Source organism: Cupriavidus sp. GW822-FHT02D05 (assembly GCF_058802485.1).
The window spans coordinates 397,251-452,973 of the sequence record NZ_JBXAOE010000002.1 but is presented as its reverse complement, the minus strand read 5'-3'; the positions used below and the strand labels follow the sequence as shown (position 1 = coordinate 452,973).

53 protein-coding genes (2 of these 53 only partly in view) are annotated in these 55,723 nt (G+C 66.3%); 28 read left to right on the top strand and 25 right to left on the bottom strand.

Translation table 11 applies throughout. The features are described 5' to 3' along the window. Nucleotides 1-871, top strand: the 3' portion of a protein-coding gene (locus AC1RQK_RS04510) for a DUF1501 domain-containing protein (RefSeq protein WP_492807811.1). 290 nt of this gene lie to the left of the window's left edge; the window shows 871 of its 1,161 coding nt (coding positions 291-1,161); its start codon lies off the left edge, out of view; the stop codon is at nt 869-871. 32 nt (nt 872-903) lie between these two features. Here the strand turns inward: AC1RQK_RS04510 and AC1RQK_RS04505 are convergent, their stop codons facing one another. From AC1RQK_RS04505 to AC1RQK_RS04495, 3 genes are read right to left on the bottom strand one after another with little or no spacing between them, the layout of a single operon-like run. Further along, nucleotides 904-2,079, bottom strand: coding sequence for a vWA domain-containing protein (locus tag AC1RQK_RS04505; RefSeq protein WP_006156773.1), 1,176 nt, complete (start codon nt 2,077-2,079; stop codon nt 904-906). A 52-nt stretch (nt 2,080-2,131) separates the two neighbouring features. Next, a complete protein-coding gene (locus tag AC1RQK_RS04500; RefSeq protein WP_492375773.1) occupies nt 2,132-2,746 on the bottom strand; it encodes a GNAT family N-acetyltransferase in 615 nt (204 codons plus the stop codon). A 10-nt stretch (nt 2,747-2,756) separates the two neighbouring features. Next, entirely contained in the window at nt 2,757-3,635 is an 879-nt protein-coding gene (locus AC1RQK_RS04495; protein ID WP_043344836.1) for an AAA family ATPase, read from the bottom strand. A 408-nt stretch (nt 3,636-4,043) separates the two neighbouring features. Between AC1RQK_RS04495 and AC1RQK_RS04490 the strand changes: the two genes are divergently transcribed. Both AC1RQK_RS04490 and AC1RQK_RS04485 read left to right on the top strand, forming a co-directional pair. Next, nucleotides 4,044-4,391 carry a c-type cytochrome gene (locus AC1RQK_RS04490; RefSeq protein WP_043344837.1) on the top strand — a complete coding sequence of 116 codons (348 nt, stop codon included), beginning with the start codon at nt 4,044-4,046 and terminating at the stop codon, nt 4,389-4,391. Between the two features lie 12 nt (nt 4,392-4,403). Beyond that, complete coding sequence (locus AC1RQK_RS04485) at nt 4,404-4,802, top strand: c-type cytochrome (RefSeq protein ID WP_492807807.1); 399 nt, start codon at nt 4,404-4,406, stop codon at nt 4,800-4,802. A gap of 120 nt (nt 4,803-4,922) precedes the next feature. Here the strand turns inward: AC1RQK_RS04485 and aroG are convergent, their stop codons facing one another. Both aroG and AC1RQK_RS04475 read right to left on the bottom strand, forming a co-directional pair. Continuing rightward, nucleotides 4,923-6,002: a 3-deoxy-7-phosphoheptulonate synthase AroG gene (gene aroG / locus AC1RQK_RS04480; RefSeq protein WP_416048049.1), complete on the bottom strand. Its 1,080-nt coding sequence runs from the start codon at nt 6,000-6,002 to the stop codon at nt 4,923-4,925. 326 nt (nt 6,003-6,328) lie between these two features. Further along, nucleotides 6,329-6,628: a helix-turn-helix domain-containing protein gene (locus AC1RQK_RS04475; protein WP_492375772.1), complete on the bottom strand. Its 300-nt coding sequence runs from the start codon at nt 6,626-6,628 to the stop codon at nt 6,329-6,331. A gap of 212 nt (nt 6,629-6,840) precedes the next feature. Here AC1RQK_RS04475 and AC1RQK_RS04470 point away from each other — a divergent pair, with 212 nt between their 5' ends. Next, on the top strand, nt 6,841-7,896 hold the full coding sequence (locus AC1RQK_RS04470) for a class I SAM-dependent methyltransferase (protein ID WP_492375771.1): 1,056 nt from the start codon (nt 6,841-6,843) through the stop codon (nt 7,894-7,896). 45 nt (nt 7,897-7,941) lie between these two features. Here the strand turns inward: AC1RQK_RS04470 and tldD are convergent, their stop codons facing one another. The 3 genes from tldD to AC1RQK_RS04455 all read right to left on the bottom strand — a co-directional run bounded on the left by tldD (nt 7,942) and on the right by AC1RQK_RS04455 (nt 14,769). After that, a complete protein-coding gene (gene tldD / locus AC1RQK_RS04465; RefSeq protein ID WP_492375770.1) occupies nt 7,942-9,402 on the bottom strand; it encodes a metalloprotease TldD in 1,461 nt (486 codons plus the stop codon). Between the two features lie 120 nt (nt 9,403-9,522). Beyond that, nucleotides 9,523-10,392 (bottom strand): carbon-nitrogen hydrolase family protein, encoded by an 870-nt coding sequence (locus AC1RQK_RS04460; protein WP_492375769.1) that lies wholly within the window; start codon nt 10,390-10,392, stop codon nt 9,523-9,525. A gap of 66 nt (nt 10,393-10,458) precedes the next feature. Then, a complete protein-coding gene (locus AC1RQK_RS04455; protein ID WP_492807804.1) occupies nt 10,459-14,769 on the bottom strand; it encodes a YhdP family protein in 4,311 nt (1,436 codons plus the stop codon). 228 nt (nt 14,770-14,997) lie between these two features. Between AC1RQK_RS04455 and glnE the strand changes: the two genes are divergently transcribed. Together glnE and rrtA are read left to right on the top strand one after the other, a co-directional pair. Further along, nucleotides 14,998-17,838, top strand: a complete 2,841-nt coding sequence (gene glnE / locus AC1RQK_RS04450) for a bifunctional [glutamate--ammonia ligase]-adenylyl-L-tyrosine phosphorylase/[glutamate--ammonia-ligase] adenylyltransferase (protein WP_492375774.1) — start codon at nt 14,998-15,000, stop codon at nt 17,836-17,838. Further along, nucleotides 17,835-18,470, top strand: a complete 636-nt coding sequence (gene rrtA / locus AC1RQK_RS04445) for a rhombosortase (RefSeq protein ID WP_492375767.1) — start codon at nt 17,835-17,837, stop codon at nt 18,468-18,470. The genes glnE and rrtA overlap by 4 nt, the downstream gene beginning before the upstream one ends. Nucleotides 18,471-18,572: 102 nt before the next feature. Here rrtA and AC1RQK_RS04440 read toward each other — a convergent pair whose 3' ends face one another. The 4 genes from AC1RQK_RS04440 to AC1RQK_RS04425 form a co-directional block, all read right to left on the bottom strand. Then, nucleotides 18,573-20,255 carry a S8 family peptidase gene (locus AC1RQK_RS04440; RefSeq protein WP_492807802.1) on the bottom strand — a complete coding sequence of 561 codons (1,683 nt, stop codon included), beginning with the start codon at nt 20,253-20,255 and terminating at the stop codon, nt 18,573-18,575. Between the two features lie 150 nt (nt 20,256-20,405). Next, on the bottom strand, nt 20,406-20,843 hold the full coding sequence (locus AC1RQK_RS04435; protein WP_492375765.1) for a hypothetical protein: 438 nt from the start codon (nt 20,841-20,843) through the stop codon (nt 20,406-20,408). A 40-nt stretch (nt 20,844-20,883) separates the two neighbouring features. Beyond that, complete coding sequence (recN, locus tag AC1RQK_RS04430) at nt 20,884-22,608, bottom strand: DNA repair protein RecN (protein ID WP_416048056.1); 1,725 nt, start codon at nt 22,606-22,608, stop codon at nt 20,884-20,886. Nucleotides 22,609-22,680: 72 nt separating this feature from the next. After that, nucleotides 22,681-23,598, bottom strand: a complete 918-nt coding sequence (locus tag AC1RQK_RS04425) for an NAD kinase (RefSeq protein WP_174422855.1) — start codon at nt 23,596-23,598, stop codon at nt 22,681-22,683. 114 nt (nt 23,599-23,712) lie between these two features. Between AC1RQK_RS04425 and hrcA the strand changes: the two genes are divergently transcribed. From hrcA to AC1RQK_RS04410, 3 genes are all read left to right on the top strand, one after another. After that, nucleotides 23,713-24,750 carry a heat-inducible transcriptional repressor HrcA gene (gene hrcA, locus AC1RQK_RS04420; protein ID WP_492375764.1) on the top strand — a complete coding sequence of 346 codons (1,038 nt, stop codon included), beginning with the start codon at nt 23,713-23,715 and terminating at the stop codon, nt 24,748-24,750. Nucleotides 24,751-24,862: 112 nt separating this feature from the next. Continuing rightward, entirely contained in the window at nt 24,863-25,978 is a 1,116-nt protein-coding gene (hemH, locus tag AC1RQK_RS04415; protein WP_492807799.1) for a ferrochelatase, read from the top strand. 33 nt (nt 25,979-26,011) lie between these two features. Next, nucleotides 26,012-26,407 carry an RNA-binding S4 domain-containing protein gene (locus tag AC1RQK_RS04410; RefSeq protein WP_492375762.1) on the top strand — a complete coding sequence of 132 codons (396 nt, stop codon included), beginning with the start codon at nt 26,012-26,014 and terminating at the stop codon, nt 26,405-26,407. 41 nt (nt 26,408-26,448) lie between these two features. Here the strand turns inward: AC1RQK_RS04410 and AC1RQK_RS04405 are convergent, their stop codons facing one another. Beyond that, nucleotides 26,449-26,604 (bottom strand): hypothetical protein, encoded by a 156-nt coding sequence (locus tag AC1RQK_RS04405; RefSeq protein WP_006160162.1) that lies wholly within the window; start codon nt 26,602-26,604, stop codon nt 26,449-26,451. 274 nt (nt 26,605-26,878) lie between these two features. Here AC1RQK_RS04405 and grpE point away from each other — a divergent pair, with 274 nt between their 5' ends. Both grpE and AC1RQK_RS04395 read left to right on the top strand, forming a co-directional pair. Then, nucleotides 26,879-27,436 carry a nucleotide exchange factor GrpE gene (grpE, locus tag AC1RQK_RS04400; RefSeq protein WP_043344862.1) on the top strand — a complete coding sequence of 186 codons (558 nt, stop codon included), beginning with the start codon at nt 26,879-26,881 and terminating at the stop codon, nt 27,434-27,436. 89 nt (nt 27,437-27,525) lie between these two features. Beyond that, the gene (locus AC1RQK_RS04395; RefSeq protein WP_492375761.1) at nt 27,526-27,966 is read left to right on the top strand and encodes a thioredoxin family protein; all 441 of its coding nucleotides are present in this window, start codon (nt 27,526-27,528) and stop codon (nt 27,964-27,966) included. 13 nt (nt 27,967-27,979) lie between these two features. Here the strand turns inward: AC1RQK_RS04395 and AC1RQK_RS04390 are convergent, their stop codons facing one another. Together AC1RQK_RS04390 and AC1RQK_RS04385 are read right to left on the bottom strand one after the other, a co-directional pair. Then, on the bottom strand, nt 27,980-29,272 hold the full coding sequence (locus tag AC1RQK_RS04390) for a phospholipase A (protein WP_492807797.1): 1,293 nt from the start codon (nt 29,270-29,272) through the stop codon (nt 27,980-27,982). A gap of 145 nt (nt 29,273-29,417) precedes the next feature. Then, complete coding sequence (locus AC1RQK_RS04385) at nt 29,418-29,849, bottom strand: DUF1841 family protein (RefSeq protein ID WP_492375759.1); 432 nt, start codon at nt 29,847-29,849, stop codon at nt 29,418-29,420. A gap of 142 nt (nt 29,850-29,991) precedes the next feature. Between AC1RQK_RS04385 and AC1RQK_RS04380 the strand changes: the two genes are divergently transcribed. Both AC1RQK_RS04380 and AC1RQK_RS04375 read left to right on the top strand, forming a co-directional pair. Further along, nucleotides 29,992-30,936: a DMT family transporter gene (locus AC1RQK_RS04380; RefSeq protein WP_492807794.1), complete on the top strand. Its 945-nt coding sequence runs from the start codon at nt 29,992-29,994 to the stop codon at nt 30,934-30,936. 84 nt (nt 30,937-31,020) lie between these two features. Further along, nucleotides 31,021-31,608: a malonic semialdehyde reductase gene (locus AC1RQK_RS04375; protein WP_043344864.1), complete on the top strand. Its 588-nt coding sequence runs from the start codon at nt 31,021-31,023 to the stop codon at nt 31,606-31,608. A 72-nt stretch (nt 31,609-31,680) separates the two neighbouring features. On the opposite strand, the gene nth is transcribed toward AC1RQK_RS04375, so the two are convergent. After that, nucleotides 31,681-32,325, bottom strand: a complete 645-nt coding sequence (nth, locus tag AC1RQK_RS04370; RefSeq protein WP_492807792.1) for an endonuclease III — start codon at nt 32,323-32,325, stop codon at nt 31,681-31,683. Further along, on the bottom strand, nt 32,325-33,146 hold the full coding sequence (gene rsxB, locus AC1RQK_RS04365) for an electron transport complex subunit RsxB (protein WP_492372694.1): 822 nt from the start codon (nt 33,144-33,146) through the stop codon (nt 32,325-32,327). Before rsxB ends, nth begins: the two co-directional genes overlap by 1 nt. Before the next feature lie 190 nt (nt 33,147-33,336). Between rsxB and AC1RQK_RS04360 the strand changes: the two genes are divergently transcribed. After that, nucleotides 33,337-33,972: a TetR/AcrR family transcriptional regulator gene (locus tag AC1RQK_RS04360; RefSeq protein WP_043344870.1), complete on the top strand. Its 636-nt coding sequence runs from the start codon at nt 33,337-33,339 to the stop codon at nt 33,970-33,972. Between the two features lie 91 nt (nt 33,973-34,063). Here the strand turns inward: AC1RQK_RS04360 and AC1RQK_RS04355 are convergent, their stop codons facing one another. Further along, nucleotides 34,064-35,305, bottom strand: a complete 1,242-nt coding sequence (locus AC1RQK_RS04355; RefSeq protein WP_492372693.1) for a polyhydroxyalkanoate depolymerase — start codon at nt 35,303-35,305, stop codon at nt 34,064-34,066. Nucleotides 35,306-35,579: 274 nt separating this feature from the next. After that, on the bottom strand, nt 35,580-36,776 hold the full coding sequence (locus AC1RQK_RS04350) for an amino acid aminotransferase (RefSeq protein ID WP_043344875.1): 1,197 nt from the start codon (nt 36,774-36,776) through the stop codon (nt 35,580-35,582). A 157-nt stretch (nt 36,777-36,933) separates the two neighbouring features. Between AC1RQK_RS04350 and uvrB the strand changes: the two genes are divergently transcribed. Continuing rightward, on the top strand, nt 36,934-39,036 hold the full coding sequence (gene uvrB / locus AC1RQK_RS04345; RefSeq protein WP_253930880.1) for an excinuclease ABC subunit UvrB: 2,103 nt from the start codon (nt 36,934-36,936) through the stop codon (nt 39,034-39,036). Between the two features lie 54 nt (nt 39,037-39,090). After that, nucleotides 39,091-39,390, top strand: a complete 300-nt coding sequence (locus AC1RQK_RS04340; RefSeq protein ID WP_150983831.1) for a putative quinol monooxygenase — start codon at nt 39,091-39,093, stop codon at nt 39,388-39,390. Nucleotides 39,391-39,412: 22 nt separating this feature from the next. Here the strand turns inward: AC1RQK_RS04340 and AC1RQK_RS04335 are convergent, their stop codons facing one another. Further along, nucleotides 39,413-39,748 (bottom strand): hypothetical protein, encoded by a 336-nt coding sequence (locus AC1RQK_RS04335; RefSeq protein ID WP_492372692.1) that lies wholly within the window; start codon nt 39,746-39,748, stop codon nt 39,413-39,415. 213 nt (nt 39,749-39,961) lie between these two features. Between AC1RQK_RS04335 and AC1RQK_RS04330 the strand changes: the two genes are divergently transcribed. The 11 genes from AC1RQK_RS04330 (at nt 39,962) to iscX (ending at nt 48,860) form a co-directional block, all read left to right on the top strand. Then, a complete protein-coding gene (locus AC1RQK_RS04330; protein WP_492372691.1) occupies nt 39,962-40,453 on the top strand; it encodes a low molecular weight protein-tyrosine-phosphatase in 492 nt (163 codons plus the stop codon). 48 nt (nt 40,454-40,501) lie between these two features. Further along, entirely contained in the window at nt 40,502-42,592 is a 2,091-nt protein-coding gene (locus tag AC1RQK_RS04325; RefSeq protein WP_492372690.1) for a site-specific recombinase, read from the top strand. Between the two features lie 80 nt (nt 42,593-42,672). Next, a complete protein-coding gene (gene iscR, locus AC1RQK_RS04320; protein ID WP_183035672.1) occupies nt 42,673-43,227 on the top strand; it encodes a Fe-S cluster assembly transcriptional regulator IscR in 555 nt (184 codons plus the stop codon). 62 nt (nt 43,228-43,289) lie between these two features. Further along, nucleotides 43,290-44,513: an IscS subfamily cysteine desulfurase gene (locus AC1RQK_RS04315; protein WP_492372698.1), complete on the top strand. Its 1,224-nt coding sequence runs from the start codon at nt 43,290-43,292 to the stop codon at nt 44,511-44,513. A gap of 62 nt (nt 44,514-44,575) precedes the next feature. Continuing rightward, nucleotides 44,576-44,977 (top strand): Fe-S cluster assembly scaffold IscU, encoded by a 402-nt coding sequence (iscU, locus tag AC1RQK_RS04310; RefSeq protein WP_006160178.1) that lies wholly within the window; start codon nt 44,576-44,578, stop codon nt 44,975-44,977. Between the two features lie 31 nt (nt 44,978-45,008). Further along, nucleotides 45,009-45,329 (top strand): iron-sulfur cluster assembly protein IscA, encoded by a 321-nt coding sequence (gene iscA / locus AC1RQK_RS04305; protein ID WP_017229301.1) that lies wholly within the window; start codon nt 45,009-45,011, stop codon nt 45,327-45,329. 36 nt (nt 45,330-45,365) lie between these two features. Further along, nucleotides 45,366-45,599 carry a DUF3565 domain-containing protein gene (locus tag AC1RQK_RS04300; RefSeq protein WP_150983836.1) on the top strand — a complete coding sequence of 78 codons (234 nt, stop codon included), beginning with the start codon at nt 45,366-45,368 and terminating at the stop codon, nt 45,597-45,599. 112 nt (nt 45,600-45,711) lie between these two features. Continuing rightward, a complete protein-coding gene (gene hscB, locus AC1RQK_RS04295; protein WP_183035675.1) occupies nt 45,712-46,230 on the top strand; it encodes a Fe-S protein assembly co-chaperone HscB in 519 nt (172 codons plus the stop codon). 125 nt (nt 46,231-46,355) lie between these two features. Next, nucleotides 46,356-48,218: a Fe-S protein assembly chaperone HscA gene (gene hscA / locus AC1RQK_RS04290; protein ID WP_492372689.1), complete on the top strand. Its 1,863-nt coding sequence runs from the start codon at nt 46,356-46,358 to the stop codon at nt 48,216-48,218. 42 nt (nt 48,219-48,260) lie between these two features. Next, complete coding sequence (fdx, locus tag AC1RQK_RS04285; protein ID WP_492372688.1) at nt 48,261-48,599, top strand: ISC system 2Fe-2S type ferredoxin; 339 nt, start codon at nt 48,261-48,263, stop codon at nt 48,597-48,599. A gap of 66 nt (nt 48,600-48,665) precedes the next feature. Further along, on the top strand, nt 48,666-48,860 hold the full coding sequence (iscX, locus tag AC1RQK_RS04280) for a Fe-S cluster assembly protein IscX (RefSeq protein WP_006160183.1): 195 nt from the start codon (nt 48,666-48,668) through the stop codon (nt 48,858-48,860). A gap of 60 nt (nt 48,861-48,920) precedes the next feature. Here the strand turns inward: iscX and AC1RQK_RS04275 are convergent, their stop codons facing one another. The 4 genes from AC1RQK_RS04275 to prfB all read right to left on the bottom strand — a co-directional run bounded on the left by AC1RQK_RS04275 (nt 48,921) and on the right by prfB (nt 53,537). Further along, complete coding sequence (locus tag AC1RQK_RS04275) at nt 48,921-49,712, bottom strand: glycine zipper 2TM domain-containing protein (RefSeq protein WP_492807786.1); 792 nt, start codon at nt 49,710-49,712, stop codon at nt 48,921-48,923. Nucleotides 49,713-49,984: 272 nt separating this feature from the next. After that, nucleotides 49,985-51,523 (bottom strand): lysine--tRNA ligase, encoded by a 1,539-nt coding sequence (lysS, locus tag AC1RQK_RS04270; RefSeq protein WP_043344898.1) that lies wholly within the window; start codon nt 51,521-51,523, stop codon nt 49,985-49,987. 40 nt (nt 51,524-51,563) lie between these two features. Beyond that, nucleotides 51,564-52,334, bottom strand: coding sequence for an SDR family oxidoreductase (locus AC1RQK_RS04265; protein ID WP_416048075.1), 771 nt, complete (start codon nt 52,332-52,334; stop codon nt 51,564-51,566). Nucleotides 52,335-52,432: 98 nt separating this feature from the next. Further along, nucleotides 52,433-53,537 (bottom strand): peptide chain release factor 2 gene (prfB, locus tag AC1RQK_RS04260; RefSeq protein WP_458763439.1). Its coding sequence is split into 2 segments (ribosomal slippage): nt 52,433-53,455 and nt 53,457-53,537, totalling 1,104 coding nucleotides; the frame shifts between segments, so codons are not numbered across the junction. Between the two features lie 211 nt (nt 53,538-53,748). On the opposite strand from prfB, the gene AC1RQK_RS04255 reads away from it, so the two are divergent. After that, nucleotides 53,749-54,471: a peptidoglycan DD-metalloendopeptidase family protein gene (locus AC1RQK_RS04255; RefSeq protein WP_492372686.1), complete on the top strand. Its 723-nt coding sequence runs from the start codon at nt 53,749-53,751 to the stop codon at nt 54,469-54,471. A 21-nt stretch (nt 54,472-54,492) separates the two neighbouring features. Here AC1RQK_RS04255 and recJ read toward each other — a convergent pair whose 3' ends face one another. Next, nucleotides 54,493-55,723: the 3' portion of a single-stranded-DNA-specific exonuclease RecJ gene (gene recJ / locus AC1RQK_RS04250; protein ID WP_492807784.1), read on the bottom strand. Its footprint extends 467 nt past the window's final position; 1,231 of the gene's 1,698 nt are visible here — the last part of the coding sequence; its start codon lies beyond the right edge, outside the window; its stop codon occupies nt 54,493-54,495.

Sequence of the window (55,723 nt, the reverse complement as noted above, 5' to 3'; positions counted from 1 at the left end):
GTTCGTGCAGGCGGTGGCATCGCCCTATCGCGAGCGTTCGCACTTCGACGGCCAGAACGTGCTGGAGACCGGCGGCGCCGCGCCTTACCAGGTGAAGGATGGCTGGATGAACCGGCTGGTGAGCCTGCTGCCCAAGCGGCCCGAGAATGCCATTGCCTTCGCGCCCACGGTGCCGGCGGCGCTGCGCGGGCCGGTGGAGGTCGGCTCCTATGCGCCATCGGCACTGCCGTCAGCACCTGATGACCTGCTCGCGCGCGTCGGCCAGCTCTACGAGATGGATCCGCAATTGCATCCGCTCTGGAACGCGGCCATGCAGGCACGCGGGCTGGCAGGCGACGCCGGTGCACGCCAGGACCCGGCCAGCCTCGGCCGTCTCGCCGCCGGCTTCCTGGCGCGCGCGGACGGGCCGCGCATTGCCATGATCGAGACCGGCGGCTGGGATACGCACAGCGCGCAAGCGCCACGCCTGGCGGCCCGCCTCAAGGCCCTGGACACCATGCTGGCCGCACTGCGCGACGGGCTGGGCCCGTCATGGGAGCGCACCACCGTGCTGGTGGCCACGGAGTTCGGGCGCACCGCCGCTGCCAACGGCACCGGCGGCACCGATCACGGCACCGGCGCGGCGGCGATGTTGCTGGGCGGCGGGGTCAAAGGCGGGCGCGTGCTGGCCGACTGGCCGGGGCTGGCGCAGGGATCGCTTTACCAGGGGCGCGACCTGGCGCCGACCACGGAACTGGATGGGTTGATCGCCGCGGCAGCGGCACAGAGCTTCGGGCTGGATAGCGAGCGCGTGGCGCGCACGCTGTTCGGGCGCGGGCGGGGGGGAGGGGGCGAGCAGGGGGGAATGCTGGGCGGACTGCCGCGCGCCTGAAACACAGGGGCAGCAGTCCAGACCCGGTGGCGTTACTTGGAGAGCAGGCGCATCGCCTGCTCCAGTCCGCCGAGCGTGACCGGATACATGCGCGACTTCATGATCTGGTTGATCACCGTGACCGACTGCCGGTATTGCCACAGGCCTTCGGGTTCGGGGTTGAGCCAGACGAAGCGCGGGAACTGCTCGATCAGGCGGTTGAGCCATACCGCCCCGGCTTCGGGGTTGTTGTACTCCACCGAGCCCCCGGGCTGCAGGATCTCGTACGGGCTCATGGTGGCATCGCCGACAAAGATCACCTTGTAGTCCGGCGTGTACTTGTGGATCAGGTCCCACGTGGCGATCTTCTCCGCATGGCGGCGGCGATTGTTCTTCCAGACGTAGTCATACACGCAGTTGTGGAAGTAGTAATACTCCAGGTGCTTGAACTCGGTCTTGGTGGCCGAGAACAATTCCTCCACGCGCTTGATGTGGTCGTCCATCGAGCCGCCGACGTCCATCAGCATCAGCACCTTGACCTTGTTGTGGCGCTCCGGGCGCAGCTTGATGTCGAGCAGGCCGGCATTGGCGGCGGTGGAGTGGATGGTGTCGTCCAGGTCCAGCTCGGTTTCCGCGCCTTCGCGCGCGAAACGGCGCAGGCGGCGCAGCGCCACCTTGATATTGCGCGTGCCGAGTTCGACCTGGTCGTCGTAGTCCTTGTAGGCGCGGGTTTCCCACACCTTGATGGCGGTGCGGTTGCCCTTGGACGGGCCGCCGATGCGGATGCCTTCCGGGTTATAGCCGCCGTGCCCGAACGGCGAGGTGCCGCCGGTACCGATCCACTTGTTGCCGCCCTCGTGTTTTTCCTTTTGCTCGTCGAGCAGCTGCTTGAGCCGCTCCATCAGCTTGTCGAGGCCCCCCATGGCTTCGATCTTGGCCTTTTCCTCGGCCGAGAGCTCGCGCTCCAGCGTCTTTTGCAGCCAGTCCAGGGGGATGTCGGATTTCCAGTCGACCAGGCTTTCGATGCCCTTGAAGTAGGCGGCAAAGGTCTGGTCGAACTTGTCGAAGTGCTTCTCGTCCTTGACCAGCGTCATGCGCGACAAGTAGTAGAACTCGTCGATCGACGGCGTGATCACCTCGGCCTTGAGCGCTTCCAGCATGGTCAGGTATTCCTTGACCGAGACGGGCAGCTTGGCGTGGCGCAGCGAGAAGAAAAAATCGATCAGCATGGTGGGCTCGCTTAGAGTTTCCCGGAGCGGGTGCGGCGGTTTGCGTGCCGGTTCACGAGGCACGCCCCGGCAGGTCCAGGCGGTATTGCAGGTGGCGCTTCACCGTCGGCCATTCGCTGGCGATGATGGAGAACACCACGGTATCGCGCAGCGAACCGTCGGGCATGCGCTGGTGGTTGCGCAGCACGCCGTCCTGCTTGGCGCCAAGCCGGGCGATGGCGGTGCGGCTCTGGTGGTTCATCCAGTGCGTGCGGAATTCCACGGCGATGCATGCCAGCTGCTCGAACGCGTGCGTGAGCAGCATCAGCTTGCATTCGGTGTTCACGGCGCTGCGCTGCACGCGCTGCGCATGCCAGGTATGGCCGATCTCCAGGCGCCGGTTGGCGCCGTCGACATTGAAGTAACGCGTCGCGCCCACCACCGCGCCCGGCACGCCGTCGCGGACTTCGCGGATCACAAACGGCATCGCGCCCTGCTGCTCGCGCATTAGCAGCGCGGTGTCGGTCCACGCGCGCACCTGGTCCGGCGCCGGCACCGAGGTGTACCAGAGCTTCCACAGCTCACCATCGGCGACGGCGGCCTGTACCTCGGCCTCATGCTCCGGGCGCAGCGGCTCCAGCAAGGCGTGCTGGCCGCGCAGGGTGACGGGTTCGATGAAGCGTGCCATGGCGCGGCGCTCAGCGGTTGGCGCGGTTCATGAAGACGAGACGCTCGAACAGGTGCACGTCCTGCTCGTTCTTCAGCAGCGCGCCATGCAGCGGCGGGATCGCGGCCTTCTTGTCCGGGCTCTTGAGCGCTTCGGGCGGGATGTCCTCGGCCATCAGCAGCTTGAGCCAGTCGATCAGTTCCGACGTGGAGGGCTTCTTCTTCAGGCCCGGCAGGTTACGCATCTCGTAGAACGATTCGAGCGCCGCGGCTACCAGCTCGCGCTTGATGCCGGGATAGTGCACGTCGACGATGCGCTGCATGGTCTCCGCGTCGGGGAACTTGATGTAGTGGAAGAAGCAGCGGCGCAGGAAGGCGTCGGGCAGCTCCTTCTCGTTGTTCGAGGTGATGATCACCAGCGGGCGGTGGCGCGCCTTGACCAGCTCGCGCGTCTCGTACACATAGAATTCCATGCGGTCGATTTCACGCAGCAGGTCGTTCGGGAATTCGATGTCGGCCTTGTCGATCTCGTCGATCAGCAGCACCACTTGCTGGTCGGCCTCGAAGGCCTGCCAAAGCACGCCCTTGATGATGTAGTTGCGGATGTCGTGGACGCGGTCGTCGCCGAGCTGCGAATCGCGCAGGCGCGACACCGCGTCGTATTCATACAGGCCCTGCTGCGCCTTGGTGGTGGACTTGATGTGCCACTGCAGCAGGGGCATGCCGAGCGCCGCGGCCACCTCCTCGGCCAGCATGGTCTTGCCGGTGCCGGGCTCGCCCTTGATCAGGAGCGGGCGCTGCAGGGCGCGGGCGGCATTGACGGCCAGCTTGAGGTCATCGGTGGCGACGTATTGCTGCGTGCCTTCGAAACGGTTTTGCTGGTTCTGGCTGGCGTTGGTGGTGTTGGACATGGGGCAACCTGAAGGGGTTTGTGCGTGTCGGAATTGGCCAGTATAAAAGAGCTTTTCGGTTCGCGTGTGGCTCGCCGTGCCATGCTGGACTGCCACGTGCAGCGTGCTGTACAATGCGGCGGTTTGACGCGCCCCCCACGTCCAAGACTCCACCCCCCTCGCTTTGTCCGCCTTGTCACTCCCGCGGTCCTTGCCGGGAGGCGGCGATGACAAGAGATGGTTACAGAATGAGGCGGAGACAACGCCGAGATGCACCGGCAGCGCTTACCACGGCGCGCGGGTATCCGGCACGCTGGCAGCACCGCATCTACCCGCGGGCAGATACGGTCCGGCCGGACGCATTCTGAAGCCATTTCCGACCGGTTGGGCAGGTCACGCAGGGTTTAACACTTCCAATCAGCTACGACAATGAAAAAGCTCCTCACGATGGTGGTGCTGGGCGCGGCCGCAACGGCTGCGCAAGCCCAGGAAGTCAAGGGCAATGTAGACGCCGCCAAAAACAAGGTCGCGATGTGTATTGGTTGCCATGGGATTCCCGGCTATCGCGCCTCCTTCCCCGAGGTGTACCAGGTGCCCCTGCTCGGCGGCCAGAACGCCAAGTACATCGAAAATGCGCTCAAGGAATACCAGAAGGGCGACCGCAAGCACCCGACCATGCGTGGCATTGCCGCGACCCTGACCGACCAGGACATCGCCGACGTGGCTGCCTACTACGCGCAGCAGTCTTCCAGCACGCAAAACAACACCCAGAAGTAAGAGGACCCACCCATGAATACGCTTAAGACGCTTTCGCTCGCGATCGGCGCACTCGTGCTGGGCGCCTCGGCCATCACCGCCTCGGCTGCCGACCTCGCGCGCGGCAAGGCGCTGGTGGAGAAGGGCAGCTGCGCGGCCTGCCACGGCGCCGGCTTGAATGCCCCGATCACCCCGGATTACCCGAAGCTGGCCGGCCAGCATGCCGACTACCTGTACCACGCGCTGGCTGCCTACCAGATCACCACCAACCCGCAGGTGGGCCGCTCCAACGCCATCATGGCTGGCCAGGTCAACGCCAACCCCGGCGTGACGGGCAAGGATGGCAAGCCGCGTCCCTTCACCCGGGATGAGCTGAAGGATATCGCCGCCTACATCGAATCGTTGCCGGGCGGCCTGGTCCTGAAGAAGTAAGCCAGACGGCGCCGGCCCAGGCCGCGCGCGGGTCCGGAACAAGAAAAAGCCGCTGATCCCAGCGGCTTTTTCTTTGCCCGCGCGCCCGGTGCGCAAGCGCCCCGGGCCGCGTCAGGCGGCTCAGTTGCCGGTGCCCTTGGCCAGGCGGCGTGCCTTGACGGCGCTGGCCAGGGTTTCGAGCACCTTTACCGAATCGTCCCAGCCGATGCAGGCATCGGTGACCGACTGGCCGTAGGTGAGGTCTTCCACCGGCGTGCCCTGGGCGTGGTCCTGGCGGCCGCCCACCAGGTGGGATTCCACCATCACGCCGACGATGCGCTCGTCGCCCGCGGCCATCTGGCGGCCGATGTCCTCGCAGACCGGGATCTGGTTCTCGTGCTTCTTGCTGCTGTTGGCGTGGGAGGCATCGATCATCAGGCGCGCGGCCAGGCCGGCCTTGGAGATCGCTTCGCAGGCTTCCTGCACGCTGGCGGCATCATAGTTAGGCGCCTTGCCGCCGCGCAGGATGATGTGGCAATCCTCATTGCCCGAGGTCGACACGATGGCGGAGTGCCCGCCCTTGGTCACCGACAGGAAATGGTGGGGCTGCGAGGCGGCCTTGATCGCATCGACAGCGATCTTGACGTTGCCATCGGTGCCGTTCTTGAACCCAACTGGGCACGACAGTCCGGAGGCGAGCTCCCGGTGCACCTGGCTTTCCGTGGTGCGTGCGCCGATGGCACCCCAGCTGACCAGGTCGGCGATGTATTGCGGGCTGATCATGTCGAGGTATTCGGTACCGGTCGGCACACCCAGCTCGCTGATGTTCAGCAGCAGTTCGCGCGCGGTGCGCAAGCCGTCGTTGATCTTGAAGCTGCCGTCCATGTGCGGGTCGTTGATCAGGCCCTTCCAGCCCACGGTGGTGCGGGGCTTTTCGAAATACACCCGCATCACGACTTCCAGCTCCCCGGCGAAACGGTCACGCTGGACCTTGAGCAGCTTGGCGTACTCGAGCGCGGCGCGGGTGTCGTGGATGGAGCAGGGGCCGATGATCACGATCAGGCGGTCATCCATGCCGTGCAGGATCCGGTGCATGGACTGGCGCGCGCCATAGATCACGTCGGACGCCTTTTCGGAGCAGCCGAACTCGCGGATCAGGTGCGCCGGGGGCAACAATTCCTTGAGTTCGCGAATGCGCAGGTCGTCGGTGTTCTTCAGCATGATGGCTCCGGATTTTGTAGGGTCGTGTGTTTGGGGTGTCTGGGCTAGAGCTGGGTGCGGGCCGGTATAAAAAAAGCCGCCAGGTTCGCTGGCGGCTTTTTTTGAATTCTGGAGGCACTTACGATCGTCCCTCTCCATCCGCCAGCGGTGCGAGATCGCTAAAAAAGTAAAAATAAAACTTAGCGGACATGGATGGGATGCGGCTCAAATGGCGTCGGTTATTTGCGGCAATGCGTCACGAGATGGCAGAAAATTGCGCCGGCCTTGCCAATTCTGCCGGCTGAGGCCGTTGACCATCGGGTAACGAAGCATCTTTATAGCGCGTTTTAAGGGGCTTGGCAAGCGTCCGGCATTGGACTGGCCACAATTTCCGGCCGTTCCATGGCGGCGCCCGGATCCAGTTCCAGCCCGCGCATCACAGCGGCGGTGCGGTTCTCCACGCCCAGCTTCACGTACACATGCTGGAGGTGCTTTTGCACCGTGCGGGCGCTGATGCCGAGCATGCCCGCAATTTCGCGGTCCGTCTTGCCGTGCGCCAGCCAGCGCAGCACCTGCTGCTCGCGCGCGGTCAGCCTGGCGAGCATGGAGAGCGCCTGGCCATCCTGGCAGCGGCTGGATGTGAGCATTGCGGCGGCTTTGGGTAGCGCGCGGGTACGCAATGCTGCGTATTGGCGCCTTCCCGTGCGTGAACCAACATGAATGAGGCCAGTATAGGCGTCGCCAGCGCGCACCGCAGTGCGGCGGCGGCGCCTGCACCGGTTTGCCCGGGGGGAAGACAGGCGAACGCGGCGTGCCGGGCGGCTCAGGCACGCGGGGCTGAGGGGGGGAGGGAAACATCATGGCGATCGATGAGGGGAGGCTAAACGCCTTCATGGGGCAGTTCGTCCAGGATCTGGGCGCGGTGATGCATGCAGCCACCATCGTGGTCGGCGATACGCTTGGCCTGTACAAAGCCTTGGCCGAGAAACCGATGACAGTGCAGGTGCTGGCCGAGAAAACCCATACCGATGAGCGCTATCTGCTCGAGTGGCTGTCCGCGCAGGCGGCCAGCGGCTATGTCGCGTACGACCCGGCCACCGATCTGTTCAGCCTGACCGAGGAGCAGGCCTTCGCGCTGGCGCAGGAGGGCAGCCCCGCCTTTATTCCAGGCGCTTTCCAGATCGCCGTCGCGCAGTTCAAGGCGATTCCCAAGATCGTGGACGCCTTTCGCAACGGGCGCGGGCTGGGCTGGCATGAACACGATCCGTCACTGTTTCACGGCACCGAGCGGTTTTTCCGTCCGGGCTATGCGGCGCACCTGACGGCGGAATGGATTCCCGCGCTAGAGGATGCGCAGGCCAGGCTGCAGGCTGGCGCTCGCGTGGCCGACGTGGGCTGCGGGCATGGCGCCTCCACCATCATCATGGCGCAGGCGTATCCGGCATCGGAGTTCTACGGCTTTGACTACCACGAGCCGTCGATCCGCTTTGCCACCGAGGCGGCGGCGCGCGCCGGCGTGCAGGACCGCGTGCATTTCGAGGTGGCAAAAGCCAAGGAGTATGGCGGCAAGGATTACGACCTGGTGGCCGTGTTCGACTGCCTGCACGACATGGGCGATCCGGTAGGCGCCGCCGCGCATGTGCGCGAGACCTTGCGCCCGGACGGCACCTGGATGATCGTCGAGCCTTTCGCCAACGACCGGCTCGAAGACAACCTGAACCCGGTCGGGCGGGTGTTTTACTCGGCCTCGACCTTCATTTGCACGCCAGCGTCGCGCTCGCAGGAGGTGGGGCTGTGCCTGGGCGCCCAGTCGGGCGAGGCACGCATGCGATCGGTGGTGCAGCAGGGCGGGTTTTCGCGTTTTCGCCGGGCAGCGCAAACGCCGTTCAACCTGATCTACGAGGCGCGGCCCTGAACGGCTAGGGACCGCGCCCGACCTGCCCGACCAGCGGGACGGCAATCAGGCCGTGCCGCCCACCGTCATGTTCTCAATGCGCAGGGTCGGCTGGCCCACGCCCACCGGCACGCTCTGGCCTTCCTTGCCGCACACGCCCACGCCCGAGTCCAGGCGCATGTCGTTGCCGATCATGGTGACGTCCTTGAGCGATTCCGGGCCGTTGCCGACCAGCGTGGCGCCCTTGACCGGGGCGGTGATCTTGCCGTCCTCGATCAGGTAAGCCTCGCTGGCGGAGAAGACGAATTTGCCGTTGGTGATGTCGACCTGGCCGCCGCCGAAGTTGACCGCGTAGAGGCCGCGCTTGACGCTGGCGATGATCTCCTGCGGGTCGCGGTTGCCATTGAGCATGTAGGTGTTGGTCATGCGCGGCATCGGCAGCGCAGCGTAGCTCTCGCGGCGTGCGTTGCCGGTTACCGGCATCTTCATCAGGCGCGCGTTGAGCGTGTCCTGGATATAGCCCTTGAGGATGCCGTCCTCGATCAGCGTGGTGCACTGGGTCGGGTTGCCCTCGTCGTCGAGGTTGAGCGAGCCGCGGCGGTTGGCCAGCGTGCCGTCGTCCACCACCGTCACGCCCTTGGCCGCCACGCGCTCACCCATGCGGCCGGCGAAGGCCGACGAGCCCTTGCGGTTGAAGTCGCCTTCCAGGCCATGGCCGATGGCCTCGTGCAGCAGCACGCCGGGCCAGCCCGGGCCGAGCACGACGGTCATCGCACCGGCGGGAGCCGGACGCGCCTCGAGGTTGACGAGCGCCGAGGCCACGGCCTCGTCCACGTACTGGCGCAGCAGCTCATCGGTGAAATAGCCGTAGGCATAGCGCCCGCCGCCGCCGGAGGAGCCGATCTCGCGGCGTCCGTTCTGCTCGGCGATCACCGTGACGGAGACCCGCACCAGCGGGCGCACGTCGGCGGCGATGACGCCGTCGCTGCGCGCCACCAGCACCACATCGTATTCGCCGGCCAGGCCTGCCATCACCTGCACCACGCGCGGGTCCTTGGCGCGGGCCATGCGTTCCACGCGCTCGAGCAGCGCCACCTTTTCGGCGGCGTCCATCGAGTCCAGCGGGTCATTGGGCGAGTACAGGTTGCGCCCGCCCTGGGAGGCCATCTTGCTCGCCACCTTGACGCGGCCGCTGCCAGCGCGGCCGATGGTGCGGGTTGCTGAGCCGGCCTTGAGCAAGGCGTCCAGGCTGATGTCGTCGGAGTAGGCAAAGGCGGTCTTGTCGCCGGACACGGCGCGCACGCCAACGCCCTGGTCGATGCTGAAGCTGCCCGACTTGACGATGCCTTCTTCCAGGCTCCACGCCTCGTTGCGGGTGTACTGGAAGTAGAGGTCGGCGTAGTCGACCTTATGCGTGAAGATGTCCGCCAGCACGCGCTGCAGATTGGTTTCGTCCAGGCCGTAGGGCGCCAGCAGCAACTGCTGGGCGGTGGCGAGGTTGCGGATTCCGAGGTCGCCGGCGTTCATGGTTGTCCTTTATCGTCGTGCCGCGGTGGCGAAATGACGCCGCCGCGTAAAAATCTGGGATGCTGGCGATTCCCGGGAATCGGGGAATCGGGGAATCGGCCAGGTCATTGCTTGTACATGCTACAGCACCCGATGGCGCAGCGCAGGCAGGTTCTGCCGCACCTCGTCCAGGCGCGCGGGGTCGATCAGCCCGCTCACCACGCCTTCGCCTTCCGGCAGCACCGCCATCACCTCGCCCCAGGGATCGATCAGCATCGAGTGGCCCCAGGTGCGCCGTCCGTTCTCGTGCTTCCCGCCCTGTGCGGCGGCCAGCACATAGCACTGGTTTTCGATGGCGCGGGCGCGCAGCAGGATCTCCCAGTGTGCCTGGCCGGTGGTGTAGGTGAAGGCGGCCGGCATCAAAATCAAGCTGGTGCCGCCGCTCTCGGCGAGCTGGCGGTAGAGCTCCGGGAAGCGCAAGTCATAGCAGACCGACATGGCGACCCGTCCACAGGGCGCCTCGAAGCTGACCGGGGTCTGGCCGGCCAGGATGGTACGCGATTCGTCGTAGCTTTCAGTGCCGCGCGTGAAGCCGAACAGGTGGATCTTGTCGTAGCGCGCCACGCGTTCGCCGCGCGGGTCGTAGACGAGCGACGTGTTGTAGACGCGGGCCTCGTCCTCGCACCACAAGGGCAGGGTGCCGCCGACCAGCCAGATCCGGTGGCGGCGCGCGGCATCGGCCAGGAATGACTGGATCGGCCCGTCGCCGTCGCGCTCGCGGATCGCCACCTTGTCGCCTTCGCGCAGGCCCATCATGCAGAAGTACTCCGGCAGCAGCACCAGTTCGGCGCCGCCCTTGGCGGCCTGCGCGATCAGCGCGTCGGCGCGGGCCAGGTTGGCCTCGGGCGAAACCCCGCTGATGGTCTGGATGGCAGCGACGCGAAAAGGGGTCGCGCCGTGGGCCGAGCTAGGGGCTGCGCTGGGTGCTGATGCGGAGGCGTTTGCGGTCATGAAGCGGTTTCCTTGGCTTGCGGCGGCTGCGCGGCGGGGCTCGGACGGCAGGGCCGGTCGCTACGGTTATGGCGCCGGGTAGACACGATTGAACAAACCCTGCACGGGCGGCGAATCGGTCTTATTCTCCCCCACTTTGATGATCTGCGGGTTCGCCCAGCCACCGCTGATATGGAAGCGGCGGCTGAAGGCCCTGGAGAATTCGTCAGCGAACAGCAACTGCGCCGCCAGTGTGCCGATGCCGAGCGCGGGATTGATGAACGCCGCCGCCACCGAGGCGGAGGTGGCGTTGATGCGCGGCACGACCGTCACGTCCAGGTCCTGCGTTTCGCGCGGGATGTTCGCGCTGCCGGTCATCGAGGCGCGCAGCTGTCCGCCCTTGAGCGCGAAGTCCTTGGTGCTGGCCACGCCGTTCTCGATCGTGCCGGTGCCGGTGATCTCGTCGAACACCATGCCCTGGCCCGCCACGCCGCGGAAGTCGAAGGTGGCCAGCCGCATCAGGCCTTGCAGGCTGAGCACGCCCAGCAGCTTGGCCGCGCCCGGGTCCACGCTGAGGATCTGGCCATTCTCCAGCTGCAGCTTCATCCGGCCCGACAAGGTAGGGTAGTCGATCGACAGCGGCGAGCCGCGCCATCCAATCCGGCCTTCGAAGGTGCCGTGGCCATCAGCCAGCATGTGGGGCAGGCCCATACGCTCCAGCACCTGGCCGCCGTTGCGCACGTCGAGCTTGAAGTCGAGCAGCGTGCGGCGCTCGGCGGCAGCGCCTTCGCGCACCCGGCGCGGCAAGCGCCAGCTGCCGCTGCCGGTAAATGTCGCGCCCGGTTGCTCGATGACCAGACGGTCCAGTGTCCATACGGGCTCGCCGCCGTCTTCGCTGGAGCGCGCCTTGACCTCCAGCTTGCCGAAGTCGCGGCCGTGCAGTTCGAACCGATCGGCAACCAGGTCCAGCGCGGGCAGGTCGCTGGTGCTGCCGTCGAGCGGATCGCCGGCGCTGGCGGCGTCGCCCGTGTCCGGAATGCTCAGATGCGACAGGCGCAGCGTGAGCGCGCCTGCGGGGGTGGCCGCATCGCTGCGCCAGCGCAGGTTCCCCGCCACCTGGCGGGACTCGATCTGCATGCCCCAGCCAGCGCTTTCGCGGGTGGCCTCGAGCACGACATCGTCAAACTCGCGGCCAAAGGCGTGCAGCGCGCGCGCGCGCGCGGAAATGCGTTCCGGCAGGTAGGCGGACACCGGTGCGGCATTGCCTGCACTGGCCTTGCTGGCTTCCGCCAGCAGGGCGCGCCACGCGTCCAGGTCGAAGCGGCTGGCCGTGAGCGCCGCGGTGACGCCGCTGGCGGGCTGCGGTGCCGGCTGCTCGATGCCGATCCCGCCGGCTTGCACTTCCACAGCGTCGCCATTGCGGCGCAGCAGGTAGCGTGCATTGAGCACGTTGCCATATTGCGCCAGCATCTCCTCGCTGCCGGCGCGGGCGGATGACGGGCGCAGCTCAAAGCGCATTGGCACGGCCTGCGCCGCGCTCTTGGCCATGGGTGCGGGAAGGTTCACCGCCAGCCCGGCCAGCTCCGATGCGACCGTGATCTGGGGCTGGTGATCGCGCACGCCGATCACGGCGCTGTAGGCGGTGCTGCCTTCCAGCTTCTGTACCAGCCCGGCCGCCGACGAGGCGCCAAACGCTTCGCGGATGCCCTGGGCGGTGAGGTTGCCACCGGCATTGACCCGGATCGTGCCGTCGGGCTGGCTGCCCCCGCCAGCGCGAATCTCACCGCCCAGGAAGCGGGCGCGCAGGTCGTTGAGCTGGAAGCCGTGCTCGTTGAATGCGACGACGCCGGTGGTGCCGGCCAGCACTGGCAATTGCGGGATCAGCACCACCTCGTTGCCGGGCAGCCGGAACTGGCCGTCGACCTTGGTCGCCTGCGCCTCGGTCAGGGGCAGGTCAAGCTTGAGCCGAAGCTCGCCGTTGCCCTGGGCGCGCATATCCGTCAGCACCTGGCCGGTCCAGTCGCGCACCGGGCTGGCGGCAACGAAGCGCAGGAAGCCTGCCATCGACCCGCTGGCGCTGCCGTCCAGCACCAGGCGGCCATGCTCGCCGAGGTCTGCGATGCGGCCATTGACGTCCTGCAGCGTGACGCCGGTGGCGCCTTGCACGCCGGCGCGCTGCGCGACGAACGACAGGCCGCCGCGCTCGAACAGCAAGTGGCCGTTGATGTCGGTGAAGTTCGGCCAGGCCTTGCCGCCATTGCTGGCGCTGGCAGCGCTGCCCGCCGGCGCGCTGACATGGGGCGCGATCTGGTAGCTGACATGCTGGATGGGCACCTCGACCCGGAAGTCGCCGGCGCCCTCGAACGGGCTGTGGAAGGGGAAGTGCTCCAGGTCGCCCTTGAGCAGGAACTTGACGCCGCTGGCATCGCCGCCGACCAGGGCGCCAGCCAGGTACTGGCGCGTGGAGGCGGGTATGCCCATGGGCAGGTAGCGCGGCACACGGCTGACCTGGGCGCGGGTCAGTTCGCCGGTCAGGTCGGCAATGCCGCCGTGCCCGTCGCCGCCGGCGTGCCATGTGCCGCGTACGCTGCCAGCGGTATCCGCATTGGCGAATTGCACGCCGTCGGTGCGCACCGCCAGCTTGCCATTGTCGTTGGTCCAGCGCACTTCGCCGTTGATCTGGTCGAACGACAGGCGCGGATCCTCGAACATGCCCGGCAGCATCAGCGCGGCGTTGTTGCCTTCAAAACGGGCGCTGCCCTGGCGTTCGTCGAAACTGAAGCTGCCGGAGATCCGCGAAAAGCCCGGCACGCCCAGGTGGGGCTTGCCATTCGCGCCGACGGGCGGGTTGGCGGGCTGGCCAAGCACCGAGACACTGCGCAGCGTGCCCTGCACGTTGAAGTGGCGCTGGCCATCGCGGCGGCTCAGCATGCCCTGGCGATCCCGGGTCCAGTTCACGTCCAGGTTGTCGACATGGCCGGAGGGCTGGAGCGCGCGCAGCTGGCGCGACAAAGCGGTGTCGAGCGGCAGCGAGGTGGCCAGCGCGCGCACGGTGTTCAGGTCGAAGGTGGGTGCCTTGAGCGTGAACTTGCGCAGCGCGCCCTTGTTGTCGGTGGCCCAGCCGACCACTACCTTGCGCATGCCCTCGCGCCAGGCGCCTTCGCCGCTGGCGCCGCCGGGGGGGGAGGCCGCGGCTGCGGAAGCAGCCTGCGCTTGCTGCGCCGGTGGCACGGCCGGCCCTTCCGCCGGCTCGGGCTGCCACAGCAGGGTGTCGATGGTGAGGATGTTGTCGCGGTCGCGCCCCGCGCGGTGCAGGACAAAGGCCTGGGCACTGGCGAGCTTGAGCGCTTCGGGCGCGCCGGAGAGCTTCAGGTCCACGCTGCTGGCGCGCAGCCGGGCCTGGCTGCGGGTGATCTGGCCGCCGCGAAACTCGATGGTGCCGTCGGTGCTGAAGGTGCCGCGCGTGACCCGGTCGAAGACCGCGAGATAGCGCTGCAGCACCGGGAGCTCCAGCCGGCCAAGATCCCAGCTGGCCTGCCCGTACCAGTTGTGCCAGTCGCCGGTGCGGTGCAGGTATTCATGGCGGAAGTCCGCCTGCACCACTAGCGGGCGTGGCGCAAGCGTGGCCGATTGCGCTTCGAGCTTGAACGTGTGGCGCGAGCCGTGGCGCTGCACGCTGAGCTGGATATCGCCCACGTCCAGTTGTGGCAGTTTGTTCTTGTCGTCGAGCCAGCGCAGCTTGCCGTCGGTGAGCTCGACCTTGCCCTGGGCCAGCAGCCAGTCGAACAGCCGGTTGTCCTGCGGCTGGGCGCCGGTGGTATCCACGGCCATGCCGGCCACCTTGAGCTTGCCGTCGGCGGAGCGGCGGATCAGCAGGTCGGTCCGGCTGGCGGAGATCCGCTGGAACAGCACGTCCATGCTGAACAGGGAGCGCCATGACAGCTTGCCGTCAAGCTCGCCCGCCGCCAGCAGCACGCGCTGCTCGGCATCGACGGCCTTGACGTCGCGGGCATGGAAAGCGGGGTGCCAGCCATCCCAGTAGGTATCCAGCTGGCCGATGCTCAAATGGGCCGCGAGCGCCACCGAGCCGCGCTGCTCGAGCCAGGTGCGCGCGGCCGAGGCCTGCGGCCAGAGCACGAAGCGGATCAGGAGCCCGGCGAGCAGCGCCAGCAGCACCAGCGCCAGGGCCAGGCGCACCAGCACGCGTCCCAGGCCGCGCCAGACGGGATGGCGCAAGCCTGCGAGCAGGGCGCGGCCGCAAGCACGCGCAAACGCAAGCGCGCGCAGGTTGCCTTGCTGCGATGGGGGTGAGCCTGCACCGGCGGCCCCTTCGAGTGCCGGCGTGCCGCCGGCGGTGGCGGCGGAGGGATCGGCAGGTGGGGTGGCGCGGCTGGACATGCGCAGATTATCCGACAATACTAGGCGCTCTCCAATTCGGTGCCTGACCGGCCGTGCATAACGCGCGCGCCGGCCCAGGGCCGGCTCACGCGCTACCAAGTAACAGGAATGACTTCCACTGATCCGACGAGTTCCGCAGCCGCGCCCGATACCGCCGCAACCGATGGGGCTGCCGGCGAACATGCGCCCGGCAACACTTCCAGCGCTGCCAGGCAGGCCGTGGCCGACATGGCCACCGGCCCGTTCGCGGTGGTGGCCGCCGTTGAACTCGTGCCGGTCGATTGTGCCGGCATGGCATTGTACTCGCCCGCCTATTCCCATTACACCCGCCGCATGGTGCAGGCCCGTCCCGAGCTGGCCGACATCGTCGCGCTCGCGCGCGACCAGCCGCTCACGCGCGCCTGGATGGAGGCACGGCTCAAGGTCCTGCATGCGCCGTCGGCCGACGTGGACGACGCCATCAAGCGCGCGCTGCGCCGCTTGCGCGCGGAAGTGATGTGCGTGGTGATCGAGCGCGATCTGCGCGGGCAGTCGACGCTGGGCGAAGTCACCGGCGCGATGACGGATCTGGCCGAGCTCGGCATCCAGTACGGCCTGGCCATGCTGGAAGCGGACCTCGCCCCGACCTACGGCCGTCCAGTCGGGCAGAGCAGTGGGGAAGTCCAGGAGCTGGTGGTGGTCGGCATGGGCAAGCTGGGTGGCCGCGAGCTCAATGTGTCGTCCGATATCGACCTGATCTTCCTGTACGACGAAGACGGCGACACGCGTGGCGGGCAACGCAGCCTGTCCAATCACGAGTACTTCATCCGCCTGGGACGGCGCCTGATCAACCTGCTGGCCGACGTGACCGGAGACGGCTACGTGTTCCGCGTCGACATGCGCCTGCGCCCCAATGGCGACGCCGGGCCGCTGGCCTGCAGCTTCGGCATGCTGGAGCAATACCTGATGGTGCAGGGGCGCGAGTGGGAGCGCTACGCCTGGATCAAGGGCAGGGTGGTGTCGGCGCTGGATACCCCGCATGCGCAGCGTACCGCCGCGCAACTGGCCAGCCTGACCACGCCCTTCGTCTTCCGCCGCTATCTCGACTACGGCGTGATTGCGGCGATCCGCTCGCTGCACGCGCAGATTCGCGCCGAGGCGGCCAAGCGCAGCGGCGGGCTGGCGGCGCCAGGCGGCGGCCAGCGCGTCAACCAGCGTGCCTTCAATATCAAGCTCGGCCGCGGCGGCATCCGCGAGATCGAGTTCATGGCCCAGGTCTTCCAGCTGATCCGCGGCGGCCAGGACCCGGCGCTGCGCATCCGGCCCACGCTGGAGGTGTTGACGGTGGCGGTGGAGCATGGGCTGTTGCCTGCGGGCCAGGCTGAGCAACTGGCGCACGCCTACCGCTTCCTGCGCCAGCTCGAGCACCGCCTGCAGTATCGCGACGATGCCCAGACGCACCACCTGCCAACCTCGGAAGAGGAGCAGCTGGCGGTGGCGAAGATGATGGGCTGCGCCGACTGGCCGGCCTTGCTCGAGCGGCTGGCGTCGCTGCAGGATCCGGTGGCGCAACAGTTCGAGGCCACCTTCTCGGACCCCGATGAAGCGCACGCGCCGTGCGAGGCGTTGTGGCCGGCGTTGATCCAGGAAGAACAGGATGAACCGCCGTGCGAACGCCTGGCCTCAGCCGGCTTCGGCGATTGCACCGGGCTGCTCGACCGCCTGCGCGCCATCGGCGGCTCGCTGCGCTACCGTGCGCTGTCCGAGCCCAGCCGGGTGCGTTTTGACCTGCTGGTCAACCGCGCGCTTGACCTGGCCTCGCGCCAGGAAGATGCCGACCGCACCATCGCCCGCTTTGTCGATTTCCTGGATGCCATCAGCCGCCGCGCGTCCTACCTGTCGCTGCTTTCCGAGTACCCGCAGGCGATGGCGCGCGTGGCCGACACGCTGCACGCATCGAGCTGGGCCGCCGCCTACCTGACCCGCCACCCGCAGCTGCTCGACGAACTGCTCGACAGCGATGCCCTGGCGGGCGCGCCCGACTGGGCTGGCTTTCGCAGCCGCCTTGCCGCGCGCCTCGACGCGGCCGACGGGCAGATCGAAGCGCAGATGGACATCCTGCGCCGCGAGCACCACGCCGAGACTTTCCGCGTCCTGTTGCAAGACCTGCAAGGCATGCTGACCGTCGAGCAGATCGCCGACCGGCTGTCGGACCTGGCCGATGCCATGCTCGAGGTGACCCTGCAGGCCGTCTGGCGCCAGCTGGCGACCCGGCATGCCGAGCAGCCGCGTTTTGCCGTGATCGCCTACGGCAAGCTGGGCGGCAAGGAGCTGGGCTATGCCTCCGACCTCGACATCATCTTCCTCTACGAGGACGAGCACGAGCGCGCGCCTGACGTCTATGCCGCCTACGCGCGCCGCTTGATCACCTGGCTGACCAGCCATACCGCGGCCGGCACGCTGTTCGATGTCGACACGCGCCTGCGCCCCAACGGCGAGGCCGGGCTGCTGGTGACCAGCTTCGAGGGCTTTCGCCGCTACCAGCAGCGCGAGGGCGACAACACCGCGTGGGTGTGGGAGCACCAGGCCCTTACCCGCGCGCGTTTTTGCGCGGGCGACCCCGAGATCGGCGCGCATTTCGAGAGCCTGCGCGACGAGATCCTGCGCCAGCCGCGCGACGCCGCCACGCTGCGCGGCGAGATCGTCGCCATGCGCCACAAGGTGGCCGATGGCCATCCCAATCCAAGCGGATTGTTCGACCTCAAGCATGATCGCGGCGGCATGGTCGACATCGAGTTCACGGTGCAATACCTCGTGCTGCTGCACAGCCACGATCATCCCGCGCTCACGCGCAATGCCGGCAATATCGCGCTGCTGCGCACGGCCGGCGAAATCGGCCTGATCGATGCCACGCTGGCGCGCGAAGTGGGCGATGCCTATCGCCTGTTCCGTGCCCGCCAGCACCAGCTGCGCCTGGACGGGCAGGTCCACGCACGGGTTGCGCCGGCCGTGGTGGCGCAGCAGGCGGAACACGTGCGCACCCTCTGGCAAGCGGTGTTCGGCGAGCCGGTTGCCGCCGGCGGCAAATGAACGTGCCGGCGGCTGGCGCGGCGCGCCGGCCGGGATGGCCGGGCGTGCTGGCCGTACTGGCGCTCACGGCCGCCCTGGGTGCCGCTTTTACCTTCATTCCGTGGCTGCACGCGCACGGGCTCTATCTGCGCGATGCGGTCATGGGCCACGGCGTGGCGGGCCAGTGGTGGCGCCTGCTGACGGCAATGTGGGTCCACCTTGGCTGGCAGCACTGGCTGGCGGACCTGCTGGCCGCCGCGGGCCTGTTCCTGCTGATTGGCCGCGAGGCGCGCGCCGGCGCGATGTTGGCGGTCCTGTTCGCCTGCGGCGTTGCGGTGCAACTGGCGTTATGCCGGGTGCCGTCGGTGGGCTGGTATGGCGGATTGTCCGGCGCGTTGCACGGGTTGGCCCTGTGGGGCGGGCTGCGGCTGCTCTATGGAAGCGGCGTGTCGCGCGTGCTCGGCGTGGCGCTCTGCCTTGGTGTGTTGGTCAAGACCTGGCTTGAGCAGTCGTGGCTCGCGCCCGTGGTGTTCGACCCGCAGTGGGGGTTCGGGGTCGTGCGCATCTCGCACGCGGCCGGCGCGCTGGCCGGCCTGGGGCTATGGCTGGTGCAGGAGTGGTGGCAGCGCCGCCGGGGCGAGCCACCGGCATAGGCGCGCGGACAAGGGGCGCGCCGGGCGGAGGCCGGACGGTGCCCCGCGCGCCGCGAATTCAGCGCGAATTCAGCGCGAATTCAGCGCGGTTTCAGCGCGGTTTCAGCGCGACCGCACCGGGCGCCGGCGGCGTCCGACCCAGTTCAACAGCAAGCCAAGCGCGCCCAGCCCGAGCGCGAGCGGCCACGAAATCGCGCCGCCGCCGCCGCCCGAGGAGGCGGCTGGCGCGGCGGGGGCCGGCTGGACCACCTGCGTGCCGGCGGCCACGGCAGCATTGGCATCGAGCAGGCCTGCGCCGCAGATGCCGGCATTGGCGGCGGCCGTGCAATAGGTGCCAGCCGGATGGGGCCGTGCCGAACTCTTCAAGGTGGCAAGCACCTGGGCGGGCGTTAGGGCCGGGTTGGCGGCGAGCATCAGCGACACCACGCCCGATACCAGCGGCGCGGCAAAGCTGGTGCCTTGCGAGTTGATGACGTTGTAGTTGCCAAGCGAAGTGGTGCCGTCATTGGACAGGGTCCGGATGAACGACTCCGCCACCGAGCATTTGCCGCCCGACACCTTGGAGTTGCCGCAGCCGCCGCCCGGCGCGCTCAGCGCAACCTGCGGCCCCACATTGGCATAGCTGGCGTTCTCGCCGTCATTGGCATGTGCCGTTACGGCGACCACGCCGGCGCAGTCGGCGGGTGCCTCGACCGCGCCGGCGCTGTTGCCCGTGGCGGCAACCACCACCACGCCATTCGCGGCGAGGTCGGTCACGGCTTGCTGCTCGATGCTGGAGCAGGTCCCGCCGCCCAGGCTCACGTTGATCACGCGCGCCGGGGTGGGGTTGGCCGGCACATTGGGTACGGAGAGGCCGCCAGCCCAGCGCATGCCATCCACCGTGTCCGAGAGCAGCGCGCCGCAGCGGCCGGAGACGCGCACCGGCTGGATGCGGGCGTTCCAGTCCACACCGGCGATATTCACCCCGTTATTGGTGAGTGCGCCAAGCGTGCCTGCCACGCGGGTGCCGTGCCAGCTATTGTTGGTTGCGGTCGTGGTCGGCGTGGTGGTGCCTGGGCAGGTGAAGCCCGCCGGCACGCCGTCGCCGGCGTCGGTGGCATTCGCGTCCCGTCCATCGCCGTCGTTGGCGATGGACGGATCGGTAATGAAGTCATAGCCGGGCACAATGCGGCCGGCCAGATCGGGGTGTGGCAGGTAGCCGGTATCGAGCACGGCGATCACCAGGCTGCTGCTGCCGCGCGTGCGGTCCCATGCGGGCGGCAGGTTCACGCCGCCCACCACCTGGGCGGGGGTGCCGAGGTAGGGCTGGTTGAGTGCGAACTCGGGATCGTTAGGCACGGTGTCGTGCAGCCGCAGCCAGCGGTCCGGCACCACTTCCGCGATGCGCGGATCCTGGCGCAGCCGGGCGGCGGTACCTTCCGGGTCGGCGGCATCGCTGCCGGAGACGCTCAGCAGTTGCAGGCTGCCGCCCATCTGGCGCTTGACCGAGAGCGCCACGCCGGTGCTCTGGCGCACGCTCAGCATGCGCTCGGACAGGCCGCTGGCAGCGGCGCTGTCGCTGGCGCTGGTGGCGCTTGCGCCGGCGGTTGTGCTTGTGCTGCCGTCACGCCAGCGCACGATGAAGTTGCCGGTGTAGTGCGGCGCGGGGCGCGCGGCGGGGTCGGGGGCTGCGCTGGCTGCGGCTGGCGCACCCAGCCAGAGGGCGGCGCCCAGCGCCAGCAGCAGGGCGACATGGGGCGCCACGCGCCGCGTTTCGCCAGATTGGAATTGACGCTTTGCCTGCATGTCTGCCTTCTCCCGTTGATGCCGCTTCGGACTGACCGCGGTTACAGCATTCAACCTTCCACCTTCAGCTTTCAACCTTCCACCTTCAGCTTTCAACCTTCAACGTCCAAGTCATGGATTCCGACGACAGGAATCGGGTCGCCGCCGGAATCAGCTCGCCGGCATGTCGCGGCCAATGGGCTGGGTGCGGTTCGGCTTGAGCACGCGGTCAGGCTCGGCCAGCTCGATGCGGGGGGTGCCGCGCAGCGTGGCAAGCGCCTGGTCGATCGTGGCATCGGCCGACGCGGAGATCGCGGTGACCAGCCACACGCCGCCCGACATGGGCCGCTTGACGACGAAGCGGATCGGCCCGGCAATCGACGCCAGCAAGCGATCGGCGTCTTCGGACACGGTGACGGGCGGCGCGGAGAAGCGCACCATGATGTCGCCTACGGCGCGATCGGCGCTGATGCTGTTGAGCGGTGGCGCCGACGGGCGCTGTTGCGCCTGGCAAGCGGTCAGGGCCAGCAAGGCCAGCAGGCCGCAGGCGGCGGTGATCCGCAGAGGGCGAGCCAGCGAGCGGGAGTGTGGCTGTTTGCCGAGTGACATGGGGAAACTCCTGAATGGTTACGGGCCAGGGCGCAGGCGATCAGCCTGCGCTGCGCCGTGAGCGGCGCGCCTCCCGGGCCGTGCCGGTGGTGCCGCGCAGGCCTTGCGCGAGCATCTCCTCGGCGTGTTGCACTGTGGTGGGCGTCACCGTGGTCCCACCCAGCATGCGCGCGGTTTCGACCACGCGGCCGGCGGGGTCGAGGGCGCGGATGCGCGAGCGGGTGACCGAGCCTGTGCCATCGCGCTGGCTGGTCTCCTTGCTGACCAGCAGGTGGGCGCCGGCCTGGGCGGCCACCTGCGGCAGGTGGGTCACGCACAACACCTGGCGGGCGCGGCCGAGTTCCTGCAGGCGGCGGCCTACCACCTCGGCCACCGCGCCGCCGATGCCGGTGTCGACTTCGTCGAAGATCAGGGTGGGGGTGGGCGCGGCCTCGCTGGTAATGACGGAAATCGCCAGGCTGATCCGGGCCAGTTCGCCGCCCGACGCCACTTTGGCCAAGGGGCGCGCGCTGACGCCGGCATGGCCTGCCACCAGGAATTCGACCTGTTCCAGGCCGTGGCTCTGCCCTTCGTCGAGCGGGTGCAGCGCCACCGCGAAACTGCCGCCCGCCATGGACAGGCCCTGCATGGCATCCGTCACGGCGGCCGACAGGCTTTCGGCCGCCACCTTGCGGGCAGCGCCGAGGTGCTGGGCGATGGTGAGGTAGGCGGCGCGGGCCGCGGCTTCGCGCGCCATCGCCTTGTTCAGGTCCTGCGCGGACTGGAGATCGTCCAGTTGCTGGCGGCGCGCCATCAGTTCGTCCGGCAGCTGCTCGGGCGGCATCCGGTACTTGCGCGCGGTGGTGTGCAGCGCCTGCATGCGCGCCTCCACCACCTGCAAGCGTTCGGGGTCCAGGTCGATCCGGTCGACGTAGCGGTTGAGCGAGTGAGCGGCCTCCTCGACCTGGACCAGCGCCGGGTCCAGCGCCGCCAGTACGTCGCCCAGCGCGGGGTCGACGTCAGCCATCTGCCGCAGGCGCTGCACCACGCTGTTAAGCCCGGACAGCACCGAGCCATCGGCCTCGGACAGCGCCTCGAGCGCGGCGCGGCTGCCCTCGATCAGCCCGGCGGCGTGCGACAGCCGGTTGTACTCGGCCTGGATGTCTTCCCATTCGCCGGGTTGCGGCGCCAGCTTCTCGAGCTCGCCGACCTGCCATTCGAGACGCTCGCGTTCCAGCTGCATCTCGCGCGAGCGGTGCTCGACGGTTTCGCGCTGGCGCACGCACGCGCGCCACGAGCGCCAGGCTTCGGCTACCGCGCCGGCCTGCGCGGTGAGCCCGGCATGGGCATCGAGCAGCAGGCGCTGGGCGTCGGGGCGCAGCAGCAGTTGATGGGCATGCTGGCCGTGGATATCGACCAGGCGGTCGCCGATGTCGCGCAGCTGGCCCAGCGTGGCGGCGGCGCCATTGATAAAGGCCTTGCCGCGCCCGCTGGCGTCGACCGTGCGGCGCAGCAGCACCGTGCCTTCGTCGCCGGTGAGATCGTGTTCGGCCAGCCAGGCGTCGAGCCCGGCCGGGGTGGAAAAGGTGGCGCTGATGCTGGCCCGGGCGGCGCCTTCGCGGACCACGCCGGCGTCGGCGCGCTCACCCAGCACCAGGGCCAGCGCATCGATCAGGATCGACTTGCCGGCGCCGGTCTCGCCGGTGAAGACGGTGAAGCCCGGGGAGAAGTCGAGGTCGAGGGTATCGACAATGACGAAATCGCGGATGGACAGGCTGCGCAGCATCGTGGTCGACGGGTCGGGGCTGGGTGATGTCAGGGGACGGATCTGGGCCGGATCGGTGCGGGCCGGGGCGGATCAGAGTCGGTTGTCTTCGCTCGGGTACTCATGCCAGTGCAGCTTCTTGCGCAGCGTGGCGTAATAGTTGTAGCCGATCGGGTGCAGCAGGTTGACGGTCTTGGCCGAGCGCCGCACCACGATGCGGTCGCCGGGCAAGAGCGAGGTTAGCGACTGCATGTCGAAGTTCACGCTGGCGTCACGCGCCGTGGCGACCTCGATCGACACTTCGGCGTCGTGCGGCAGCACGATCGGGCGGTTGGACAGCGCATGCGGGGCAATCGGCACCAGCACCAGGCCCGACAGGGTCGGGTGCAGGATCGGGCCACCCGCCGACAGCGCATAGGCGGTCGAGCCGGTCGGCGTGGAGACGATCAGGCCATCGGAGCGCTGGTTGTACATGAAGTGGCCGTCCACCGACACCGCCAGCTCGACCATGCCTGAAATGCCGGAACGGTTGACCACGACGTCGTTGAAGGCCAGCGCGGAGAAGATCACGCCATCGTCGCGCACCACCTGGGACTCCAGCAGCATGCGGGTCTCGGACTCGTAGCGGCCCGCCAGCATGTCGGGCAGCACCGAGTGCACGTCCTGCAAGGGGATGTCGGTCATGAAGCCAAGGCGCCCGTGGTTCACGCCGATCAGCGGCACCGGGTAGCCGGCCAGCTGGCGCGCCAGGCCCAGCAGGGTGCCGTCGCCGCCGAGCACCACCGCCACATCGGCATGCTTGCCGATCTCGTCGGGCGCCAGTGCCGGATAGTCGGTCAGCCCGGTGGCCAGGGCAGTGTCTCGCTCGAACACCACATCCTGGCCGTTCCTGAGGATACAGGCGGCCAGCTCTTCCAGCGGGCCCTCGATGCCGGCTGTGGCGTACCTGCCGATCAGGGCGACGGTGCGAAATGGGGCGCGCGCGGCGCCGGGCTTGGGGAGCGAAGACATGCCGGGATTAGACCATACCGCCGTGACCATTGTCAGCAGGAGGGCGCTTGGCGCCGGGCCGGATCGCCGATGAGCCGCCCGAATGGTGAAAACTTGCGTAAAATCAGGAACATCATGGATGAACGTGCGAAAACGCTTCTCAAAACCCTCATCGAGCGCTACATCGCCGAGGGGCAGCCCGTGGGCTCACGGACCTTGTCGAAGTACTCGGGGCTCGACCTGTCTCCGGCCACCATCCGCAATGTGATGTCCGACCTGGAGGAAATGGGGTTCATTGCCAGCCCGCATACCTCGGCCGGGCGTATCCCCACGCCGCGCGGCTACCGGCTGTTCGTGGATACCATGCTGACCGCCCAGCCGCTGGATGGCGCGCTCAACCTGGCCGAGCTGACCGGCAAGATCCGGGGCCAGCTGCACGGCCAGCAGCTCGGGCCGCAGCGGATGATCACGTCGGCGGCGCACACCTTGTCCAACCTGTCGCAGTTCGCCGGTGTGGTGATGACCCCCAGGCGCGCCCAGGCGTTCCGCCAGGTCGAGTTCATGCGGCTTTCGGACAAGCGCATCCTGCTGATCATCGTCACCCCCGAGGGCGACGTGCAGAACCGCATCATCCAGACCGAGCTGCCATACACCCCGTCCCAGCTGGTCGAAGCCGCCAATTTCATCAACTCGCACTTTGCCGGCATGAGCTTCGACAATGTGCGCGACCACCTGCGCGGCGAGCTGCAGGCGCTGCGCATGGATATGTCGCAACTGATGCAGGCCGCGGTGGAGGCGGGCAGCAATGCCATGGCCGAGGGGGAGGACGACCACGTCTTCATCTCGGGCGAGCGCAAGCTGCTGGAGGTGGAAGACCTGTCCTCCAGCATGGAAAAGCTGCGCCGCCTGTTCGACGTGTTCGAGCACAAGACCGGCCTGCTCAAGCTGCTCGATGTCTCCAGCCACGCCCAGGGCGTGCAGATCTTCATCGGCGGCGAGAGCAAGCTGGTGCCGCTCGAAGACATGGCGGTCATTACCGCGCCCTACGAAGTCGACGGCCAGATCGTCGGCACGCTCGGGGTGATCGGGCCGACCCGCATGGCCTACGAGCGGGTGATCCCGATTGTCGACATCACCGCGCGCTTGTTGTCCAGCGCGCTCAGCCAGAACTAGTGTTGGCCCGGCCCGGTCTCACAAACTGCCTGTTCCCCTCATCCTGTAAGCTCGGCGAGACCTGGCGGCCGCGCGCCCTGTGCCCGCGCCGCCCCGCCACACCGGAAATTACATGACGCTCACCCCTGAACCGGCCTACCAGCATGGCCAGGCGCCGCGCACGGCCATCCTGCTGATCAACCTTGGCACCCCGGATGCGCCAACGCCGAAGGCGGTCGGCAGCTACCTCAAGCAGTTCCTGTCCGACCCGCGCGTCGTGGAGATCCCACGCGCGGCGTGGCTGCCGCTGCTGTACGGCATCATCGTGCCACTGCGCTCGCGCGCCTCGGCGATGAAGTATGAGTCGATCTGGCTGCGGGAGGCGCATATGACGGGTTCCCCGCTGCTAGTGCACACCGAGCGCCAGGCTCACGCCTTGCAACTGCTGCTGAACCAGCAAGGCCATGAGGTGACGGTGGCGTGCGCCATGCGGTACGGCAATCCCTCGATCGGCTCGGTGCTGGAAGCGCTGCGCCGCCAGGGGACCGAGCGCATCCTGCTGCTGCCGTTGTACCCGCAGTACTCCGGCACCACCACGGCGACGGGCTTCGACGAGGTGTTCCGGGTACTCAAGCAGTGGCGCAACCAGCCGGAGCTGCGGCTGGTCAAGCATTTCCACGACCATCCGGCCTATATTGCCGCCTTGCACCAGCAGGTGGGGGCATACTGGGCGCAGCATGGCACGCCGGATTTTGCGCGGGGCGACAAGCTGATCCTGTCGTTTCACGGCGTACCGCGCCGCACGCTGGAGCTCGGCGATCCCTACCATTGCGAGTGCCTCAAGACCGGGCGCCTGCTGGGCGAGGCGCTGGGCCTGCAGCCTGGGCAGTACCAGGTTACCTTTCAGTCGCGCTTTGGCAAGGCGGAATGGCTGCAGCCCTATACCGCGCCCACCCTGCAGGAGCTCGGCAAGGTCGGCACCGGCCGGGTAGACGTGTTTTGCCCGGGCTTTCCGGCCGATTGCCTGGAGACGCTGGAAGAGATCGCCATGGAAGGGCGCTCCGAGTTCCACGTGGCAGGCGGCAAGGTGTTCCACTACATTCCCTGCCTCAACGATTCGGAAAGCTGGATTGCCGGGCTGGCGGAGATCGGCTTGCAGCACTTGCAGGGCTGGCCGCTGCGGCTGCCGCATCCGCATGAGCTGGAGGCCCGCCGCACGCACGCGCAGACGCGCGGCGCCGCAGCATGAGCGCGGCGCTGCCCAACGGAAGGGGGTGATGAGATGAGTGTATCTTTCGAGGCCGATGCCCGCCTGCGCATCGACAAATGGCTGTGGTGCGCGCGCTTCTTCAAGACTCGCTCGCTGGCTGCCGAGGCGGTGGACCGTGGCAAGGTGCAGGTCAACGGCCAGGCGTGCAAGAATTCGCGCGAGGTCAAGCCGGGCGACACCGTCGTCCTGGAGGCGCACCAGCAACGCTGGGAAGTCGTGGTGAAAGGGATTGCGTGCTTACGCGGCCCGGCCGCGGTAGCCCAGACGCTTTATGCGGAAACCGAGGCCAGCGAGGCGCGCCGGCGGCAGGACGCCGAGAACCGGCGGCTTAACGTGGAGCCTGCATCGAAGCTGCAGGGGCGCCCGACCAAGCGCGATCGCCGCCAGATCGACGGCGTCAGGGGGTGAGGCGCACGGCGATTCAAGCTGTACGGACTCACCCGGCTGGGTCAGCGAACGTAGGGAATGATGTAGTGTTTGAATACCGCCTTGCCACTGCCGTATTCGGTGTCTCGCGGCGTGAAGGCGCCGGAGAGGCAGATGAAGACTGTCATCACCGATAATGCGGCGAGAAGGAAGACCGTCAGAACAGGCAGCTTATGCATGGCTAACCTTTCGAGAGTGGCCCCACTTGAGTTGCATCTTCGACCCCGTTATTTTTGTCATTTTTATACGGTTTCATCTTAGGGGGTGCGCTGCAGCAAAGCAATATGACCCCTATTTCCGTAGACCCCTCTTTGTAACCTTGTATTTCACTGCACTGTCGCGGTGCGCACTTGAAAATCCGGGGGCCTGCCACCAACTGCAGGCTACATTTGCCGATTGACCACCCGGCGGCCTGCGCTAGACAGGCCGCGCCTTTGTTTGATACGGATCGACATGGAAGAACAGAAGCAGACGCCATCCACCACGCCGCCGCTCACGCCAGCCAGCGAGGAGCTGAACACCGCCCCGGCCGGCCAGGCCGATAACGCCGCCACCGTGGACGTGGCGGCCCAGTTGGCCGCGCTTGAAGCCAAGGCCAAGGAGAACTACGACATGTTCCTGCGGGCTACCGCGGAAGGCGAGAACATTCGCCGCCGCGCCCAGGAGGATGTCGCCAAGGCCCATAAATTCGCCATCGAGACCTTTGCCGACTACCTGCTGCCCGTGATGGACAGCCTGCAGGCGGCACTGGCCGACGGGTCGGGCGATATCGCCAAGCTGCGCGAAGGGGTCGAACTGACCGCCCGCCAGCTCGTCAGCGCCTTTGAGAAGGGCAAGATCGTCGAGCTGAACCCGGTTGGCGAGAAGTTCGACCCGCACCGCCACCAGGCCATTTCGATGGTGCCGGCCCCGCAGGAGCCGAACACCGTGGTCACGGTGCTGCAGCGCGGCTACACGATCGCCGATCGCGTGCTGCGCCCGGCGCTGGTCACGGTGTCCGCACCCAAGTAAGCGCCACCTCTTTGCGGTCCGCCCGGCGGGCTGGCACAAGCAACGCCCGGTGCCGCTGGCCCGGGCGTTTTTCATTGCTGGAGAGGTCTATGTCCACAAAGCCAGACAATGCCGTCACGCCCGACATCACTGTGGATCCGGCGGCGCACCTCGACCATCGCGCCTTCGAAGTGTTCGGCATGCGCGAGGTGGACGGCGCCGGCATTGATGGCGCTATCGCCGCCGCCGGCGATGCACTGGTCTGCGTGTTTTTCTGGGGCGTAGACTGCTTCAATTGCGAGATGGCCAAGAAAGCCATGCTGGCCAATCCAGACCCGGTGCGGGCGCTGGAGCTGCACTGGCTGCACGCCAACGTCTATGCGCACCCGGATATGGGCAAGCGATTCGGCCTGCACGGCATTCCGGTCTTCATGTTCTTCCACAAGGGCAAGAAGCTGGGGCGGGCCACCGGCTGGCATGGGCAGGGCCAGTTTGCCGCGGCGGTAGCCAACGCACGGCTGAAGGCTAGCGGCAAGCCGCTGGCTGGTTAGGCGCGTCCGCGCGTCAGCGTGACAGCGCGTATCCCAGCCGGAATTGCCAAGGCAGCTTGCGGTTGTAGTCCAGCAAGCTCTCGCCATAGCCGATGAAGTAACCTGCCATCAGGTAACCCGCCGTGCCGGGGATCAGCCTGGCCAGCGGATACGTCACCGATGCGTCGACGCTGCCGTAATGCTTCTGCGTGCCTTTGCGCAGGGTGGTGGCGAATTCCCATGAGTCCGGCTTGCCATAGGCCAGCTTCAGGTCCATATAGCCGCGATAGCTGGCAATGTCCGAGTTGTCGTTCTTCTCGACGTAGTAGTACAGCTTGGGCGACACACTCCAGTGCCAGTTGCTCATGTCCCCCAGGTAAAACGTGGGTTTGACGAACACCGTATTGATGCTGCGCGACTGGGCGCCATCGCGGCCATTCGACTCATGTTCCAGGCCAGCCGCGAGCGAGAGCCGGCTGATCACGCGGTTCTGCAGGCCGGTATCCGACAGGTAATAGAACAGGCTCGGGCGGTAGTTGGTGTCGCGGAACGGCCGTGAGTCGCTCGACAGGTCCCACAGGGAGAACTGCGTGTAGCCAAAGTACAGGTTCTCAAGCAAGCCGTGCGAAGCCGGATTCTCGCCTTGGTAGATGCGGAACTTGAAGCTGAACTGGAACTTGGCGTTGGCCCCGCCATGCGCCCCGACCAGGAAGTACATCGGATCGTTGAAGGTCAGCCGGCCCTGGTCTTTCAGGTCTGGCTGGACGGGCGACGCCTGGCTGGCGGCTGCTACCGGAATGACAGGTACAACAGGTGCAGCCGGGGTGCTTCCTTCGGCGCTTGTGGCGGGCGCCGGGGTCGCCGCGACCTGGGCCGACGGCGGATCGTCGGCGCGCGGGGCGCGATTGAGCGTGACCAGCACGGGCGCGGCGTCGATGTCCACGGGATCCAGCCGGACCACGCCGCGCAGGTTGGGCGGCAACGGCGCACTGTACTCGACGGTGCGGTGCTCGCCTTTGCGCAGCTTGATCGTCGAAGGGCCGGCGCTGACACGCTGCATGCTGAGCCTGACAGGGGCCTGCAGATCGGCCGAAGCCGTGACGTCGATCGCCTGGGGGACCAGGAAGCTGCGGCTCGCACCGTCGGCGCTCAGCAACAAGGTCAGGGTCAGGGGCTTGGTGCCGTCGACCACCTTCGGCGGTTGCAGCAGCGCGACGGCAGCATGGCTCGATAGCGGCCCGGCCGCCACGAGGGCGAGGGCGAGCAGGAGCGCAGGTGGCTTGGCCGTGGCGCGGCGGATCTCGGGCTTGAGCGTGCTGAGCAGCATGGGAGGCGGCAGCGCATTCACGTGAAGAGGTGATGCGCACGCGGCAGGATATTGTGACGCGGTACAGCCTATCACGTGCCTATCACGCCATGCGCCAGAATTCTGTGATGATTTGTACGCAACCCGGGCGGGGCTGGGACGTCACCTAGCGGGTAGCGCGGCGCTGGATCGAGGCAATGTATTGCTCGCCATCCGGCGGCATGCCGGTGCGTTGCGCCTGCCAGAGCATTTCGCCGAGGCATTCCATGACCTGATGCTGCGCTTCGTGCGGTGAATCCAGGCGCTGCGCCAGGGATTCGTAGGCGCGGCGGATGCCGGGGGGCTGGTCAATGGAAACCTGCTCGGAAATCGACAGGTGCATGGCCAAGTGCAGGAAGGGATTGGTCTGGCCGCCTTCAGGCGTGTAGTCCTGGGTCAGCGCGCCCTCCGTGTCGGTGAGCAGGCTGTGATACTCGGGATGCTCGCCGATCCAGTCGACGGCAATGAGTTCGAGGGGGGTGAGGACGCTGCCTGCGCGTTGCTTCTGCCAGGCTTCACAGAAAAAACGGCGGACTTCTTCGCGGGAGGGATTGAACATGATGGCGCTATTGTAAACGAGCTCTTCCACTGCTGCAGCGCAGCGCAAACCGGCCCCCGCAAGCTGACCGAATCGGCCTGCCAGCCACTAGAATGCGGCGTTGCCCGGCGTCGCCGGGTCCATTTCCTGCCAGCGCGCCACCATGTCCGTTCCCCGTTCCTCCGCCGCCCGTGTCCGGCAGCCCGTGCGCCATGCCCGCGAGCAGCTCGCGGGCGTGTTGCTGATCGCCCTGTCGGCCAGCGCCTTTGGCGCCATGGCAATCTTCGCGCGCTTTGCTTACGACGCGGGTACCGATGTCTACGGCCTGCTGGCGGTGCGTTTCGTGCTGGCCGCGGGCGCGCTGGCGCTGGCGATGCGCCTGTGCGGCGTCAGCCTGCCGGGCTGGCGCAAGGTGCTGGCGCTGGCTGCCATGGGCGGCATCGGCTATGTTGGCCAGTCGTTCTGCTTTTTCACCGCGCTCAATCATGCCCAGGCCAGCCTGGTGGCCTTGCTGCTTTACCTGTATCCGCTCTTTGTCACCATCCTTGCCGCCGTTTTCCTCAAGGAACGGCTCGGCACCGCATCCGTGATCGCGCTCGTGCTGTGCTCGGTGGGGGCGGGGCTGACGGTGGGGGGTGGCCAGGGCTCGGCGCTGGGCATCGGGCTTGGCCTGGCCTCGGCCGCGATCTACTCGGTCTACATCATCGTGGGCGCGCGCGTGACGGCGGGCGTCAATCCGCTGGTCACTACCACCGTGGTGTGCAGTGCGGCCGCGGTGGTCTATATCGTGGCGGGGGTGTTGCGCGCGGGCGCTGGCGTGCCGCCGCAGTTCCCACAGAGTGCCGCAGGCTGGCTGGCGCTGCTGGCGATCGCGCTGCTGTCTACGGTTCTGGCGATCCTGGCCTTTTTTGCCGGCTTGCAACGGCTCGGCGCGGCGCGGGCTTCGATGTTGTCCACCCTGGAGCCGGTGGTGACGGTGGTGTTGGCGGCGCTTTTGCTCGGGGAGCATGTCGGGATGACGCAGGCGCTGGGCGGCGGCTTGATCCTGGCGGGCGTGCTTTGGCTGACCAGCAAGGGTTCCGGCGCGCAGGATGTGCAACAGAATTGAACCCCTTGCTCAAATCGCTTGCGTGGCGAGGCGCGGCGTCTTAGATACAATCCGGTTCTCACTTTCTGTTCAGGAACCGACCGCATGAAACCGATCGATCAGGTTGCAATCGCCCAGCTGTTCACCGAAGCGCGTACGCACAACGTGTGGCAAGACCGTCAAGTGGACGATGCCGTGCTTCACCAGATCTATGACGCGATGAAGTTTGGCCCGACGGCTGCCAACGGTTCGCCGGCCCGCATCGTGTTCGTCAAGAGCGCGGCGGAAAAGGCTCGCCTGGTCGAGTGCGTGTCCGCAGGCAACGTCGAGAAGACCCGCTCGGCACCGGTTACCGCCATCGTCGCATTCGACAACGCCTTCCACGATCAGCTGCCCAAGCTGTTCCCGCACGCCGATGCGCGCTCGTGGTACGCCGGCCAGCCGGAAAAGATCGCCCGCGACGCGCTGATGAACAGCTCGCTGCAAGGTGGCTATTTCATTCTGGCCGCGCGTGCCCTCGGCCTGGATTGCGGCCCGATGGCCGGATTCGATGCTGGCAAGGTGAATGCCGCCTTCTTCGCCGATGGCAAATGGTCGGTCAATTTCCTGGTGAACCTGGGCTATGGCGAGGCCGACAAACTGTTCCCGCGCAGCCCGCGCCTGTCGTTCGACGAAGCCTGCCGCATCGTCTGAGCGCAAGCGCTGCCAGATAGGTAAAGACCCGCCTCGCGCGGGTCTTTTTTTGCCTGTCCGTTGCGCCTGCGCTCAGATGCGTGGCGCCTCGGTCTTCTCGCGGTACTCGCACAGCGGCTCGATCGCGCAGTGCCAGCACTCGGGCTTGCGCGCCTTGCAGACATAGCGCCCATGCAGGATCAGCCAGTGGTGCGCATCGTGCATGAACTCTTGCGGCACGGTCTTGAGCAGCTTCTGCTCCACCACTTGCACGTTCTTGCCGGGCGCCAGGCCGGTGCGGTTGGCTACCCGGAAGATATGCGTGTCGACGGCAATGGTGGCCTCGCCGAACGCGGTATTCAGTACCACGTTGGCCGTCTTGCGGCCTACGCCCGGCAAAGCCTCCAGCGCGACCCGGTCGCGCGGCACCTGGCCGCCGTGCTGTTCGACCAGGATGCGGCAGGTCGCTATGACATGCTTGGCCTTGGTCTTGTACAGGCCGATGGTCTTGATGTACTCAATCAGCCCGTCCTCGCCCAGCGCCAGCATCTGCTCCGGGCTGTGCGCCACGGGGTAGAGCTTGCGCGTGGCCTTGTTCACGCCCACGTCAGTGGCCTGCGCGGACAGCAGCACGGCAATCAGCAGCTCGAACGGCGAGCTGTATTCCAGCTCGGTGACCGGGGTCGGGTTGACTTCGCGCAGTGTCTCGAACAAGGCGCGGCACTTGGCAGCGTTCATTAGTCCTCGGGGGCTGGGTTGGAGCCGGGCACGGCATCGGGATCGGCCTGGCACGGTGTGGCGGTGAGGCCGGCCCTGGCGCGGCGGGCCTCGGCGGCGTCGATCTGTGCCTGCACGGCAGGGGAGACGTTTTCGGTATTGCGCGGCTGCACCGCTTGTTGCTTCAGGCGCGCCCGCTCGATGGCGGCCTGGATGATGGCCTGCTTGCGTGCCCGCGCCGAGCGTTCCTCTTCACTTTGCGGCGCTTCGGCTTGCAGCGCCTGCAGTTTGGCGGCCGCCTTGGCCGCCAAGCGTGCATCGTTCTCCTCGCGCTCGCGCACGAGCCGCGAGCGGCGGGCGAGGTAGCGCGCGTGGGCCTCGTCCGCTTGCACCTGCGACCAGGCTGCCCAGCCGGTGCGCTGCGCGCTGACGGGAACCATGGCAATGCAGTCGACGGGGCAGGGGGCCACGCAGAGGTCGCAACCCGTGCACCAGTCCGCCAGCACGGTATGCATCTGCTTGGGCGCGCCAACGATGGCGTCGACCGGGCAAGCCTGGATGCACAGCGTGCAGCCGATGCATAGCGCTTCGTCAATCACTGCCACCGCGCGGGCCTGCTCCACGCCGCGCTCCGGGTCCAGCGGCTGCGGCGGCGCGCCGAGCAGCGCCGACAGGCGGCGGATGCCCTCTTCCCCGCCCGGCGGGCAGCGATTGCCGGCTGCTTCGCCCGCCGCCATGGCTTCGGCATAGGGACGGCAGCCGTCGAAGCCGCACTTGGTGCATTGGGTCTGCGGCAGCAGGGCTTCGAGGCGATCGGCGAGGGTCTGGGAAATGGCGGTCACGACAGCTTTTGGGGTTTGCGGGTACGGCGCGGATGCCGTTCTCTTTTTTCCTGGCCGGAACGGGCACGCGGCAGGGATTATCCCCGATTTCGCCGCAGTGCAGAAACGCGCGATGATGCGCCCTTTGCCGGGGCCGCTGCGCGCAAGTTGCCCTGTGCCATAATCCGCGCAACGATTCACCAGCCGTCGCATGCGAAACGAAACCAGAACCAAGCGGGACCCCGAGGGAACACGCCGCCGCATCCTTGATGCGGCCACCGAGGAATTTGCCAAGGGCGGCCTGGCAGGGGCGCGTGTCGACCAGATCGCGCGCCGCGCCGAGACCAACGAGCGCATGCTGTATTACTACTATGGCAGCAAGGAGGGTTTGTTCCTGGCCGTCCTTGAAAAACAATATGCGGAGTTTCGCGCCGCCGAGGAGCAGTTGCACATCGTCGAAGAGGATCCCGTTGCGGCGGTCCGCACGCTGGCTCGCTTTGTCTGGGACTGGTACTACCGCAATCCCGAGTTCATCCGGCTGGTCAACAGCGAGAACCTGCACGAGGCGCGCCACCTGAAGAAGTCCACCCAGCTGCACCAGTTGATCAACCCGGTGGTTAACGTGCTCGCGGATATCGTCAAGCGGGGCCAGCGGCAGGGGGTGTTCCGCGACAACGTCGATGTCTCGCAGCTATATCTGACGATCTCCGCGCTTGGCTACTACGTGCTGTCCAATCGTTACACCATCAGCGCGGTGATCGGGCGCGACGTGGCGGCGCAGGATGAGCACGAGCGCTTTGCCGAGTTGCACACCGATATGCTGCTGGCTTACCTGGAGCGCCGCTAAGGCAGCTTGCAGCCCCATAAAAAAAACGCCCGCAGCTTGCGGGCGTTTTTTATGGGTGCGGCGTGGCGGCGTGCAGCTTAAGCGCCGTGGCTCAACGATGCTTGAGCACGAAATCGCGCAGCTCCGGGTAAATCTCCTGGCGCCAGCGGCGGCCGGAGAAGATCCCGTAGTGGCCGCACTTGGCTGCCGTGATGTGTTGCTTGCGCGCTTTGGGAATGCCCGCGCAGAGCTCATGCGCGGCGGCGGTCTGGCCGGCGCCCGAGATGTCGTCCAGCTCGCCCTCGATCGTCAGTAGCGCGGTGCCCTTGATGTCCTGCGGGCGCACCGGCTGGCCATCGATCTCCCAGGTGCCGTTGGCAAGCCGGAATTCCTGAAACACTTCGCGGATGGTGTCGAGGTAGTACTCGGCGTCCATGTCGAGCACGGCGTTGTACTCGTCGTAGAAGCGCACGTGGGCTTCCGCGTCGTCGGCATCGCCCTCGACCAGGTTCAGGTAGTAATCGTAGTGCGAGGACAGGTGGCGGTCGGGGTTCATCGCTACGAACCCGGCGTGCTGCAGGAAGCCCGGATACACCTTGCGGCCATGGCCCGGGTAGTTCGCCGGCACCGTATAGATCACATTGTTCTCGAACCACTCGAACGACTTGTTGGTCGCGAGCGAATTCACAGCCGTCGGGCTGCGCCGTGCGTCGATCGGGCCGCCCATCATGGTCATGGTCTTTGGCGTCTTCTCGCCGGCCGATGCCAGCAGGGAGATGGCCGCGAGCACCGGGACCGTGGGCTGGCACACGGAGATCACGTGCAGGTTCTCAGCGCCGATATGGCGGATGAAGTCCTGGATGTAGTGGATGTAGTCCGCCAGGCGGAAACGGCCGTCCTCGATCGGGACCATGCGGGCATCGATCCAGTCGGTCACATAGACCTTGTGGTCCTGCAGCAAGGTCTTCACGGTATCGCGCAGCAGCGTGGCATGGTGGCCCGACAGGGGGGCGCACACCAGCACCACAGGCTCATCCTTGAGCAGCTTGATGGTCTCCGGATCGTCGGCATAGCGCTTGAAGCGCACCAGCTTGCAGAAGGGCTTTTCGATGATCGTCTGTTCGACGATCGGGATGTCCCGGCCGTTGGAGCGTACCGATTTGATATCGAATTCGGGTTTTTCGTATTCCTTGCCGAGTCGGTACAGCAACTCGTAGCCGGCAGCCAGTCGCGTGGCGCCGGGCACCAGGGACATCGGGCTCAGGGGATTGGTAAAGGTCTTGGCCGTAGCCTGCGCCCATGCGGTAAGCGGGTGCAGCATCGAGCGCTGGAATTCATGCAGCTGGTAAAGCATGACGTGGTCCCTATCAGGCTGGGGGCGAAGCTGGAATTCAACGCCTGGACAATACAAATACAACAAACACAGTTGCTAATGTGTTACCGATTATGCGCGTAATCGAACGATCGTGCGATGCAGCATATACCCTAAGGTACGCTCGCATCGGAAAAAGACAATAGGACAAACACTGTACTTCTCGATGACAAATGCAAAAGAACGTGAAAAATTGTCATGAGATACGAAAAAGGCGACCGAAGCCGCCTTTTTGTGCACTTTTACGCGTATTGCGTTACAGCACGGCGGCGATGGCGTTGACCACCGCGTCGATGTTGCGGCTGTTCAGCGCGGCCACGCAGATGCGGCCGGTGCCCACGGCGTAGATGCCGTGCTCGTTGCGCAGCACGTCGACCTGGGCCGAGTTCAGGCCCGAGTACGAGAACATGCCGCGCTGGGACTTGACGAAGGAGAAGTCGCCCGGCACGCCCTTGGCGGCCAGCTTGTCCACCAGCGCATGGCGCATCAGCTTGATACGGTCGCGCATCTCGCCCAGTTCCTGTTCCCACATGGCGCGCAGCTCCGGGCTGTTCAGCACGGTGGCGACCACGGTGCCGCCGTGGGTCGGCGGGTTGGAGTAGTTGGTGCGGATGACGCGCTTGACCTGCGACATCACGCGCTGGGCTTCTTCCTTGCCCGTGGTGACGATCGACAGCGCGCCCACGCGCTCGCCGTACAGCGAGAAGCTCTTCGAGAACGAGCTCGACACGAAGAACGGCAGGCCGGATTCGGCGAACAGGCGCACGGCGGCGCCGTCCGGCTCGATGCCTTCCGCGAAGCCCTGGTAGGCCATGTCGAGGAACGGGATCAGGTTGCGCTCCTTGATCAGTTCCACGACTTGCTTCCACTGCTCGGCCGACAGGTCGACGCCGGTCGGGTTGTGGCAGCAGGCGTGCAGCACCACGATGGTGTTGGCGGCGTACGACTTGAGCGACTCCACCATGCCGGCGAAATTCAGGCCGTGGCTGGCAGCATCGTAGTAGGCGTAGTTGATCACGGGGAAACCGGCTGCCTCGAACAGGGCACGGTGGTTTTCCCAGCTCGGGTCGCTGATGGCGACCTTGGCGTCCGGGTACAGGCGCTTGAGGAAGTCGGCGCCGATCTTCAGCGCGCCGGTGCCGCCGAGTGCCTGGGCGGTCACAACACGGCCTTCGGTGATCAGCGGCGATTCCTTGCCGAACAGCAGGGTCTGCACGGCCTGGTCATAGGCGGCGATGCCTTCGATCGGCAGGTAGCCACGCGGGGTGGCGGTGGTCAGGCGGGCCTTCTCGGCTTCCTGCACGGCGCGCAGCAGAGGGATTTTCCCTTCGTCGGTGAAGTACACGCCAACACCCAGATTGACCTTGGTGGCACGGGTATCGGCATTGAAGGCTTCATTCAGGCCCAGGATCGGGTCGCGCGGGGCCATCTCGACGGCAGAAAACAAACTCATTTGGGATCTCGTGGTCAGCTATGTAACAAAACGGGAAGGCGTAGAATGCTCCGGACTGCGCTCGGGAGTGCGGGCGACCCCCATCTTGATACCGGGCCGCCAACCCCAAGATTCTAGCGTATCTGCCCGTTTTCCTGAGGTTTTCCCCTACCAGCCTATGTCGAATCTCGTTGAAGTCGCGCCCGCGCTGGATGAAGAGAAGTTCGCGACCTTTCCCGGCTCGCCGTTCCAGCTTTACCAGCCCTATCTGCCGGCGGGCGATCAGCCCGAGGCGATCCGCCAGCTGGTCGAGGGTGTGGAGGACGGCCTGTCCTACCAGACCCTGCTGGGGGTGACCGGTTCAGGCAAGACCTTCACCATGGCCAACGTGATTGCCCGCCTGGGCCGTCCGGCCATCGTGTTCGCGCCCAACAAGACGCTGGCCGCGCAGCTGTATTCCGAGTTCCGCGAGTTCTTCCCGCGCAACGCGGTGGAGTATTTCGTCAGCTACTACGACTACTACCAGCCCGAAGCCTACGTGCCGCAGCGCGACCTGTTCATCGAGAAGGATTCCTCGATCAACGAGCATATCGAGCAGATGCGGCTGTCGGCCACCAAGAGCCTGCTGGAGCGGCGCGACACCATCATCGTGGCCAGCGTGTCGGCCATCTACGGTATCGGCAACCCGTCCGAGTATCACAAGATGATCCTGACACTGCGCACCGGCGACAAGATCAGCCAGCGCGATGTGATCGCGCGCCTGATCGCCATGCAGTACACCCGCAACGAGACCGATTTCCAGCGCGGCACCTTCCGCGTGCGCGGCGATACGCTGGATATCTTCCCGGCCGAGCATGCCGAGCTGGCGGTGCGCGTCGACATGTTCGACGACGAGATCGATTCGCTGCAGTTCTTCGACCCGCTCACCGGGCGGGTGCGGCAGAAGATCCCGCGCTTCACGGTCTATCCGTCGAGCCACTACGTGACCCCGCGCGAGACCGTGCTGCGGGCGATCGAAGACATCAAGGTCGAGCTGCGCGAGCGCCTGGATTTCTTCTATAAGGAGAACAAGCTGGTGGAGGCGCAGCGGCTGGAGCAGCGCTCCCGCTTCGACCTGGAAATGCTCTCCGAGCTCGGGTTCTGCAAGGGCATCGAGAATTACTCGCGCCACCTGTCGGGCGCCAAGCCGGGCGAGCCGCCGCCCACGCTGGTCGACTACCTGCCGCAGGACGCGTTGATGTTCCTGGACGAGTCCCACGTGCTGATGGGTCAGTTCAATGGCATGTACAACGGCGACAAGGCGCGCAAGACGACCTTGGTCGACTATGGCTTCCGGCTGCCGTCCGCTCTGGACAACCGCCCCCTCAAGTTCTCGGAGTTCGAGGGCAAGATGCGGCAGGTGATGTTTGTCTCCGCCACGCCGTCCAATTACGAGAACGAGCATGCGGGCCAGGTGGTGGAGCAGGTGGTGCGGCCCACCGGCCTGGTCGATCCGATCATCCACGTGCGTCCCGCGACCACGCAGGTTGACGACTTGCTGTCAGAGATCCACCAGAAGGTCTCCGTCGGTGAGCGCGTGCTGGTGACCACGCTGACCAAGCGCATGTCCGAGCAGCTCACGGAGTTCCTGACAGAGAACGGCGTCAAGGTGCGTTACCTGCACTCGGACATCGATACGGTGGAGCGCGTGGAGATCATTCGCGACCTCCGCCTGGGTACCTTCGACGTGCTGGTCGGCATCAACCTGCTGCGCGAGGGCCTGGATATTCCGGAAGTCTCGTTGGTGGCGATTCTCGACGCTGACAAGGAAGGTTTCCTGCGCGCCGAGCGTTCGCTGATCCAGACCATCGGCCGCGCGGCCCGTAACGTCAACGGCACCGCCATCCTGTACGCGGACCGGATGACCGATTCGATGAAGCGGGCGATCGGTGAGACGGAGCGCCGCCGCGCCAAGCAGATCGCGTTCAATGAAGCCAATGGCATCGTGCCGCGCGGCGTGGTCAAGCGCATCAAGGACATCATCGACGGGGTCTACGACCCGGGCGAGGTCAAGGCCGAGCTGCTGGCCGCGGAAGAACGCGCCAAGTACGAGGACATGAGCGAGAAGCAGGTTGCGAAGGAGATCAAGCGGCTGGAGAAGCAGATGTTCGAGCACGCCAAGAATCTCGAGTTCGAGAAGGCCGGGCAGGTGCGCGACCAGCTGGCCAAGCTCAAGCGCCAGATCTTTGGCGCCAGCGGCGATGGGGAGCACCTGCCGCCGGCTGCCGCTGCCGCGTCCTGACGGGCTGGCGACCGTCTATAGTTGGAATCCCGGACGGTGGTGAGGAGATGGTCCATGGTCAAGTTCGCTCTGTGGGTTCCGCTGCATGCGAAGCCCGGCAAGGAAAAGGAAGTCGAGGAATTCCTGCTCGCAGGCTTGCCGCTGGTGCAGGCCGAAGCCGGCACCACGGCATGGTTTGCGCTGCGGCTCGGGCCATCCATGTTCGGCATCTTCGATGCGTTTCCCGATGAGGCCGGGCGCAACGCCCATCTCTCGGGCAAGGTGGCCGAGGCCCTGATGGCCAAGGCGCCCGACCTGTTCGCCAAACCGCCTTCTATCGAAAAGCTGGATGTGCTGGCGGCCAAGCTGCCCTGAGCCGATTTGCCTGCTAGTCATATCAGCCCTTCGGGGGCAGCGAGCGCAAACGCTTGTTGACTTCCAGCAGGGTGTCGCACTGGTCGGCGCTGGCGGCCTCGCGCTCGCTGATAAAGTCCACGATGGCGTGCAGCGGTTCGCGTTGCGCGGCGCATGCGGTGGCCGGTGTCGAGGCAGCGGCTGACGCAGAGGCAGCGCAGGCCGCACCGATTTCTTTCTCCAGGCTATGCCGGACCACGGTGAGCAGGCTTTCGCAGCCTGCGCCGGAGGCGGCGTCCGCGGACCGTTCGGCGGCGTCGGCCAGGCTTGCACAAAGCAGAAGGGGCGCCAGGAGGAGTGGGCTGAGGTGGAGGTTCACCGCGCGATTATGCGGTGGGCGCCACCTTTGCGTCAGCTTTTTTGCCAGGCGACTTCGACCGGCGTGCTGGCGCTCCCGTGAGCGCGGCCTTGTGGGCAGGGCTGTAGAATCCGGCTTCGTTGTGGCAGCCGCGCCCGGTGCGCTGGCTGCAAGCTCATCGCGCGTGCCGCGTTTTGTCGTCTAGCTTTCGGCGCTGGATAGTGCCACACCCCTATGAAGAAATACGCCATTTTGATGTGTTGCATGGGAAACATCTGCCGTTCTCCGACCGCGGAGGGCGTGCTGCGCGCCAAGCTGGAGGCGGTCGGCCTGGCCGATCTGGTCGAGCTGGATTCCGCCGGCACGCATGGCTATCACATCGGGCGCGCGCCGGATGCGCGCTCCCAGCGTCATGCGCTGGCCCGTGGCTATGACCTCCGCGCGCAACGCGCGCGCCAGGCTTTGGTGCAGGATTTCGCCCGTTTCGACCTGCTGCTGGCCATGGACCAGGACAACCTGGCCGCGCTGCGCGCCATCTGTCCGCCTGGCAGCCAGGACAAGCTGCGCCTGCTGATGAGTTTCGCCAGCCGGCACGCCGCGGACGAAGTGCCGGACCCCTACTACGGCGAGGGTGATGGCTTCGAGCGCGTGCTCGACTATGTCGAGGACGCCTGCGATGGCGTGATCGCCATGCTGCGTGCCAAGGGGCTTGGCGGCGCCACCTGATCGCGCTCGCCCGCCCTTGCAGCCTTTCCATTACTTTCACGAGGATTCATGTTTCGTTCCCTGTTCCGCAAATGGCGCGAGTCGCGCAATGCCAGCCTGCAACTCGACGCAATCCTGGCGGCAGCGGACCCGGAGGCGCCGCTGGCGGACCGTAACGGCTGGCTGATCGAGCTGGGCTACTGGATCCGGCGCGACGGGCTGCCAGGCGCCGAAGGTGTGGCGGCCGACAAGAGTCGCCGGGAGCACGTGCGGCTGCGCTACCTGCTACAGGTGCTTGGCCGCAATCCGGAAGTGGCGGGGCGCTTTGCCCGCATGGTGCGTTCCATCGTGCGCGATAACGATCCGGTCACTTTGCTGTGCGACACCGGCGTGGCTTCCCACCCGGGCTTCTGGAGCGAGGTGCTGAACCGGCTGCAGGCGCGGTTCCTGCCCCCTCCGCCCAACCGTAGCGATATGGCGGGCCTGTTCGCGCTGCTGTTTATCGATGATAACGATGCCGACTGGGTCGAGGCGCTCGATGGCGACCTGCTCGAGCGGCTGGCTGCCGTGCTGCGCACCGACGACCCGCAAGCGCCGGGCGAAGCTGCAGCGCCGCCCGAATGGGATCGTTTCGACCGCACACTGGCCACCAGCATCCAGGTGCTGGTCAGCCAGGTGCGTGCTACCGGACTGAGCCAGGCGATTCGCTCTCGCCTCAAGGGCAAGGTGCAGGACACGCCGTTTTTCCGGCTGGACAGCGCTGTGCAAGCCTTGTGCGAAGAGGAGGAGGCGGCGCACGGCGGCGAGGCTTTCGCGCACCGGCTCAACTATTTCCGCGCGCTGCTCGATGGCTGCCACCAGGCGGCTCAGCGCGTGTACGACGACTTGGAGGAGAACGGCGTCTCGGTGGAGGTGGTGTTCCAGATCGAGCGCATGAAGGTCCGGCTCGCGCGCATCGAGCTGTTGCTGGCGACCTGGGTTGAGCCGCAGCGGCGCGGCCGGCACGCCCACCTGATCGCGGCGCTGATTCGCTCCACCCAGGCGCGGCGCAGTATCGGGCACCTGGCGGGCACCTCGTTTTCGCAACTGGCGCGCAAGGTGGTTGAGCGCTCGGCCGAGACCGGCGAGCACTACATCACCCGCGATCGCCGCGAGTATCGCGAACTGATGCGGGCCGCTGCCGGTGGCGGCTTGATCACCGTGGGCACGGTCTATCTCAAGTTCCTGATCTATGGGCTGCACCTGGATAAGTTCATCGAGGGCCTGCTGGCCTCGCTCAACTATGCGGGCAGCTTCCTGGTGATCCACTTCGCGCATTTCACGCTGGCCACCAAGCAGCCGGCGATGACCGGCCCAGCGCTGGCGCACCGGCTCGATGCGGTCGGCAGGCCGGAGGGGCGGGAGATCTTCGTTGACGACACCATCGCCATGATCCGCTCAAACGCCGCAGCGATTTTCGGCAACCTGGTGGTGGTGTTCCCGGTGGCGATGGGCATCCAGTGGCTCGCCAACCGCATCCTGGGCGCCAACCTGATCACACCCGCCAAGGCGATCGCCACCATCGAGTCGTTTTCCATTCTTGGCCCCACGCCGATCTACGCGATCTTCACGGGGGTACTCTTGTGGCTGTCCAGCCTCGTGGCGGGCTGGGCCGACAACTGGTTCGCGCTGCACAAGGTGCATGACGTGATGGCGTACAACCGCCGCCTGCGCTATGTGCTGGGCGCGCAGGGCGCCACGCGGATGGCGGACTTCTGGAAGCGCAATATGTCGGGGATCGCTGCCAATGTGTCGCTGGGGCTGCTGCTCGGGCTGGGACCGGAGATCCTCAGCTTCTTCGGCCCCCACATGGAAGTGCGGCACGTCACCTTGTCGACCGGCTCGGTGGGCACCGCGATCGGCGTGCTGGGCTTTGCCGTGCTGAAGATGCCGTCGTTCTGGCTGGCGGTGGCGGGCATTGCGCTGATGGGGCTGCTGAACGTCGCGGTGAGCTTCGCGCTGGCCTTCAATATGGCGTTGCGCTCACGCAGCCTGCGCCGGGTGGATCGCCGGGCGCTGAGTTCGGCTGTGCGGCGGCGCATCCTGAAACACCCCTGGTCGCTGATCGTGCCGCCGCGCGCGCCCGTTGGCGCGGCCTCGGCGGAGCAGGGGCAGGTTTGATGCGATGCGGCAGGGGTACTTGACTGAATTAGTCGACTTCTTTTATACTTGACCAAAATGATCAAGTACTCCCCAGCATCATGAGACTGACGACCAAAGGCCGCTTCGCGGTAACCGCCATGATTGACCTGGCCATGCGCCAGGATCAGGGCCCCGTTACGCTAGCGGGCATCAGCCAGCGCCAGAAAATATCCCTCTCTTACCTCGAGCAGCTGTTCGGTAAGCTGCGCCGCCACGAGATCGTGGAAAGCGTGCGCGGCCCGGGCGGCGGCTACAGTCTTGCCCGCAAGGCGGAAGACGTAACGGTGGCCGACATCATCATCGCGGTCGATGAGCCGCTCGACGCCACGCAATGCGGCGGAAAGGGTAATTGTAACGGAGATGAGGGAACCGGTCGCTGCATGACCCACGAACTGTGGGCCACGCTGAACCAGAAAATGGTCGAGTATCTCGATTCCGTCTCCCTGAAGAACCTGGTCGACCAGCAGCGCGCCAAGTGTCCCGCGGTGTTGCACGACATGCGCGAGGAGTCGGCTGCGCAAACCGTGGCCGCGCCGATCGGCAAGGCGGACAAGCAGGAAAAGCCCGCGCGTGCGCGGGTGGTGAATTCGGTTTTCAGCCTGGCTCAGTCGTAAGACGGGCAGCCGGCAAGAGAACAGAGAGCAACGTCAAGCATAGCGGTCCCTAAAAGGCAGTCATAACGATGAGCACCCCACATTTCCCCATCTACATGGATTACTCAGCCACCACGCCGGTAGACCCGCGCGTGGCGGACAAGATGATTCCGTACTTGCGTGAACAGTTTGGCAATCCGGCTTCGCGCAGCCACGCCTACGGCTGGGATGCCGAGCGCGCGGTGGAAGAAGCGCGTGAGCAGGTGGCGGCACTGGTGGGCGCCGATCCGCGCGAGATTGTGTGGACATCGGGCGCAACCGAGTCCAACAACCTCGCCATCAAGGGCGCGGCCAATTTCTATTCGGGCAAGGGCAAGCACCTGATCACGGTGAAGACCGAGCACAAGGCTGTGCTCGACACCACCCGTGAGCTGGAGCGCCAGGGCTTCGAGGTGACCTACCTCGACGTGCAGGACAATGGCCTGGTCGACATCGAAGTGCTCAAGGCGGCGATCCGCCCTGACACGATCCTGGTGTCGGTGATGCTGGTCAACAACGAGATCGGGGTGATCCAGGACGTGGCGCAGATCGGCGAGATCTGCCGCGCCAAGGGCATCATCTTCCATTGCGACGCCGCCCAGGCCACCGGCAAGGTAGCGATCGACCTGAACACGCTGAAGTGCGACCTGATGTCGTTCTCGGCACACAAGACCTACGGCCCGAAGGGCGTGGGCGCGCTGTACGTACGCCGCAAGCCGCGCGTGCGCCTGGAAGCGCAGATGCACGGCGGCGGTCACGAGCGCGGCATGCGTTCGGGCACGCTGGCCACGCACCAGATCGTGGGCATGGGCGAAGCCTTCCGCATCGCCCGTGAGGAAATGGCTACGGAAAACGAACGTATCCGCATGCTGCGTGATCGCCTGTGGCGTGGCCTGTCGGGCATGGAAGAGGTCTACCTGAACGGCGACCTGGAACAACGCGTGCCGCATAACCTCAATGTCAGCTTCAACTTCGTCGAAGGCGAATCGCTGATCATGGCGATCAAGGACGTGGCGGTGTCGTCGGGCTCGGCTTGCACCTCGGCGTCGCTGGAGCCTTCGTATGTGCTGCGCGCCCTGGGCCGCAACGACGAACTCGCGCACAGTTCGATCCGCTTCACGGTGGGCCGTTTCACCACCGAGGAAGAAGTCGATTACACCGTGGAACTGCTCAAGAGCAAGATCTCCAAGCTGCGCGATTTGTCGCCGCTGTGGGAAATGTTCAAGGACGGTGTGGACCTGAATTCCATCCAGTGGGCCGCGCACTAAGCACCAAGCGCCAAGACCCACGCAAGACCCCATAAATACCGATACGCCAAGAGGTAGCCAAAATGTCATACAGCACCAAGGTTCTCGACCACTATGAAAACCCCCGCAACGTTGGCTCGTTCGACAAGAACGACGACGCGGTGGGCACCGGCATGGTTGGCGCGCCCGCTTGCGGCGACGTCATGAAGCTGCAGATCAAGGTCAATGAAGCTGGCGTGATCGAAGACGCCAAGTTCAAGACCTATGGTTGCGGCTCGGCCATCGCGTCCTCCTCGCTCGTGACCGAATGGGTCAAGGGCAAGACCGTGGATCAGGCACTGGAAATCAAGAACACGCACATCGCCGAAGAACTGGCGTTGCCGCCGGTGAAGATCCACTGCTCCATCCTGGCCGAAGATGCCATCAAGGCAGCGGTCGAGGACTACAAGAAGAAGCACGAAGGCGCCGAGCAGAAGGCCGCCTGAGTTCCGCGTTCAATCAAGGGATGAAGCAGCGATGATCACGCTTACCGAGAAGGCCGCCAAGCATGTGGCGCGCTACCTGGACCGCCGCGGCAAGGGCGTTGGCCTGCGCCTCGGCGTCAAGACCACCGGCTGCTCGGGCCTGGCCTACAAGCTGGAGTACGTCGACGACCTGTTGCCGGAAGACAGCGTGTTCGAGTCGCACGGCATCAAGGTGATCGTCGATCCCAAGAGCTTGCCGTATATCGATGGCACCGAGCTCGATTTCGCGCGTGAAGGCCTGAACGAGGGGTTCCGCTTCAACAACCCCAACGTCAAGGATGAGTGCGGTTGCGGAGAGTCGTTCCGGGTTTGAGCGTGCTGGCATCGGCACGCCGGATACGATGAAACGATGAAACGCAGCATTGTCGGCTTTCACCAGGACGAGGAAAGCCACTGGGTGGCGGAACTCGATTGCGGGCACGGCCAGCATATGCGCCATGACCCGCCCTGGCAGATGCGTCCGTGGACGCTGACGCCGCAGGGGCGTGCGGCCAGGATGGGCGAGCTGGTGAACTGCCTGAAATGCGATCGGGCGGAGCCGCCGGCGGATTGGGCGGGCAGCGGCGCAAAGCGCGCTGCCTGACCGGATCAGCCGCCACATTGCTGCGGCCTGTGCCGCGCGGTCAGCGTGCCGCTTTCACGCTGAAGGAAGTTCAAAGGGGCGGCGCAGCCGCTCCTTTTTGTTGGGGAAGGTGTTGAAAGACGATTATTTCGCGCTGTTCGGCCTGCCGGTCGGATATGCAGTCGACGAGGCGGCGCTGGACGCCGCCTACCTGACCGTGCAATCGCAGGCGCACCCGGACCGCTTTGCCAATGCCGGCGATGCCGAGCGGCGCGTGGCCATGCAATGGGCCGCGCATGCCAACGAGGCGTACCGCACGCTGCGCCAGCCGCTCAAGCGCGCGATCTACCTGCTGACGCTGCGCGGCGTGGACATTCAGGCCGAGAGCAATACTGCCATGGCGCCCGCCTTCCTGATGCAGCAGATGGAATGGCGCGAGGCCCTGCAGGAAGCGGTTGAAGAGAATGATGTTGCGCGCCTCGATGCGCTGCTGCGTGAGTTGCGTGGCGAGAAGCGCGAGCGCCACGCGGCGCTGGGTGCGCTGCTCGATGCCGGCGATAACGCGGGTGCTGGCAGCGCGGCCAGGCAATTGATGTTCATCGAGAAAATCGAGCACGACACCAGCGAGGCGATCGACCGCCTGGAAGGCTAGGGTCCCCGAGGGACTCCAGCGCCGCCAGGCAAGTTCGCCCCAGCCATGCCACAATGGCGCCCCGGCGCAAAGCCGGCCTGTGCGACGGGCCGTTTTTGCCACCGCACGAATAAAGAAGATTCATCATGGCACTGCTCCAGATCTCCGAACCCGGCATGTCGCCGGCACCCCACCAGAAGCGGCTCGCGGTCGGCATCGACCTTGGCACCACCAATTCGCTGGTGGCAGCGGTTCGCAACAGCATTCCCGAAGTCCTGACCGACGAAAGCGGCCGCGCGCTGCTGCCTTCGGTCGTGCGCTACCTGCCAAAGGGTACGCAGATCGGCTACCGCGCGCAGGAAGAAGCGGTGCACGACCCCAAGAACACCATCGTCTCGGTCAAGCGCTTCATGGGGCGCGGCCTGCGCGACGTCGCGCATATCGAGCACAGCCCCTACGATTTCGTCGACGCGCCCGGGATGGTGCAGATCAAGACCGCGGCCGGCGTGAAGAGTCCGGTGGAAGTCTCGGCGGAAATCCTGGCCACGCTGCGCCAGCGTGCCGAGGATTCGCTCGGCGACGAACTCGTCGGCGCGGTGATTACGGTGCCCGCCTATTTCGACGACGCCCAGCGCCAGGCTACCAAGGATGCCGCGCAGCTCGCCGGCCTTGAAGTGTTGCGCCTGCTCAACGAGCCGACCGCGGCAGCCATCGCCTATGGCCTGGACAACGCTTCCGAGGGCATCTACGCGGTGTACGACCTCGGCGGCGGCACCTTCGATATCTCCATCCTCAAGCTCAGCCGGGGCGTGTTCGAAGTGCTGGCCACCGGCGGCGATTCCGCCCTGGGCGGCGACGATTTCGACCAGCGCCTGATGTGCTGGATCGTCGAGCAGGCTGGCCTGCAACCGCTGTCTGCCGAGGATATGCGCCTGCTGATGGTGCGCTCCCGCGCGGCCAAGGAAGCGTTGTCGGCGGCCGATTCGACCGTGATCGATGCCGTGCTGAACAGTGGCGAGATCGTGCACCTGACGCTGTCGGCCTCGACCTTTGTCGAGCTGACCGCGCCGCTGGTGCAAAAGACCCTGTCGCCTGTGCGCAAGGCGCTGCGCGATGCCGGCGTCGCGGCGGACGAGGTCAAGGGCGTCGTGCTGGTTGGCGGCGCGACCCGCATCCCTTCCATCCGCAAGGCGGTGGGAGACTTCTTCGGCCAGCCGCCGCTGACCAACCTCGACCCGGACAAGGTCGTGGCCCTGGGCGCGGCCATGCAGGCCAACCTGCTGGCCGGCAACGGCGCTCCCGGCGAGGAGTGGCTGCTGCTGGACGTGATTCCGCTGTCACTGGGCGTGGAAACCATGGGTGGCCTGGTCGAGAAGATCATTCCGCGCAACAGCACCATCCCAGTCGCCCGCGCGCAGGAATTCACCACGTTCAAGGACGGCCAGACGGCCATCGCCATCCACGTGCTGCAAGGCGAGCGCGAACTGGCGAGCGATTGCCGCTCGCTGGCGCGTTTCGAGTTGCGTGGCATCCCGCCGATGGTGGCCGGCGCGGCACGCATTCGCGTGACGTACCAGGTTGACGCCGACGGGCTGCTGTCGGTCTTCGCGCGCGAGACGCAATCCGGCGTGGAGGCGACCATCACCGTCAAGCCGTCCTACGGCCTGGCCGACGACGAGATCGCCCGCATGCTGCAGGACAGCTTCCGTGAAGCCGAGCACGACATGAAGAGCCGTGCGCTGGCGGAGGAACGCGTGGACGCCGCGCGCCTCATCGAAGCCACGCGCCGCGCGCTCGAACTCGATGGCGACCTGCTCTCGGCCGAGGAGCGTGCCGACGTGGAACGCCTGATCACGGCCGCTAGCGACATTGCCGCAGGCGAAGATCACCACGCCATCAAGACAGCGGTGGAAGCGCTGTCCCACGGCACCGACGAATTCGCTGCCCGCCGGATGGACCGCTCGATCAAGAGCGCGCTGGCCGGCCGCAAGGTGCAGGACCTGGGCTGATCCCCGAGGCCAATCGCACCCTATCCATATCCAGGACATTCCATGCCACAGATCATCGTATTGCCCCACGTCGAACTCTGCCCCGAAGGGGCCGTGTTCGAAGCCAAAGCCGGTACCAGCATTTGCGACGCGTTGCTCGGCAACGGCATCGAGATCGAGCACGCCTGCGAGAAGTCCTGCGCGTGCACCACCTGCCACGTGGTGGTGCGCGAGGGTTTCAACTCGCTGGAAGAGGCCGAAGAGAAAGAGGAAGACCTGCTCGACAAGGCCTGGGGCCTGGAGCCCAACTCGCGCCTGTCCTGCCAGGCCCTGGTGGCCGACAGCGACCTCACCGTGCAGATCCCCAAGTACACGATCAACCATGCCAAGGAAGAGCATTGAGCGCAGCGCGCTCGCCGACTTGCTCGCCTGACCAGAGTTGACCAGAACTGACCGGAGAGAATACCCATGAAGTGGACCGACACCTACGACATCGCCGCCGCCCTGTACGACAAGTACCCGGACGTGGATCCCACCACCATCCGCTTCACCGACCTGCACCGCTGGGTCATGGAACTGGACGGCTTTGCCGATGTGGCCGATCGCTCGGGCGAGAAGATCCTGGAGGCGATTCAATCCGCCTGGATTGAAGAAGCGGAATAAGGGCTGGAACGAAAAAAACCGCGTTTTCCGCGGTTTTTTTTCGCTGTTGCGGATGCCGGCTCAGCCAGCGACCAGTTGGCCATCCTGCATGTGCACACGTTCCCCGATCTGCACGCCAGGGTCGGCTTGATACGTGAAGGTGCGGTGGCTGCCGTTGTCCATCTGCACGCGGACTTGGTAGCTGGTGTCCTTGCGCACGGTCTTCTCGATCTGGTTGCCGGCAAAGCCGCCGCCCACGGCACCGGCCACGGTGCCCAGGATACGGCCATTGCCCTTGCCGATCTGGTTGCCGAGCAGGCCGCCGATGACCGCGCCGCCGACGGCGCCCAGGCCACTGGCCGGCTTGGGTGCTTCGATCGGGGTGATGGCAACGACGCGGCCGGCATACGCGCTGCCTTGCGCCGGCTGGCGTTCAGCATAGGCGCCATTGTCGTTGCGGCTGGTCGCGGGGCCATAGCCTGCATCGCGGCTGGCGCTGCTGCGCTCCTGGGCGCGGCGTGCAGCGGGTGCCGGTGTTGGCGCCGGTGCGGCCGGGGTGACGGGCGCCTGCGCCAGGTTCGCGGCCTCGGGCGGCCGCGTGGTGCTACCCGGCGCCGGCAGTTGCGCGGTGTCGGCGCCATTGATGGTGCCGTTGACGGTGCCATTGCTGGCGACAGGCGCAGTCAGGGACTGCTGCGATCCCTGCATGGCCTTGCTGGTAGGCAGCACGCCGGTCATGGCGGCGACCGCTGTCAGGCTGGCGATCACGATGGCTACCGCGGCGGCGCCGACCAGCGGATGCAGGCGGCGTTGGGTGGGCAGGGAAGCGGGCATGGCTGGCTCGTTGGATTGGTGCAAGGTCGGATTCGACATATTATTTTCCTCGCAAAACGCAGCCGGTCAGCGGTACTGATGGCTAGCGATTCGATGGACCTAGTTTGGCCCAATTCACTGCCATTTTCCGTTTGAATTTGTAAGTTTCTGTAGGCTGAAATCTTCTGTTGAATCATAGGCTTGGCGGTGAAAATGCATGGCCTTCCCGGGCTGTGTTTGTAACAAGCTCGCAGCCACAAGCAAAAAGCCCCACCAAAAATCGGTGGGGCTTTTTGCTGTGCGAGGCGGCCCGGCGAGGCAACCGCGCCGCGTCAGTCCTCGCGGCGCAGATGCGGGAACAAGATGACGTCGCGGATGTTCGGGCTGTCGGTCAGCAACATCACCAGGCGGTCGATGCCGATGCCGCAGCCGCCCGTCGGGGGCATGCCGTATTCCAGCGCACGGATGTAGTCGGCGTCGAAGTACATCGCTTCTTCGTCGCCCGCATCCTTCTGGTCGACCTGCTTGCGGAAGCGCTCGGCCTGGTCTTCGGCGTCGTTCAGCTCGGAGAAACCGTTGGCAATCTCGCGGCCGGTGATGAACAGCTCGAAGCGCTCGGTGATGCCCGGCTGGGTATCCGAGGCGCGCGCCAGCGGCGAGACTTCCACCGGGTAGTCGATGATGAACGTCGGCTCCCACAGCTGGCTTTCGGCGGTTTCCTCGAACAGCACCAGTTGCAGGGTGCCCAGGCCTGCGTTGAGGAATTGCGGGGCGCCGGTATTGATGCCGAACTTCTTCAGCTCGGCGCGCAGGAATTCCGTGTCGGCCAGTTGCGCGTCGGTATATTGTGGCGCGAACTTCTGGATGGCCTGCGTGATGGTGAGGCGATGGAATGGCTTGGACAGGTCCAGCTCGCGGTCCTGGTAGGTCAGCACGGCGCTGCCGCGCGCGTCGATCGCGGCCTGGCGGATCAGGTCCTCCGTGAAGTCCATCAGCCAGCGGTAGTCCGTGTAGGCTGCATAGAACTCCATCATGGTGAACTCAGGGTTGTGGCGCGGGCTCACCCCCTCGTTGCGGAAGTTGCGGTTGATCTCGAACACGCGCTCGAAACCGCCCACCACCAGGCGCTTCAGGTACAGCTCGGGCGCGATGCGCAGGAACATCTGCATGTCCAGCGCGTTGTGGTGGGTGATGAACGGCTTGGCCGTGGCGCCGCCCGGGATCGGGTGCAGCATCGGCGTTTCGACTTCCATGAAGTCGTTGCTGGCCATGTGCCGGCGCAGCGAGCTGATGGCGTTGGTGCGGGCGCGGAAGGTGGCGCGCGTTTCCGGCGACACGATCAGGTCCACATAGCGCTGGCGGTATTTCTGTTCCTGGTCGGCCAGGCCGTAGTAGTCGCCGGGCAGGGGGCGCAGGCTCTTGGACAGCAGGCGCAGCTCGGTCACCGCCACCGACAGCTCGCCGGTCTTGGTCTTCATCAGCGTGCCGCGGGCGGCCACGATATCGCCCAGGTCCCACTTCTTGAAGGCAGCGTACACGTCTTCACCAATCGCATCGCGGCTGATGTAGAACTGGATGCGGCCCGAGCCGTCTTGCACGGTGGCAAAGCTGGCCTTGCCCATCACGCGCTTGAGCATCATGCGCCCGGCGATGGCGACTTCCACCGGGGTGGCTTCAAGCACGGCCTGCTCGGTCTCGCTGTACTGCGTGTGCAGCGCGGCGGCCTGGTGGGTCGGGCGGAAGTCGTTGGGGAAGGCCGGGCCTTGCTGACGCAGGGCCTGGAGCTTCTCGCGCCGTTCCGCGATGATCTTGTTTTCGTCGGCTGCGGCCGGGACGTTGGTCTCGGCGGGAGCGCGGTTGGATTCGGTCATGATGTCTTGGTGAGTCGCTCGGGCCAGGCCCGCGCGAGGTTCATGTATTGCGGATGTCGTCGAGCTCGGTGCTGCCGAAGTCAGGCCGCTCCAGGTACGCAGCGATACGCTGCGCGGTGTCGTCGGCCGAGGCCAGCTGATCGTTGTCCTTGAGGTCGCGGAAGCGCTGCACCTGCGCAAAGTCGGCGTTGCGGATGGTGGCCTGCATGCCGGTATCGACCACGCCCGGCGCCAGCGCTACCGCGCGCACGGCGCGTTCCGCCGGCGCCTGCGCGTATTCGGCGTTGATGGAGCGCACGAACATGTCCAGGCCCGCCTTGCCGGCGCAATATGCGCTCCAGCCTTCGACCGGGCGGCGCGCCGCGCCGGAGGAGATCGCCAGGATCTTGCGCGGGCAGCCAAAGCGCTCGGTGTGCGAGAGGAAGGCCGCGGTCATGGTCATCGGCGTGGCCAGGTTGGTCAGCAGATGCTGCACCAGCGCCGGCTCGCGCAGGTTGGCGATGGGGCCGATCGGATCGATCATGCCCGCGTTCAGGATCAGCGTGACGCTGGCAAGCGTTTCCTCGACGACATCGAGGACGCTGCCAAGCCAGGTTGCCGACGGGCCGGCTTGGGAGAGGTCTTGCAAGTGCCAGGCTACCTTGACGCCGCTGGCGGACGCCGCCCGTTCCAGCTCGGGATTGCGGCTGCGGGACACGCATACCAGGCGGTTGCCCGGTTTGAGCAATGCCTGCGTCAGCGAGGCACCGAGCCCGCGCGAGGTGCCCGTGATGATGATCAGATGCGTTGCTGCGGTCGATGCTGCGGTCATGGTCAAGATTGTCCCGGCAGGTGAGTGGCCGCACCTGCCGCCGCCACACGCCGATCCTTGCCGGGGGCGCGTGGCGGCGGCGTGGCGCCGCTGCGTGGTTACAGCCCTTGCTTCAGGCTGGCTACGATGAAGGGATCCAGGTCGCCGTCCAGCACCTTCTGCGTGTTGGACATTTCCACGTTGGTGCGCAGATCCTTGATGCGGCTCTGGTCCAGTACGTACGAGCGGATCTGGTGGCCCCAGCCCACATCGGTCTTGGACGACTCCAGCTTGTCGGCTTCGGCCTGGCGCTTGCGCATTTCGTGCTCATACAGGCGCGACTTCAGCATCGACATGGCTTCGGCGCGGTTGCGGTGCTGCGAGCGGTCGTTCTGGCACTGCACCACAATGCCGGTCGGGATGTGCGTAATCCGCACGGCCGAATCGGTCTTGTTGATGTGCTGGCCGCCCGCGCCGGAGGCACGATAGGTATCCACGCGCAGGTCCGCCGGATTGACGTCGACCTCGAACGATTCGTCGACCTCGGGGTAGACGAAGACCGACGAGAACGACGTGTGGCGGCCGCCCGACGAATCGAACGGCGACTTGCGCACCAGGCGGTGCACGCCCGTTTCCGTGCGCAGGTAGCCGAACGCGTACTCGCCCTCGACCTTGATCGTGGCGCTCTTGATGCCCGCGACGTCGCCTTCCGACTCTTCCAGCACTTCGGCCTTGAAGCCCTTGCGTTCGCAATACTTCAGGTACTGGCGCAGCAGCATCGACGCCCAGTCGCAGGCTTCGGTGCCACCGGCGCCGGCCTGGATGTCGATAAAGGCGTTGGCCTGGTCCATTTCGCCGGAGAACATGCGGCGGAATTCCATGTCGGCGACGATGGCCTCGAAGCCGGAAACGTCGGTCTCGATGGCTTCCAGCGTGTCGTCGTCGCCTTCTTCGCGGGCGAGCTCAAACAGCTCGTCGGCACCGCTAAGGTCGTCCGTGAGCTTGCCGAGCACGCCGACCACGCCCTCCAGCATTTTCTTTTCCTTGCCGAGATCCTGGGCCCGCTTGGGGTTGTTCCAGACCTCGGGATCCTCGAGTTCGCCGTTGACTTCGTCGAGTCGTCCTACTTTGACATCGTAGTCAAAGATACCCCCGTAGATCTTCCGTTCGCGAACGGAGATCAGAGATGGCACCGGAGATGGCGTTGAGGCGTTCTGCTTCCATGATGTTCCTGCGCTTTCAAAACCTTGAATTATAGCGGATCGGGGGCTTTTGCCCCGGCCCTGATCGCGTCTGTTGCGCGATTTCGAACGGTTTGCTCCCTGGAGGGTCTACAGTTGCGGGTGCGTCATGGCAGACTCGAACGCGCCGTCGGCCCAAGGCCGGCCACCCGGCAGGCTTCAAGTTAAGGACAGGGAGGGACGATAAGTACGTGATGAAGCAAAGCAACCACGACAAGACGAACGCGCGGCGCCGCGCGCTTGGCCTGCTGGCCGCCGCTGCTGCGGCGTGCCTGGCCGCCGGCTGCGGCACCCTGGCCAGCGAACCCGCGCCGGATGGCTACTACCGGGTGCAGAGCGGCGATACCTTGTACACCGTGGCCCGGCGGCACAAGCGCTCGGTGCGCGACCTGGTGCGCTGGAACCAGCTGCCCAGCGCGGACCGGATTGAAGTTGGGCAACTGCTGCGGGTCCGCCCGCCGGCTGGCGCCAGCGCCGGCACGGCTGCTGGCAACGGCCCGGTGGCGGTCGGGGACACCCCGCGGGTGGACAACAGCGCGCCGTCGCGCGCGCCCGCCACCAGCATCCGCCTGCAATGGCCGGCCGACGGCCGCGTGACCGCCGGCTACGGGCCACCTGCCAGCAAGGGCCTGCGTATCAACACGGCGCCCGGCAGCGTGGTGCGCGCGGCCGCCGCCGGCAAGGCCATCCACGTTGGCGAGCTGCGCGGCTATGGCATGCTGGTGATCATCAAGCACGACGACAACTGGCTGACGGTGTATGGCAACCTGGACAAGCCCTCGGTCAGCGAGGGCGCGCAGGTAGCCAACGGACAGGAGGTCGGGCGCATGGGCACGGCCGACAGCGAGCTGCATTTCGAGGTACGCAACAACGGCAAGCCGGTGGATCCGGCGGGGCTGCTGCCGTCGCGCGGCTAAGCCACCCGCCAGCCAGGCGCGCTACTGCGCGTGCTCGATCACCATCTGCACCCGCGTGATGCCGTTGAAGGTGTTGTTGTCGAGCCGGTAGGCCACCAGCGCGCTGGCGCCCAGCGACTCCGCATGGTTGAACCAGATCGCGTCGAAGCGCTGGCTGCCGCGCCCTAGCTGCAGCTTCAGATGCTTGCCCTTGAGCACGCTCTGGCGCAGCACGTCGAACTCGCCGCAGAAGGTGGGCGCCGGGAAGCCCTGGCCCCAGACCTGCTGCTCCAGCAGCGAGACGAATTCCGGGCTGAAGCAGGCATCCTCGATGTCGCCATCGGTCTCGATCACCCGCGCCAGCTGCTCGTCGCTCAGCCATTCGCGCCCCACCGCCTCGAACGCTTCCATGAACAGCCCGAAGCTGTCGGCGCTGAGGGTCAGGCCGGCCGCCATGGCGTGGCCGCCAAACTTCTTCAGCAGGCCGGGATGGCGCTTGGACACCAGGTCCAGCGCATCGCGCAGGTGAAAGCCCGGGATGGAGCGGCCCGATCCCTTGATCGTGTCTTCGTCGCCCGGGGCGAATGTGATGGTGGGGCGGTGGTATTTTTCCTTAAGCCGCGAGGCCACGATGCCAATCACGCCCTGGTGCCAGGTGTCGTTGAACACGCTGACGGTAAAGCGCGCGGCCGGGTCCAGCGCGCCCAGCGGGCCTTCCAGGATCTGCAAGGCTTCTTGCTGCATGCCAGCTTCGATATCGCGCCGCTCGCGGTTCATGCCGTCGAGTTCCTGGGCGATCTCCCAGGCGCGGTTGGCGTCGTCGGTCAGCAGGCATTCGATGCCGAGCGACATGTCGGCCAGCCGCCCTGCGGCGTTCAGGCGCGGGCCCACGCCAAAGCCCAGGTCGAAGGTGTTGGCGCGCGTGGCCTCGCGCCCGGCGGCGCGGAAGAGGGCTGCCACGCCGGCGTGCATGCGGCCGGCGCGCATGCGCTTCAGGCCCTGTGCCACCAGGATGCGGTTGTTGCTGTCGAGCTTGACCACGTCGGCGACCGTGCCTAGCGCAACCAGGTCCAGCAGGGTGTCCAGGCGCGGCTGGGTCTGCGCGTCGAACACGCCGCGGCGGCGCAGTTCGGCACGCAAGGCCAGCAGCACGTAGAACATCACGCCCACGCCCGCCAGGTTCTTGCTGGGGAACTCGCAGCCGGGCTGGTTGGGGTTGACGATCACTGCCGCGTCGGGCAACTGGTCGCCGGGCAAGTGGTGGTCGGTCACC

Coding starts and splice junctions, on each gene's coding strand:
- AC1RQK_RS04505 (WP_006156773.1), bottom strand. CDS start 2,079: ATGCTGATCGATTTTTTCTTCTCGCTGCGCCACGCCAAGCTGCCCGTC.
- AC1RQK_RS04500 (WP_492375773.1), bottom strand. CDS start 2,746: ATGGCACGCTTCATCGAACCCGTCACCCTGCGCGGCCAGCACGCCTTG.
- AC1RQK_RS04495 (WP_043344836.1), bottom strand. CDS start 3,635: ATGTCCAACACCACCAACGCCAGCCAGAACCAGCAAAACCGTTTCGAA.
- AC1RQK_RS04490 (WP_043344837.1), top strand. CDS start 4,044: ATGAAAAAGCTCCTCACGATGGTGGTGCTGGGCGCGGCCGCAACGGCT.
- AC1RQK_RS04485 (WP_492807807.1), top strand. CDS start 4,404: ATGAATACGCTTAAGACGCTTTCGCTCGCGATCGGCGCACTCGTGCTG.
- aroG (WP_416048049.1), bottom strand. CDS start 6,002: ATGCTGAAGAACACCGACGACCTGCGCATTCGCGAACTCAAGGAATTG.
- AC1RQK_RS04475 (WP_492375772.1), bottom strand. CDS start 6,628: ATGCTCACATCCAGCCGCTGCCAGGATGGCCAGGCGCTCTCCATGCTC.
- AC1RQK_RS04470 (WP_492375771.1), top strand. CDS start 6,841: ATGGCGATCGATGAGGGGAGGCTAAACGCCTTCATGGGGCAGTTCGTC.
- tldD (WP_492375770.1), bottom strand. CDS start 9,402: ATGAACGCCGGCGACCTCGGAATCCGCAACCTCGCCACCGCCCAGCAG.
- AC1RQK_RS04460 (WP_492375769.1), bottom strand. CDS start 10,392: ATGACCGCAAACGCCTCCGCATCAGCACCCAGCGCAGCCCCTAGCTCG.
- AC1RQK_RS04455 (WP_492807804.1), bottom strand. CDS start 14,769: ATGTCCAGCCGCGCCACCCCACCTGCCGATCCCTCCGCCGCCACCGCC.
- glnE (WP_492375774.1), top strand. CDS start 14,998: ATGGCCACCGGCCCGTTCGCGGTGGTGGCCGCCGTTGAACTCGTGCCG.
- rrtA (WP_492375767.1), top strand. CDS start 17,835: ATGAACGTGCCGGCGGCTGGCGCGGCGCGCCGGCCGGGATGGCCGGGC.
- AC1RQK_RS04440 (WP_492807802.1), bottom strand. CDS start 20,255: ATGCAGGCAAAGCGTCAATTCCAATCTGGCGAAACGCGGCGCGTGGCG.
- AC1RQK_RS04435 (WP_492375765.1), bottom strand. CDS start 20,843: ATGTCACTCGGCAAACAGCCACACTCCCGCTCGCTGGCTCGCCCTCTG.
- recN (WP_416048056.1), bottom strand. CDS start 22,608: ATGCTGCGCAGCCTGTCCATCCGCGATTTCGTCATTGTCGATACCCTC.
- AC1RQK_RS04425 (WP_174422855.1), bottom strand. CDS start 23,598: ATGTCTTCGCTCCCCAAGCCCGGCGCCGCGCGCGCCCCATTTCGCACC.
- hrcA (WP_492375764.1), top strand. CDS start 23,713: ATGGATGAACGTGCGAAAACGCTTCTCAAAACCCTCATCGAGCGCTAC.
- hemH (WP_492807799.1), top strand. CDS start 24,863: ATGACGCTCACCCCTGAACCGGCCTACCAGCATGGCCAGGCGCCGCGC.
- AC1RQK_RS04410 (WP_492375762.1), top strand. CDS start 26,012: ATGAGTGTATCTTTCGAGGCCGATGCCCGCCTGCGCATCGACAAATGG.
- AC1RQK_RS04405 (WP_006160162.1), bottom strand. CDS start 26,604: ATGCATAAGCTGCCTGTTCTGACGGTCTTCCTTCTCGCCGCATTATCG.
- grpE (WP_043344862.1), top strand. CDS start 26,879: ATGGAAGAACAGAAGCAGACGCCATCCACCACGCCGCCGCTCACGCCA.
- AC1RQK_RS04395 (WP_492375761.1), top strand. CDS start 27,526: ATGTCCACAAAGCCAGACAATGCCGTCACGCCCGACATCACTGTGGAT.
- AC1RQK_RS04390 (WP_492807797.1), bottom strand. CDS start 29,272: ATGCTGCTCAGCACGCTCAAGCCCGAGATCCGCCGCGCCACGGCCAAG.
- AC1RQK_RS04385 (WP_492375759.1), bottom strand. CDS start 29,849: ATGTTCAATCCCTCCCGCGAAGAAGTCCGCCGTTTTTTCTGTGAAGCC.
- AC1RQK_RS04380 (WP_492807794.1), top strand. CDS start 29,992: ATGTCCGTTCCCCGTTCCTCCGCCGCCCGTGTCCGGCAGCCCGTGCGC.
- AC1RQK_RS04375 (WP_043344864.1), top strand. CDS start 31,021: ATGAAACCGATCGATCAGGTTGCAATCGCCCAGCTGTTCACCGAAGCG.
- nth (WP_492807792.1), bottom strand. CDS start 32,325: ATGAACGCTGCCAAGTGCCGCGCCTTGTTCGAGACACTGCGCGAAGTC.
- AC1RQK_RS04360 (WP_043344870.1), top strand. CDS start 33,337: ATGCGAAACGAAACCAGAACCAAGCGGGACCCCGAGGGAACACGCCGC.
- AC1RQK_RS04355 (WP_492372693.1), bottom strand. CDS start 35,305: ATGCTTTACCAGCTGCATGAATTCCAGCGCTCGATGCTGCACCCGCTT.
- AC1RQK_RS04350 (WP_043344875.1), bottom strand. CDS start 36,776: ATGAGTTTGTTTTCTGCCGTCGAGATGGCCCCGCGCGACCCGATCCTG.
- uvrB (WP_253930880.1), top strand. CDS start 36,934: ATGTCGAATCTCGTTGAAGTCGCGCCCGCGCTGGATGAAGAGAAGTTC.
- AC1RQK_RS04340 (WP_150983831.1), top strand. CDS start 39,091: ATGGTCAAGTTCGCTCTGTGGGTTCCGCTGCATGCGAAGCCCGGCAAG.
- AC1RQK_RS04330 (WP_492372691.1), top strand. CDS start 39,962: ATGAAGAAATACGCCATTTTGATGTGTTGCATGGGAAACATCTGCCGT.
- AC1RQK_RS04325 (WP_492372690.1), top strand. CDS start 40,502: ATGTTTCGTTCCCTGTTCCGCAAATGGCGCGAGTCGCGCAATGCCAGC.
- iscR (WP_183035672.1), top strand. CDS start 42,673: ATGAGACTGACGACCAAAGGCCGCTTCGCGGTAACCGCCATGATTGAC.
- iscU (WP_006160178.1), top strand. CDS start 44,576: ATGTCATACAGCACCAAGGTTCTCGACCACTATGAAAACCCCCGCAAC.
- iscA (WP_017229301.1), top strand. CDS start 45,009: ATGATCACGCTTACCGAGAAGGCCGCCAAGCATGTGGCGCGCTACCTG.
- AC1RQK_RS04300 (WP_150983836.1), top strand. CDS start 45,366: ATGAAACGCAGCATTGTCGGCTTTCACCAGGACGAGGAAAGCCACTGG.
- hscA (WP_492372689.1), top strand. CDS start 46,356: ATGGCACTGCTCCAGATCTCCGAACCCGGCATGTCGCCGGCACCCCAC.
- fdx (WP_492372688.1), top strand. CDS start 48,261: ATGCCACAGATCATCGTATTGCCCCACGTCGAACTCTGCCCCGAAGGG.
- iscX (WP_006160183.1), top strand. CDS start 48,666: ATGAAGTGGACCGACACCTACGACATCGCCGCCGCCCTGTACGACAAG.
- AC1RQK_RS04275 (WP_492807786.1), bottom strand. CDS start 49,712: ATGTCGAATCCGACCTTGCACCAATCCAACGAGCCAGCCATGCCCGCT.
- lysS (WP_043344898.1), bottom strand. CDS start 51,523: ATGACCGAATCCAACCGCGCTCCCGCCGAGACCAACGTCCCGGCCGCA.
- AC1RQK_RS04265 (WP_416048075.1), bottom strand. CDS start 52,334: ATGACCGCAGCATCGACCGCAGCAACGCATCTGATCATCATCACGGGC.
- AC1RQK_RS04255 (WP_492372686.1), top strand. CDS start 53,749: ATGAAGCAAAGCAACCACGACAAGACGAACGCGCGGCGCCGCGCGCTT.